A 57,671-nucleotide genomic window follows, 5' to 3' on the forward strand; every position below is an offset into this window, starting at 1 on the left:
CCAGGTCGCCTTCTCCACCAATAGCTTTAGGGTCGTTTCTGTTTCTGGGTACAGAAGACCCATCCCAGGTAAATTTTCTGGGAACTGTATCTACATTACGCTCTTCTCCAAAATTAAAATTTCCATTTACCCTTAAATCCAATCCTTTGACAAACAAATCCTTCTTCACATACTTTAAAGTAGGCTGTATAGTATTTCCAGATTTCCACCTTCCACCAAATACATCTTCCATCCTGTTGCCGACCTGTATGTCTGCTTTGTTTTGTCCCAAAGTAATACCTACCAATAACTGATCAGCATATTTTTTTCCGGACACACCAATATTTGCCACTACAGTTTCATTGTGATACCGATCATGAAATCTGCGCACTCTTGTCGGCGTATTTACTCCGGTGATGCTGTCTGTCACTCCTCCTGTTACCCAGTAATTATTATCAGAGTAGTTTTGAAAAGCACTTAACTGTGCAGTAAAACCAGATTTAGCCGTATAACCAGTATTAACTGAACTTTTATGCGTATTAAAAGAACCATAAGAATAAGAAGCATCCACATAGGTTCTGGGATCTGTATTCGTTACAATATTCACCGCTCCCCCCAAAGCATCACCACCAAGCCATACTGGAACTACTCCTTTATAAACTTCAATCCTGTCTGCAAAATTCACCGGGATATTATTTAACTGGAAAGAAGATCCAAAATTCTCCATCGGCATCCCATCCAGAAAGAACTTGACCTGGTTACCAGAAAACCCATTTAAGCTAAAAGTCATATTGGAGCCCACTCCACCAGACTCACGGACACGAGCACCAGAAACCCTGTTCATTACCTGTCCAAGATCCATAGTCGTATTGTGAAGCGCCTTTGCATCTATAGAGATTACATTATAAGCCTGCCTGTTCGTTTTCTGATTTTTACTGAAGCCAAGAATTGCGACTTCATCAATCTCCCTAACGTCCTGCTTAAGCCTGAAACTAATCACAGCCTCTCCTTGTGCGACAACTGTTAAGCTCTTCTCTTCTTTAGCATGTCCCAGTGAATGAATTTTCAGCTGATAAGTCCCCGCAGCTAATCCAGCAAAATGGAATTCTCCTTTTCCATCACTGACTGCAGTTTTATTTAAAGGTAATAACCGGATGATTGCACCTGGAATGACCTCAGATTGGTCATTATACACATTTCCTTTAATCGTGCTGTTCTTGCCACTCTGTGCCTGAACAAAAAAAATCAGGGCGCACAAAATACCCGTCAGAAAAATTTTCTTAATTTGCATTACTTTTAAATGATAAACGATTTAGAGGTAACCCCATTTGGGGATGAGTCATACAGGTACGAACTGTATGGCTCTTTTTATTTCTTTTTACATATTCTACCGCTGGTTTCCCTGCTTCTACTATACTATTATCATAAGCCGGGCTTTACCCCTACGACTATTTAGAATAATTTTAAATAAAATGAAATAAAGGCTTTAATCTGCTAATTTATCGATTCGGATGATCTCTCCATTTACAGTTATGCCACGTTTAAGTGTCCCCGAGCGGAGATTATAAATCCAGATTTGACTTTTATCATTCGCCTGATAAACTGATAGATAGGCGAAATTTTCATCCGCAGTAACGTTCATTATAAAATTAAGCATTAAAGGAGGCAGAGACAGTTTGATCCTTTTTTGCCTGCGAAGATCCAGTAACTCATAACGGGAAATCCTTTTCAGCATATAATCATCAAACTGAGTGATTTCAGAAGATTCCACAATCCTGGTCATAGCCAGCCCATGTCCCATATTATAAAGCGTATAAGCTTCCCGGGCGCCATGACTACCTAGTTTAAACAAGTAACCCGGATCAAACCCCTGAGCGCCTTTATTTAGCCTTAAAATGGCCGACGGAGCCGTAGGATGATTACCAGTTCTGCCACCAGGCTGCCCCAATACATAAGCAGTATCATTTAAGACCAGAGAATTGGAACTCCATAGATTATAACTTCCAGGCCAGGTAGTTCTCTTATCTTCAAAACTACTTTGTAATTTCAAGTCTGGGAAGCTAAAAACAGCAACATGGGTTGCATCATCAGGCGGATTAACATGCTCCCGCATAAAACCCTTTTGAAAAGTATAAAAGATAAAAAGTTTGTCTTTAACCAACTGAGCTGACATGCCCGTATAATTTACACCTTTTGGTGCTGGAGGAACTGCCAATAATCCATTCCGCAATATTTTCATCCCTTTCAGGTCTATTTCTATATAGCGGAACCGCTCATCAACAACGCTGCCCAATAAAATGGTATGGTCATTTACCCAGTTTACCCAGCCAGAATAAGGCTCCCAGGGAATTTTTTTCATGTCAATTGATTGCTCCAGAACTAAACCCTCTGCCGTTGCCCGGTATTTCAGCAAACTATGATCGGACATATCCATCAACAAATAGCAATGGTCATAAATAGCAATCGTCATTCCAGGCAGGTCAATGCCTTTAGGCTCAGGTTTCCCTTTCTGCATCTCATAAACAGGCATAAAACGCGTTACATCTTTCTCCTGATCATAAACAATCAGTCCAAAATTAAAGTCATCTTTTCCCTTGTGCCCATCACAAGCACAGATCAAAAGGAAAATAAATAAAAATAAAAGCCGAAAATTACCAGGTAAATACCGATTCACAACAATGGATTTAGAGGCCAAAATCTCTTTTCATATTCAATGCCAGTATTGGAGGCATATTCATGAGATTACGATTTTCTACGATCACCAGTTCATCATCCTTAAAAAGATAATGCGCCAGTAAATAAGACCTGCCCTTTCTTAAATTAAGTTTTTTAGACCAGGTCTGGCCCTCATTATTTTTAGATAGCACCAAAATCTCTTTGTCAGCAGAAGTTGTATTCCTGACCATCATATTTCCAGAAAAACTGATATCCAGCGTATCATTTCCCTGCTGCACTAACCTGACCATTCCATTTTGTCCTAAGCGGATCTTCAATCCATCAAACTCATTTTCATAAGATGGTCTGGATTGATCAAAATGAAACACCATCAACTGATCTCTTGAAGCACTTTTATGGAACCCAAAGAAATAAAACATGAGCAGTAAACTAGCAGCAACCAATAACTTAAACACCTTCTTTTTATAAAGCTTTGAATGCGCATGCTTTATGTTTTCTGCTTTGATTTTAGACCAGACTTCACCCTGTAAAGGAATATTATCCTCAGTTAGCTCCTCCGTATCAAAATCATCAGCTTCCCCTTCCATCCATTTTTCATAGATTCCGAGTTCTTCGTCAGAAGCATTGCCCGATAAACATTTTTTTAATAACTCCGGATTCATATAGTGCACTGCTGATTATAATTATCACAACTGACCTTTATCCCCCATTGCCAGCGCAGATAAAAGCAAATTATTTTAAGATAATGGATATTTTTCTAGTCCCTTTCGGATAAACTTCAGCGCTTTTGTCAATTGGTTTTCAACTGTTTTTTCAGAGATCAGCAGACTACCTGCAATTTCCTGGTTATTCAACCCTTTTTCTCTGCTCAATACATAGACCGCCTTACAGCGTTCGGGAAGACAATTGACTAATTTATCAATATCTTCTCTTAAAAACCGGTACAGAACTTCCTGCTCCGTCTGGTTATGATGACTAACCGTTTGTCTCAACAGCAATTCATCCATCTTTTTTGCCTTACGGACTTCATCACTGTAAACCCGGCTGATCCGGAAACGTACTGCACGAACCAGATAATTCTCTATCGTATCTTCACTAAGCAGCAAACTATCCTTACGCTGCCAGATAGAGGTAAATACCTCTTGCACCACCCCCTCAGCACGGTAAGCATCTCCAAGGTATTTATAACTCATTTGATATAATTTTTTCCAATAGCGTTCGTAAAGATGAAAAAAAGATGTTTCATCAATTCTAAGCTGATTCTTTAAATTATCCGGTGATTGTTCAGACACGATTTATGAGGAGTTTATTGGTCAAAGTTAAGATAATTTAGAATGATTCAAAACGGTGTAATAGGTAACGATTGTTCGCAGCCCACGCAGAACATTCCATGGATAGCTTTAAAGATCCATTAATGACGAACCTCTAATTAAATTATTTTTTCATTAAAAATTTATATATTAAGAATTCCCCAACTTAACCAAATAACCATTATGAAAAAGCTTTTAGCTTCGTTTGCGGCACTCTGCTTACTTGTCAGCAATCAAACCATATTTGCACAAACAGAACCTCTTATTTCTCCGCGTCCCTTAACGCTGGAAACAGCCCGGGGAACTTTTCAGCTTAATGCTGCGACAACAATTATTGCGGCTAAATCATTAACCACAGAAGCGGATTATCTAAAAGACAAACTCTCAGCTGCTGCCAGACTGAACCTTAAGATCAGCAGTACATCAAAAGCCGCAAATCATAAAATTATACTTGCACTGGAACAAAACCTATCAGCAACAGCCGGTAAAGAAGGTTACCAGCTTACTGTAAATGCTACAGGTGTCAAAATAACCGCAGCAGAAAAGGCTGGTTTATTTTACGGCATTCAAAGTTTGCTGCAATTAATTACACAGCAGGAAAATGGTAAAAATGTAACTATTCCTTTTGTAACTATTCAGGATAAACCACGCTTTAGCTGGCGTGCACTTATGCTCGATGAAGGCCGTCATTTTAAAGGAGAAAAGGTAGTTAAGCAGCTATTGGATGATATGGCCATGCTGAAAATGAATGTGTTTCACTGGCACCTGACAGACGATCAGGGGTGGAGAATTGAAATCAAAAAATACCCTGAACTCACAAAAATTGGCTCTAAACGTAAAGATTCACAATTAGCCTGGAGAAGCGAAAAACGTTCAGGAAAACCCCATGAAGGCTTTTATACACAAGAACAGATTAAAGAAGTAGTCCGTTATGCTACCGAAAGACATATTACAGTAGTTCCGGAAATCGAAATGCCAGGCCATGCTACCGCAGCCATCGCCGCCTATCCCTGGTTAGGTACCACAGGAGAAAAAGTTGAAGTTCCGGTTACTTTTGGCAAGTTTAAAGACACCTATAACGTAGCTGATCCAAAAGTTTATACCTTCTTGGAAGATGTACTGACCGAAGTAATGGCCTTATTCCCATCTAAAGTAATTCACATCGGTGGAGATAAAGTTTTATATGACCAGTGGAAAAGTTCCCCGCAAATACAAGCACTGATGGTCAGAGAAGGTTTAAAATCACCAGCTGACGTACAAATATGGTTTACCAATAAAATATCTGAATTCATTGCTTCCAAAGGCCGCAGGATGATGGGCTGGAATGAAATTATGGGTGGTAAAGTCCATGAGAATATAGATGAAAAAGAGACAACAGTCAAAGAGAAACTGAATCAGGGAACAATCGTTCATTTTTGGAGAGGCACTACGGATATGATTACCAACGCAGCATCAAAAGGATATGATCTGGTTAACTCTTATCATATTTACACTTATCTGGACTACGATTACAAAGAAATACCAGTTCAAAAGGCTTATGAGTTTAATCCTATCCCAGAAGGCCTGGATCCTAAATATAATAAACATGTACTCGGCTCAGGCTGCCAGATGTGGAGTGAATTTATTCCGGAAGTTGCCGATATGCAAAAGAAGATTTATCCACGTTTAGCCGCCTATGCAGAAGTAGGATGGACGGATTTATCCCGTAAGGACTATACCTATTTCAAAAATACAATGAAACTTATTGAAGCGCATTGGAAAGCAGAAGGAGTGGATGTCGCGATCGTTGATTACGACGCTAAAACAGAAGAAACTAAACAATAAAAACGAAGGGGGTAGCTTATCACTATCCCCTTCGTTTTTAGCTATATTTTTAATAAAAATACTGGATCGGATTTGTATTCACTTCAGTTAAACGGACCGGGAGTTCCGGGAATTTTCTTTGCACAATATCTACCAGTAAATCAGAAGTGAATTGTTCACTTTCAAAGTGTCCGATATCCGCAATAATCAGTTTTCCATCTGCATCAAAAAATTCATGATACTTAAAATCTGATGTAATAAAAGCATCAGCACCAGCTGCAATTGCGTTTCCCAGCAGAAAACTACCAGAACCTCCGCAAACAGCTACTTTTTTAATTTTCCGGCCTGTATCCTTTGTATGTCTGATCACGCTTACATTCATCCTTGATTTTACAAATCTCAGAAAATCAGCGGCATCCATCTCTTCATCCAGCCAGCCGACCATGCCTGATCCAACTGTGTTTAACTTATTTTCCAGTGGATAAATATCGTAGGCAACCTCTTCATAAGGATGATTTTCAAGCAATGCAAGCAATACTTTTCTTTCATCCTGTATTAAAAATACCGTTTCAATTCTCACTTCAGGTTCCTGATGCTGTACTCCTTGCTGACCAACAAAAGGCTGCGTACCTGCCGAAGCCTTAAATGTACCTACACCCACTGCGTTGAAACTACACTCGCTGTAATTCGCGATATTTCCGGCACCGGCAGCAAAAAGAGCTTCTCTTAATCTGTTCACCTGTGCCGTTGGGCAAAAAGTAACCAGCTTTTTCAGAATCCCGTCTTTAGGCGCAAGAATTTTCGGTTGTTTTAAGCCCAGACGTTTGCAAATCACTCCATTCACACCATGCTGGACACTATCAAGGTTCGTGTGAATCGCATATAAAGCAATATTATTCTGAATTGCTTTCACAATGACGCGCTCGACATAATTCTTACCCGTAAACTTCTTCAATCCTTTGAAAACAATCGGATGATGCGTAATGATCAGATTACAATTTCTGGCAATGGCCTCATCAACAACATCTTCAGTACAATCAAGAGCAACTAAAGCCCCTGTGATTTCCTGGTTCATATCACCTGTCAGCAAGCCCGAATTATCATAATCTTCCTGATAATTTAACGGTGCGTAAGCCTCCAGATGTTTAGTAATTACAGCTAATCTCGTCATACGTAAAGATACAATAACATTTAATTATTGGGTAATTGCACCCATTTTTGCCATTTGTAAACTTTCAAAAGCCACTTTCTGATTGTATTCAAAAGCCAGATTTTTATAATTTACCAAATCTATAATTGTTCCAATCATGCATAAACCATAGGTAAAAAAGTAAAGGATTCCCATGCCGATCTGATTAACCAGAAACCTGGATAATCCAGGTACAAAAAATCCCAAAACACAATAAAGTACCATATCATCCGGATTTCTTCTTTTGCTATTGTAAATCATCAGAAACCCATTCAGCTGTTGCTCATTAAAACCCGCAGTCATAGATTGCAAGTAAGAAAACTCCTGAGGCGTGATGCCCGGAAGCATCATAAATGGTGAATTGTACATAATATCTCTCCTTATCTTTAATTTATTCTATTCTTATTTTTTTCCACTCGTACTTTCCAAGTGTAACAATTCTCAAACCGATAATAATTACTGCAGGTACGCCCAACCAGTGCTGATGAATACTTTCATCTAAATTGCCATGGAACAATTGCGTAATCGATCTCCCCAACCCACAGCCCGGACACCAGTCCAAACCCAGATTTGCTAAAGGGCAAAGGGTAAAATGATGTACCTGCCCATGTCCCTGGGGTTCAGCAATTGCCAACAATAGTATACCTGTCAACCAGAAAACCAACTCCAGCGGTATGCGGCCTAAGCAGTTAAGCATCACGGTTTTGAATTTTAGAGTCATAAATGGCCGCATTGTTACATATTAGCAAATCATAAATATTATCTTTGTGAGGTGAACATCCGCGACCTGATCAATAGATATAAAACTGATGAGCGCATCGAAGCGCTTGCAAAGACCCTCAATTCGGGTAAAGGTAATAAACTTCAATTAAAAGGTTTAGTAGGCTCTGCCGATGCTACAATTGCCGTTACCACCTACTTCCTGCTGCATAAGCCACAATTATTTATTCTTCCTGACCGAGAAGAAGCCGCTTATTTTATGGCAGACCTGGAGAGTATACTTGAAAAAGAAGTCTTGATTTTCCCTTCCTCTTTCCGTAAAGCCTTTGATTTCACGCAGGTAGATACTGCTAATGTGCTGGCCAGAGCAGAAGTACTCAATGAACTGAATCACAACTCTTCTTTTGGAAAGATCGTGGTGACCTATCCTGAAGCGCTTGCCGAAAAAGTGATTAACAGAGCTGTCCTGGAAAAAAATACACTGGAAATAAGTTTAGGTGTAAAACTAGGCATTGACTTTATCAATGAATTTCTGGTTGATTATGACTTTAACCGCACCGATTTTGTTTATGAACCCGGTCAGTTCTCTATCCGTGGCGGTATCGTTGACATTTTCTCTTTTTCCCATGATCTTCCTTACCGGATAGAATTTTTTGGCGATGAAGTAGAGAGCATCCGGACTTTTGAAATAGAAAGTCAACTCTCCGTAGAAGACGTTAAAACCTTTACGATCATTCCTAACGTACAATCCAAATATCTGACAGAAAGCAATATTAACCTGCTGGATTATGTAGAAAATGATACACAGCTCTGGTTTAAAGATGTACAATTCACTTTGGATGTCATTAAAACCGGTTATAAAAAGGCCGTAGAATTATGGAAAGCACTCCCTGCAAAAGAGAAACAGGAAAATCTGGACTGGATTGACCCTAAATTTGCCTTTTCTGATGAAAGAATGATTGGAGATATTTTACATGATTTCTCTGTCATAGAGTTTGGAAAGCAATTCTTCTATAAAACTGACAACGTTTTCCTGTTTGACACCAAACCACAGCCCTCTTTCAACAAGGATTTCAATCTGCTGATCCATAATTTAAAAGAAAACGAGAAAAACGGAATTCATAACTTTATTTCCAGCTCTTCTCCTAAACAAACCGAGAGGTTGTACGCGATCTTAGACGATATTGATAAAACAGCAAAGTTCGTTCCCGTCAATATCCAGCTAAGAGAAGGTTTTATTGATCCGCAGCAATCTATAGCTTTTTATACCGATCACCAGATCTTTGACCGGTTCTATAAATATAAATTAAAAAGAGGTTATCAGCGTAGTCAGGCTATCACGATGAAAGACCTGAGGGACCTGAAACCAGGTGACTTCGTGACCCATATAGACCATGGTATTGGTAAATATGCCGGTTTAGAAAAGGTCGAAGTCAATGGCAAGACACAAGAAATGATCCGGTTGGTATACGCTGATAATGATCTGCTTTATGTCAATATCAACTCTTTAAACCGTATTGCAAAATACAGTGGAAAAGATGGTACACCACCTAAAATGAATAAACTGGGTACAGAAGCCTGGGATAAACTAAAAAAGACTACAAAAAAAAAAGTTAAAGACATTGCCCGGGACCTGATCAAACTCTACGCTTTGAGAAAATCTCAGGTAGGAACCGCATTTGATCCCGACGGCTATCTGGAAACTGAACTGGAAGCTTCCTTCATTTATGAAGACACACCCGATCAGATGAAAGCCACCAATGATGTCAAAAAGGACATGGAAGCCCCACATCCAATGGACAGGCTGGTTTGTGGTGACGTCGGATTTGGAAAAACAGAAATAGCCATCAGGGCTGCGTTTAAAGCTGTAGCAAACGGCAAACAGGCTGCGGTTCTGGTTCCAACAACTATTCTTGCTTTACAGCATTTCAAGACATTTTCAGGAAGACTAAAAGAGTTTCCCTGCAAAGTAGATTATATTAACCGTTTCAAGACCAATAAACAGATCAAAGAAACACTGGCACAAGTAGAAGAAGGTAAAGTAGACATCATTATCGGAACGCATCGTTTATTGAGTAAAGACGTGAAATTCAAGTCACTCGGTATTATGATTATCGATGAAGAACAGAAATTCGGTGTCTCTGCCAAAGAAAAATTACGTGCATTGCGTGTAAATGTAGATACCCTTACACTTACTGCTACACCAATACCAAGGACCTTGCATTTTTCACTCATGGGCGCAAGGGATTTATCCATTATGAGCACACCGCCACCAAACAGGCAGCCAGTTAATACTGAACTTCACGTTTTTAACGACAAACTTATCCAGGAAGCAGTGCAGTTTGAACTGGATCGTGGCGGACAAGTATTTTTTATCCATAACCGGGTAAATGACCTGCCACAACTCGGCGGATTGATACAAACACTTGTTCCAAAAGCCCGTATAGGTATCGCTCACGGACAATTAGACGGAGATGCGCTGGAAGATGTCATGTTAGATTTCATCAATGGAGAAAAAGACGTATTGGTAGCTACTACGATTATCGAAGCAGGTCTTGATATTCCAAATGCCAATACCATCATCATTAACCATGCCCACATGTTTGGTTTAAGTGATTTGCACCAGATGCGTGGAAGGGTAGGAAGATCTAATAAAAAAGCCTTCTGTTACCTTTTAAGCCCACCCTTATCCACATTGACCTCCGAAGCAAGGAAACGTTTGAGTGCTATTGAAGAGTTTTCTGATCTGGGCAGTGGTTTTAATATTGCTATGCGTGATCTGGATATCCGTGGTAGTGGAAACCTGCTGGGGGCAGAACAAAGCGGGTTCATTGCAGAAATAGGTTTTGAAATGTACCATAAGATATTAGATGAAGCAATACAAGAGCTCAAATCTGATGAATTCAAAGAATTATTCAAAGATGACAAGGAGCGCCCCTTCGTTACCTTTACACAAATAGATACAGATCTTGAATTATATATTCCGGATGATTATGTAACAAACATTACAGAGCGATATAACCTCTATACCGAACTTTCTAAGCTGGATAACGAATCACAGCTAACTGCGTTTGAAACTTCGTTAAAAGACCGCTTTGGTGCTGTTCCGAAGCCTGTGAAGACCATGTTGAATGTCCTGAGGCTACAGTGGACGGCCAAGAAGCTGGGATTTGAAAAATTAAGCTTTAAAAAAGGGGTATTAAGAGGCTATTTTATTGCCGATAAGCAATCCAATTTCTTCGATTCCCCAATGTTCCATAAAATATTGAACTTTGCGCAGCAGCATCCCCGGATGTGTAACCTGAAAGAAGTAAAAAACACCTTAAGAATTGCCTTTGAAGATCTGAAAACAGTAGACGAAGCTATTCAAATGCTGCAAATGGTTGCAGAATAAATAAACAGCATGAATCCACAACTATTGAACGAGCTGGTGACCTTTAAAATGCCATTTGGCAAATACAAAGACAAAATAATCTGCGACTTACCAGAGTCGTATCTGATCTGGTTTAATAACCAGGGCCTTCCTCCAGGTAAACTTGGAGAACTGATCGGAACCATGTATGAAATCAGGCTAAATGGATTAGAATATCTGTTGAAACCATTGAGAACAAGATAAATCAACCATAAAACAACTGCTGGATCAACTATCCGGCGGTTGTTTCTTTAATAAAACGCAAACGGCCTCCTTCTAATTTGAAAGTCCATTGCTGAGCAGATTCACCACAAACTTCTTCCTGGTCCGGATGTGCTTCCCTGTATTTAGGATCTGAATTTGTCCCATATTGCAGGCTCACGGTATCCCCGTCAACCTGGACTACATAAAAAGAATAACATCCCTCATCTTCCACGTGTGATTCATTTTCTAATCTGGTCTTATCCTTTAACTCAGCTATATTAACGGCCTTAAAAAGGTCATTAAAGCCACCCATTTGAAAGTAATCGTAGATATCATTAAAATTTTTGATAAAAAGTGCCCTGCTGATGATTCCACCATTCCCTTTTCTTACCTGATCAAACTCTTCATTGACATCAAACATCGACATTGTACTATCAGCCAGCGGAAAATCAAAATACTTTTCAATCTGATTCACATCTTTTGCAATGAAAGCCTGCTGCATCTTTTTCAATTCAGCAATCATCAAAATGCGTTTAGCAGCAAGTGAAGTATCATTTTGTGCCCGAGTTCCATTATTCTTTGCAGTCTCTGAACCATTTTTTCCGGCTCCCGATTCTTGATTACAGCCGGCAGAAACTGCTAATAAAAGCAAAATAAAATAAGCAAATTTATTCATCAGAAATTAATTTAAAACAAGGTACAAATAGGCAAAAACAACAGGTGCCGCAATCAATAATCCATCAAACCTATCAAGCAAACCACCATGCCCAGGTAAAAGTGTACCCGAATCCTTTGCATTCAAACTTCTTTTAAGCATGGATTCTACCAGATCCCCAAGCGTACCAAAACTCACAATTAAAACAGCCATTCCAGCCCAAACCAGAAATGGTATTTCAGTAAAAAATAAAGAAATCACAAAAGAAACTAAAACACTGGTCAGCATGCCGCCAAAGAATCCTTCCCATGTTTTTTTCGGAGAATGCCGCTCAAATAATTTATGGCTCCCTAGTTTTCTGCCGAATAAATAAGCACCGGTATCACTAGCCCATAACAAAAGTAAAAAAGCCAGGGGTAAATGATAATTATGTGTTTTGAAATCTTGTATAAAAGCTAAAGAATAGAAAAAACAGAAAGGGACCGTTACATAGACAAAGCCTACAAAAGTATAAGCAATATTGCCAAATGGGATCTTATCTTTTTTGTAAAGCTCACCCAGGAAAACTGCTGAAACCAGCGGAATCAACAACAATAAATATTTGGTGTCAAACTGATACAAATGGTAACCCGCGGTAATTAAAAAGATAAATGCACTCACCACCAAACCGATATTCCGGTGCGGTCTGATTCCAGATGTTTTAATCAGTTTATAAAATTCTGCCAGAGAAAAAACACTTAAAAACAAATAAAAGAAAGTAAAAGTCACAGCGCCCAGAAAAATAGAGCCTAACATCACAATCGTAAAAAAGAAGGCTGTTATTGCTCTGGTTTTCATTCTGTTTCCGTAGATTTTATATAAGTATCCGCAGCATCAAAATCCTTTTGATTCACCAATACTTCAATCACACCGAAAGTCTGATAAGAAGAATCTTTTTTATTCATAATTACAGCAGCAATATCATTTTCTATTAATCCTTGTTTGATAATCTCTGCCGTAACAGGATTTTCTGTGGTATAAACCTTAACCCAATTGTTTTCCATTGCCCGATGTGGTTTTGTTTTTTAAATACTTAAATAAAAATATGCTCAAAATTAAACTAATAACGTATGCATACCATGGAAAATTTGAAGAATTATCTGCTTCAGTTAAAGGAATGTTATGTTTTTGCAAATACCAGGCTACACTCACTGCATACGCATTGTTTAAAAAGTGTGCCAGCATAGCATACCATAAACTGCCCGTCCACCAATAAATATAACCAAATGCCGCCCCCAAAAATAACCTGGGGAAAAAACCAAAAAACTGGAGATGTATTGCACTGAAAATAAAAGCAGAAATCCAGATAGCCACATGCGGATTCTTGAACATTTTAGTAAATGACCGTTGGATTCCTCCTCTGAACATCAGTTCCTCTCCGATGGCCGGTAGTAACGCAATAACTAGAATATTGATCAAAAAGTCAGAAATATTCTTCGTGTTTAATAATAAAATTGTCATTTTCATCGCTTCATCTTCTTTACTCCGCATCCAGTTTTCAAGTGGTTTAAGAAATTCCGGGAGCACCATTTTTTGATTAGCCAAGCCAACCCACTCCATTAAAGGCATGGAACAAAGCATGATCAAAAAGACTAAAAAAAGAAGAGAAGCCGTTGGTTTTTTAAAACTATAAAAATTACTGATTTTAATTTTTTCTGTCCAGGCAAGCATTAAAGGCGGTAAAATGAACATACAGCCAGTAGTTAAAACCTGTGAAACTTTAAGGACAGCTGCAGAACTGGCATCTCCGCTCATTAAAACAGCTGCATTACTTAAACCATCGCTCCCGTAAACGGCCACTACTACCGCTAAACTTAGTACTGAGCCTATAACCAAACCTAATATCGTATAACACAGGATCATAAGTAGCTGTATATAAGCATCCTTTTCTTCCGCTTCGTTGTAAATGAAATTCATTATTGGGAATAGTTTGTACCTTTGTCTTTTAATTTTGGATTGAAGATAGAAAAATGTCTGTAAAGATAGGAAATATTGACTTGGGAGAGTTCCCATTATTGCTGGCACCGATGGAAGATGTAAGCGATCCGCCTTTCCGTTTTGTATGTAAACAAAGCGGTGTGGATATGATGTACACAGAATTCATTTCTTCTGAAGGATTGATACGTGATGCAGCTAAAAGCAGGCAGAAACTTGATATTTTTGAGTACGAAAGACCTATTGGTATTCAGATTTTCGGAAGTGAAATATCAACCATGCAAGAAGCTACAGAAATTGCTACCCTGGCCAAACCAGACCTGATTGATATCAATTATGGCTGTCCTGTTAAACAGGTAGCTTGTAAAGGGGCAGGATCAGCACTTTTGCAGGATATAGATAAAATGGTAAAGATGACTGAAGCTGTAGTAAAAGCCACCCATTTACCGGTTACTGTTAAAACCCGTTTAGGCTGGGATGATAACACTAAAAACGTAGATGAGGTTGCCGAAAGGCTACAGGATATCGGTATTCAGGCACTGACTATTCACGGAAGGACAAGATCGCAGATGTATAAAGGCGAAGCCGACTGGCGGATGATCAGGGATATTAAAAGAAATCCAAGGATCAAAATTCCGGTTTTCGGTAACGGTGACGTAGACAGCCCTCAAAAGGCACTCGACTGGCGCAGAGAATTTGAAGTAGACGGAATCATGATCGGCAGAGCTGCAATTGGTTACCCGTGGATTTTCAGAGAAATTGCCCATTTTTTCAAAACCGGGGAAAAACTTGCTGGCCCTACAGTTGCAGAAAGAGTTTCAGTCTGCAGAACCCACTTAGATAAGTCTATTGCATGGAAAGGACCAAAAGTAGGTATTTTCGAGATGAGACGCCATTACGCTAATTATTTCAAAGGACTACCTGACTTTAAGAACTATAGAATGTTATTGGTCAAAGAAGATAACATTGAAATAATTCATGCTATTTTAGACGAAGTGGCAGATAAATATCATCACCTGCTCCTGGAAGGAGAAATGGCTTGATTTTTGAAAAACACTTAATAATTAGATTAGAATTTAGATAACAATGGTCACAGCGATTACACAAGGCGTTAAGATTTCGGTAGATACGGTGTATCAGGAAGAATATTCCAATCCTGAGAAAGAACATTTTATGTTTGCTTACCAGATTTCTGTAGAAAATCTGTCAGATTATTCGATACAATTAATGCGCCGTCAATGGTTTATTTTTGATTCCAACGGTACACAAAGGGAAGTAGAAGGGGAAGGCGTTGTTGGCATTCAGCCTGTCATAGAACCAGGAGAAAGCTATTCTTACGTTTCAGGATGTAATTTAACAACAGATATGGGATCGATGTCAGGAAATTACCTGATGCACCGGACTGCAGATGAAAGTGACTTTACAGTTGACATTCCTGAATTTCAACTCATTGTACCTTACCGTTTGAATTAGTTTTTATTTCTTCCAAATAACATGGAAGCATAATATAATAAATTGGACAATGCACCAAGGGCAGCTACTACATAGGTCATTGCTGCCCACCATAAAGCATCTTTTGCCTGTGCATTTTCTTCATAACTATGCATCACTACCTGATTATTTTTAAGCCATATTAAAGCTCTTTTACTCGCATCAAATTCAACAGGCAAGGTGATGAAGCTAAATATCGTGATCAGCACAAGCCCGGCTACTCCCAATCCCAGGACAAAAGGATTACCTGTAAAGCCAATCAGCAAAATACCTATGATCAATACCCATTGCAAAAGATTAGAAGATATACTGACTACCGGGACCATATTAGTTCTGAATTGCAGCCAATAGTAGGACTTAGCATGCTGAACAGCATGTCCGCATTCATGCGCAGCTACGGCTGCGGCTGCAACACTTCTCCCATAATACACATCCGTACTTAAATTAACAGTTTTATCTGCTGGATTATAATGATCCGTTAACTGACCGTCTGCATTCATCACCCTCACATCATATATACCATTATCATGCAACATTTTTTCTGCAATCTCATGCCCTGAAAATCCAGAATTCAACTGCATTTCCGCGTACCTCGCAAATTTATGTCTGAACTTCCACTGCACAAAAATGCTTAGAATCAGTATCGGAATTATAAAAAACAAATAGGTCGCCATCTCTTGATATCACATTTTATCCATTGCGATAAATCAAAAATTGTTCCCATAATCTTGAATTTCAATTATATTTCAATAAAACAGCTATTCTGTGATTAAAACACCTTATTATAATTAAAAAATACGCCTGATAATTAATTTATTAATTGCTTATTAAAAAAATCCCTTTTTTATTCTTTCCAATAAGAAGCATATTTCTATTATAAAAACCTTTTTGTCTCTTAAAAACTTCATAAATACAATAGAGCATTGCTACATAAATACTAAAATACTTGTTAAAATCGTTTATAATACAGATTTTTGATAAAAATATTAGCAAATGAATATTCTTATTATAGTATTGCTTATCGTCGTTATCATCTTCCTTTTTTTCATTTTATTAAAAAAACCAGATGCAGTTAATAACCAGACAGACTTATTGGGTTTAAAGGAAGCCGAGCATGAAAAGATTCTAGGCTATTACAAAGAAGAAAAGCAACGCCTGGAAGACGAACTTATTGATTTGCGTACAGGATTTATGGATGAAAGAAGCCGTGCTGTAAAAGCAGAAGAAATGCTTAAAGCGCAGGTAGACAAACAAACTGAACAGGAAAAGTATATAGCAGAATTGCAGCAAAAATTCAAAATGGAATTTGAGCATATCGCTAATCAGATACTGGAGGAGAAAACTTCAAAATTCACGGCAAATAACAAAGCCAATATGGACCTCATTTTAAGCCCGCTGAAGGAAAATATTAAAGCATTCGAGGAAAAGGTCGACCGGGTATACAAAGCGGAGTCAGACGAACGCAATATACTCAAAGGCGTTATTTCACAACTGATGGATCAGAGCAAACAAATACAAGAAGATGCAAATAACCTGACCAAAGCACTAAAAGGAGATAATAAAAAACAAGGTAACTGGGGAGAAGTGATTCTGGAGCGTGTATTAGAACGTTCAGGACTTGTTAAAGACCAGGAATACCGGATACAATCGAGTTTTAGCACCGCAACAGGCAATAGGGTACAACCTGATGTAATCATTGATCTGCCAGAAGATAAACACATTGTTGTCGATTCTAAAGTTTCACTGATTGCTTATGAAAAATATGTCACGGCCGAAACCGAAGAAGAAAGAGAAATATTTGTCAAACAGCACTTACTTTCTTTGAAAAACCATATCCAGGACCTTTCAGGTAAAAATTATCAGGCACTTTACCAAATCAACTCCCCTGATTTCGTATTGCTGTTTATCCCTATAGAATCCTCATTCGGTATTGCAGTTCAAAAAGACGCTGAACTTTTCAATTATGCCTGGGAAAGAAAAGTAGTGATTGTAAGCCCATCTACCTTACTGGCTACGCTCCGGACTATTTCAAGCATTTGGAAACAAGAAAGACAGAACCGCAATGTACTGGAAATAGCACGTCTGAGCGGCAGCATGTACGATAAATTTGTTGGTTTTGTAACTGATATGGAGAGTATCGGCAGAAATATCAGGCAGAGCCAGGATGCATACGATAAAGCCATGGGCAAACTAACTACCGGATCAGGGAACCTGGCTAATACAGCTGATAAAATAAAAAAGCTGGGTGCAAAAACTACCAAACAAATTGATCGTAAATTTTTGGACCCAGCTTTAATAGCGGATGAAAATCCTATAATTTAAAGGCGTTCCAGCCCTGTGCTTTCAATTCGTGAACAACACTTGATTTAGAAATCATTTTACAGCCTGAAGCTTTATCAGTAATGTGACCAATTACAGTAATATCCACATCATGCTTTAATTTTGTATAGTCTTCCTGTTTGATTGTGAATAACAATTCATAATCTTCTCCGCCATTTAATGCACAAACAGTTGGATCAAGCCCCAGCTCCCTTGCAGTTTCATAAGTCATCGGGTCAATTGGAAATTTATCTTCATACAAAGTACATCCTTTTTCAGATTGCTTGCAGATATGCATAATATCAGAAGCCAAACCATCAGAAATATCGATCATTGCAGTAGGCACGATTTTCATCTGGGCCAGCAGGTCCACAATATCTCTTCTGCCTTCAGGTTTCAATTGTCTTTCAATAATATAATCTTTTCCTTCCAGATCAGGCTGAATATTAGGGTTTTCCAGGAAAATCTGTTTTTCTCTTTCTAGAATCTGAAGCCCTACATAAGCCCCGCCTAAATCACCGGAAACACAAATTAAATCACCTTCATTAGCACCATTTCTGTAGCAAATATCTTCTTTGGCAGCATAACCAATACTCGTTACACTCAGTACTAGTCCCTGCTTGCTCGAAGAGGTATCCCCACCAATTAAATCAATGTTGAACTTATTACAGGCCAGCTCTATCCCTTTATAAATTTCTTCTACAGCTTCTAATGGAAACTTACTCGAAACCCCGATAGAAACAGTAATCTGGGCTGCTACTCCATTCATTGCGTAAATATCGCTTAAATTCACCTGAACAGCCTTATATCCCAAGTGCATCAGCGGTACATAAGCCAGATCAAAATGGATTCCTTCCAACAATAAATCTGTAGAAATTAAAATTTCTTTATCGCCAGAATGCAATACTGCAGCATCATCACCAATCCCTTTGACACTAGTTTCATGTCTTATTTTAAAATTATTTGTCAGGTGTTCAATCAGGCCAAACTCGCCCAATTCACCTAATTCTGTACGTCCTTTATTCTCAAACATATTTTTTTTATAAATATTAACCGCTGGAATTTTCCGTTGGTTTTTACCTCTGTTTCTTAAGTTTTAAAACTTATTAACAGTTGTTAGGAAAGTTTTAAAGCTAACAATCCCTATAAGCCAAGACTTGCCGAAATCTCCAGCATTCTTTCAATTGGTTTTCTTGCTTCTCTGATAATATGCTCAGGTACAGTCACTTCTGGTGATCCATTTTTTAAACACAAATACAGTTTTTCTAAAGTATTTCTCTTCATATAGGGACAATCATTGCAAGCACAATTATTATTCGGCGGCGCCGGAATAAAAGTTTTTGTTGGATTAGCCTTTTCCATCTGGTGAATTATACCACTTTCTGTCGCTATAATAAATTCTTTCGCCTCACTTTTGATGGAATAATTTAACAAACCTGTTGTAGATCCGATATAATCTGCCATCTGTAATACAGCTTCCTCACATTCCGGATGTGCAATAAATTTTGCATGCGGATGACGCTCTTTTAGCTTCGTTATTTTCTCTCTTGAAAATATTTCGTGGACCATACACGCACCATTCCACAGCACCAGGTCCCTGCCAGTTTTTTTCGCTACCCAGGCTCCCAGATTTTTATCAGGTCCAAAAATAATCTTCTGCTCTTTTGGCAGACTTTCTACAATTTGGACCGCATTGGTTGAGGTACAAACAATATCACTCATCGCTTTTAGCTCTGCCGTACAATTCACGTAGGTAATGACCAGGTGATCCGGGTATTTTTCTTTAAACTTTTTAAACAAATGTGGTGGACAACTATCTGCTAATGAGCAACCTGCCTTTAAATCAGGTAATAAAACCTTTTTTTCAGGAGAGAGGATTTTAGCTGTTTCTGCCATAAAATGCACTCCTGCAAAAACAATCACATCCGCCTCTGTTCTGGCAGCTTCCTGAGAAAGCCCCAAACTGTCTCCAATATAGTCCGCAACATCCTGTATATCAGGTTCTTGATAGTAATGTGCCAGGATTATCGCATTTTTCTCTTTTTTTAATTTTTCAATTTCCGCAAAAAGATCAAGTGTTGGGTCGATACTTTCTTCTACAAATCCTCTTCTGTTCAATTCTTCTAAGGTATCCATTTTCAACGTTTCAATAATTAATAATTATTTAATATAAATAGATTTCTATTGTTTATTAGTGTGTTAGTAATGTTTGTAACTCTGAGATTTTTATTCGTTTTTATAACTTGTTCTATACTTACCAACAATTAAATCACTTTTTTTTTGAAAAAATACGCTGATTCACAATTAGATATTTTTACGATTAAAAACTTATCCATACTCAGATGTTTATTAGTTACTTGGTAGTAAAAAGTTAATAACTCATGCAAAGTTGCTGAAAAATAACTTAAAATATTGTGTCTAATTCTCATTTTACCTTAGCTTTAAACATTCTTAAATAGTTACTCTATTTATTTAGACAAGTAATCAACATATTTCTAACGTTGTTAACAACAAGGCGGATTTAGCACAATTCAATGAAGAATACAGACTTTTTAGTAATAGGATCGGGGATTGCGGGCTTGAGCTTCGCTTTAAAGGCCGCTAAGCATGGTAAAGTTTTAATTATTACAAAATCAAATGAAGATGAATCCAATACAAAATACGCCCAGGGTGGGGTAGCTGTAGTTGTGGATAAAGATGATTCTTTTGAAAAGCATATTCATGATACTTTAATTGCCGGCGATGGGCTTTGCGATCCGGCAATTGTGGAAATCGTGGTGAAAGAAGGGCCTCAGCGTATCCAGGAGATCATAGATTACGGAATTAAATTTGACAAGGACCCTGCAGGCGTTTATGATCTTGCGAAGGAAGGAGGGCACTCTGAGCACCGGGTTTTACACTATAAAGACGTTACGGGCTATGAAATTGAGAGTGTTTTATTGAAGCAAATTCACGAGAATCCAAACATAGAGATATTAACACATTACTTCTGTTTGGAGTTAATTACCCAACATCACCTCGGATTGTTTGTTGACAAGAGTACCAAAGTTATTAACTGTTTTGGTGTATATGCCTTTAACACAGAGCTTAACGATGTGGAAAAGATACTAGCAAAGGTAACTGTGCTAGCTTCCGGTGGCGCTGGTCATGTGTATTCCAGCACTACAAATCCAGTAATTGCAACAGGAGATGGGATGGCAATGGTTTACCGTGCAAAAGGAAAATTGAGGAATATGGAGTTCATTCAGTTTCATCCTACTGCTTTATATAACCCTGGTGAGTATCCATCCTTCTTAATATCGGAAGCCGTAAGGGGCTTTGGAGGCGTTCTGAGGCGTAAGAATGGGGATGAATTTATGTACGAATATGACGAAAGAGGGTCATTGGCACCACGTGATATTGTGGCCAGGGCAATAGATTCTGAGATGAAAAAATCGGGTGAAGATTTCGTTTATCTGGACATTAGAAACCGTTCAAAGACTGACATATTGACACACTTTCCAAACATTTATGCGAAGTGTTTATCTATAGGTATAGACATGACTAAAGATTTAATTCCGGTTACTCCAGCTGCTCATTACATGTGTGGTGGAATTTTAGTAGATGAATTTGGAAGATCTTCTATTCATAATTTATATGCTTGCGGAGAATGTTCTTCAACTGGTCTGCATGGTGCAAACCGGTTAGCTTCAAATTCTTTATTGGAAGCCCCCGTTTTTGCACACCGGATTTATCTGGATGCGATAGAAAAATTTAAAGACAGCGTTATTCCTGAAAATATTCCGGAATGGGACGATCATGGAGTTATTCAATCTGATGAAGATATCCTGGTTACACACAACTTGCGCGAAACTCAAAAATTAATGAGCGATTATGTAGGAATTGTACGTTCAGATTTTAGATTGGACAGAGCGATGAGACGTCTATTTTTATTACACGAAGAAACTGAGGAATTTTATAAAGCGAATAAAGTCTCTGTCAAATTATGTGAATTAAGAAACGTTATACAAGTTGCCTTTACCGTGATCAAATCTGCGATGGCAAGAAAAGAAAGCAGGGGTTTACATTATACAACAGATTACCCTGGACATGCAGAAGAATTAATTGATACTATTTTTTAATATATAGAATATGCCCGTTATTTTACCGGTTTTAGATAAACACCCGAAATGGGGAGAAAATTGTTTTATTGCACCAAACGCAACTATAGTAGGGGATGTAACTATGGGAACGAATTGTTCCGTATGGTTTAATGCAGTAATCAGAGGAGATGTAAACACAATTACTATCGGAAATGATAGTAATATTCAGGATGGTGCGGTTATTCATGCGACGTATCTTAAGGCTGCTACTACCATTGGTAACAGGGTCTCAGTAGGGCATAATGCGATTGTACATGGTTGTATCCTTAAAGACCATGTACTTGTTGGTATGGGGGCTATTGTCATGGACAATGCAGTGGTAGAAGAATATTGTATTATTGGTGCCGGATCAGTTGTCCTGGAAAATACAATTTGTGAATCTGGTTTTCTCTATGCAGGAACACCTGCAAAAAAAATAAAGCCCATTACTGAAGAGCAACGGGCTTTATTAAATAAATTACCAGATAACTATATTATGTATTCAGATTGGTTCAGATAAACTATTTTTCTTTAGGTAGTGTAATCGTCTCATTTCTATCCCAGTTAGCCCGTATAGAGAGCTCTTTAGGCTCGTTATAAATGGTTTCTGGCTGTAAGCCCAGTTTAACATTACCAGTGTCCCAGATGCCATTTTTATTGGTATCATAGATAATTCTGATAAAGTATCTTCCGGCCCTGTAATTTGCAAATTTTACGGTGGTATCCAGAGATACCACCAAATTATTTACTACTGCTTTAGCTTCATTGGTAATTTCCAGCAGATACTGTTTATTAGGTTCAGGAACAATTATTTTTACCTGTAAAGTTCCGTAATCGTCTTTCTTAGCTAACTGGAATTTCTTTAAAAACTCTTTGCTTTTAGTTGCAAACAGCCCGGTAAAAGCACCATCACCAAATTTGATTTCATAAATATTATTTGCTTGCCAGGGATAGCGTATATGGTAAGCCAGGAAGTTTGCACTATCCTTAACCACTGTGAAATTTGTTTTCACCACAGAATCTTCCATCAGGACTATTTTTGATGGATCTACAGCTTCAACAGGCATTCCAAATGTCAAAGTAAATGGTTTATTCGGATTGATTAAATTGGTTTCAATATTATCAGTCGCGACCAAACTTCTTTTATAAGTATCTTTTTTTCCCCTGTTGAAAGTAACTGTTTGCAGTAATTTTCCTGCATTAGTGACACTTATTTTGGTAGAATCAAAGCTTAAATCAGCTAACCAAATCTTTACTGAATCACCATTTTTGTTGAATTTAACCAATTTGGTAGCGTCCAGATTTTTAGGTTCTGTCACCACGATTTCTGGTTTTTTTAGTTTCTGATTGAAGTTCATTGAAATACTTCCATCCGCATTAAGTCTTCTGTCATTGATCCTGAAAAGTATGGCATCTTCTTTAAACACCATCATATTTACATTTTGGGTATCTTTTTTCAGGACCAAAGGCTCTTTAACAAAACCAATTTCATCAGAACTTTGCTGATAGATCTTATCGCTGCTTTGTTCTTTCAGTGCATAAACTTTATAAGTATCTGCTCTTAAATTATTAATTTTGTAATTTCCACTGCTGTCCGTTAAAGTATAAATAGAAGCTTTCTTTTTTCCAAAAATACTATCCCTGGATAGGGGCAGTACAAAAGCAACGCCCTCAATTAATGGCTTGCCTGTTTGTGATTCTTTAATGTTACCAGAAATACTTAAAGAGTCCAGGGATGCACCAGTTGAAAAAACATAAGTCAGGTTTTTAGTTACATTTCCTTCATTCACGTCGCCAACTGCTTTACCAAAATTAAGCGTATAAGTTGTATTCTTTTCCAGAGAATCTGTAAAAGTAATCTCCAGTGATTTGTCCTTGATTTTTAAAGTGGGCATCACCTCTACATCCGGAGAAATGGAGAATTGCTTATACTGATCAGTCAATTTGAAATATTCATCAAACTGGATAACAATTTTCTTAGCCTTAAAATTCCTGGTTAAATTTTTTGGGGTCATAGAAAGTACTTTTGGTGGTGTTTTATCTTTTGGGCCTCCCTGAGGGCCAGGTCCAATGCTCGCGCAGCCATAAATCAGGGATATTCCTGAAAATGTATAAAATAAACTCCTTGCAATCTTTAATAAGCTGTTTTTGGCCATTTATGTGCGATGTAATAGAATCTTTAACCTTTTTAATAACTATGATGTAAAAAGTCTGAAAGCTTCTTATATCGCTTTAAAATAAGCTGCTTTCAGACTGTATTGTTTTTGTTTGTAATTAATTGATAATCAATAAATTATATTTTATTTACTAATGTGTACCATCAAAACTGAAATGTCTGAAGGAGAAACCCCTGAAATTCTTGATGCTTGGCCTAAAGTACGTGGTTTTATCTTCAATAATTTCTCTCTTGCTTCTTTTGATAAGGATCCTAATGAAGAATAATCAAAATCCGGATTGATATCTTTGTCTTCCATCTTTTGCATTTTGTTGACGATCTCTTGTTCTTTCAGAAAGTAACTTTCATATTTCACTTTGATTTCAGCTTGTTCAATAGTTTCCTGATCAAATGGAGCCAAGTATTCATCCAGACTTTTACTCACCTTTCTAAGGTCATTAATTCCAACCTGAGGCCTGCCAAGGACGCTGACAATTTTAACATTCTGTGCTAAAGGTGTTGAACCTAAAGTTTCCAGCATGTCGTTCGCTTCAGTCATCTCGATTCCTTGTTTGCGGGTGAAGGCAACGATATTATCTGAGTTCGAAATTTTCTGATTGACAGTGGCCAGGCGCTCGTCACTAATTAATCCTAAGGCATGGCCAATAGGGGAGAGCCTGATATCTGCATTATCCTGACGCAATAACAATCTGTGCTCTGCTCTGGAAGTAAACATACGGTAGGGTTCCTCAGTTCCTTTAGTCACCAGGTCATCAATTAATACACCTATATAAGATTCGGAACGTTTCATAATTAATGGCGCTTTCTCATTAATTTTTAAGTGCGCATTAATTCCGGCAATGAAACCTTGACTCGCTGCTTCTTCATAGCCTGTAGTTCCATTGATTTGTCCTGCAAAATATAGATTCTCAATTAACTTAGTTTCTAAAGTTAAAGATAACTGGGTAGGTGGAAAGTAATCATATTCAATAGCGTAACCTGGTCTGAACATCTTTGCATTTTCAAATCCTGGGATCTGGATCAAAGCTCTGTATTGAACATCTTCAGGTAGTGAAGTTGAAAAACCATTTACATAAATTTCACAAGTATTCCATCCTTCAGGTTCTACAAAAATCTGATGTCTGTCCCTTTCGGCAAACCTGTTAATTTTATCTTCAATGGAAGGACAGTATCTTGGACCTAAACCTTTAATTCTGCCCGTAAACATCGGGGATTTTTCAAACCCTTCTTTTAATGTTTCATGAACATTACTATTGGTATAAGTAATCCAGCAACATCTTTTAGCTGTTGGTCTTTCTACATTCGTATAAGAGAATCTTCCTGGATTTTCATCACCCCATTGTTCTTCCATTAATGAATAATTCAGAGATCTTCCATCCACGCGTGGGGGAGTACCCGTTTTCATTCTTCCGGCTTCGAAGCCAATTGAAGTTAATTGTTCTGTAATTCCAGTAGCTGCTTTTTCACCAGTACGGCCGCCACCAAATTTCTTTTCCCCAATATGGATCAAACCATTCAGAAAAGTACCATTTGTTAATATAACACTTTTAGCTTTGATCTCTACACCAATAGAAGTTTTAACTCCGGTTACTTTGTTATTTTCAATGATCAGACTGCTGACCATATCTTGCCAGAAATCTACATTTGGTGTACGTTCTAAAGCAAGTCTCCACTCTTCGGCAAATCTTTTCCTGTCGTTCTGTGCACGCGGACTCCACATTGCAGGGCCCTTCGATAAATTGAGCATTCTAAATTGCAGCGTCGTCTTGTCACTGATGATACCCGAGTATCCACCCATGGCATCAATTTCTCTTACAATTTGTCCTTTCGCTACACCGCCCATGGCAGGGTTGCAGCTCATTTGCGCAATTGTCTCCATGTTCATGGTGACTAATAAAACGGAAGATCCCATGTTTGCTGCTGCCGCTGCTGCTTCACAACCTGCGTGTCCGGCACCTACAACAATCACATCATATTCTTTGAACATCTTATTTTATCTTTATGTTCCACGTGAAACAAGGTCTGTATTTCTTGTTCTGAAGCACTGGTGTTTCACGTGGAACGTTAATTTTTATGTTAGCTTAACGGGCTTGCTTAAACTTGTAAATGCTTTAAAAAGCCTTATAATGATTTGTTATTTCTTTAATTAAGTCGTTTTGTTTATCTTTTCTGATAACTCTACCCAACGTTCCATAGTCTGCTCTAAAGAAGTATTCAGCTTTTCGATAGCTTTCGTCACTTCTTGTATCTCCATATAATTAGCACTATCGATTGCGAGCATAGAATTAGTTAGTTTATCAATTTCATTTTCAATCTCTGCAATTTTAGCTTCTGAATCGTCTAGCTCTTTCTGCTCTTTATAAGTCAATTTATTGGCAGGGATAACAGTAGTTTTTTGTTCGTTCTTATTCGACTTTGTTTCTGCTTTTTCTTTAGGCGTATCCAGGCTAATTCTGTACTCAGAATAATTACCATTGTAAATACTAACGATTCCTTCACCTTCCATAATGAATAATTGCTCACTCATTTTGTCTAATAAATACCTATCGTGAGAAACCAAAATTAATACACCAGGGAAGTTTTCCAGGAACTCTTCCAATACATTTAACGTATCAATATCTAAATCATTGGTTGGCTCATCCAGGATCAGGAAATTTGGGTTTTGCATTAAAACCTTCATCAGGTGTAAACGCTTTTTCTCTCCTCCACTTAATTTTTCTACCATCCCATGTTGCTTTTTAGGAGGGAAGAGGAATAAGGTTAATAATTGAGAAGCTGAGATCATGGAACCATCAGCCATCTTAATATATTCAGCATCTGATTTTACAATATCAATAACTCGTTCTTTTTCATTGAAGGCTAAACCACCTTGTTTATAATACCCATAAACAGTAGTTTCTCCGGTGCTTACCTTACCTTTTTCAGGAATCTGGAAGCCAGTAATAATATTTAATAAAGTAGATTTTCCAGTTCCATTTTTTCCTGCCAAACCAATACGGTCTGCACGTTTGAAAGTATAACTGAAATCATTGATTATTTTTTTCTCATCAAAAGACTGACCGATATGATCCAGCTCCAGAATCTTGTTTCCCTGGCGTGACATCTTCATGCTTAAGGTTACGCTTCCAGTATCAGAACGTTGTTTGGTTTTACTTTCTAAATCATAAAAGGCATCAATTCTTGATTGAGATTTAGTTGTTCTTGCCGCAGGCATTCTGCGCATCCATTCCAATTCTTTCTTCAGGAGATTTTTATTCTTTTGGAAAGTACTGTCATCAGAAGCTTCACGTTCCGATTTCTTTTCCAGGAAATAGGCATAGTTCCCATTGTAATTGTAAATCTTACCTCTGTCCAGTTCCACAATTGTATTACATACATTGTCCAGGAAATACCTGTCATGCGTAACCAGTAATATTGTTTTATTTCCTGAAGTCAATAATTTCTCTAACCATTCAATCGTATCAATGTCAAGATGATTTGTTGGCTCATCCAATACATAAATCTCAGGGTCCTCAATCAAAAGTTTGGCTAAAGCCAGACGTTTTTTCTGACCACCAGAAAGCGTTGAAATTTTTTGCTGCAGGTGATTAATTCCCATACGGCTTAAAATCGTTTTAATTTCATGCTCATATTCCCAGGCATTATGTTCACTTAATTCCTCGTATAAACGATTAAGTTTTTTTTCATCTGGATTTGGGTCTTCAATCAGTTCTTCATATTCTTTGATTAACTGTTGCTGCTTATTGTCTGTAGAAAAAATAAAATCACTGATAGAATATCCATCAGGAAAGGAGGGCTCCTGATCGAGGAAACCAATCTTAACGAATTTATTTTTTACTATTTTCCCTTCCAGCGGAGTAAACCGCTCGGCCAATAATTTTAATAGGGTGCTTTTACCAGCTCCGTTGATACCAACCAGCGCTACGCGCTGACCAGTCTGGATGCCTAAGGTTAAATTTTTGAATAACCATTCATCATTATAGGCATGGCCTAAATTTTCTGCTGCAATTAATGTGCTCAAAGTATATTTTTAACGAATTATCAGATAAGAAATTATCCGCAAAAGTAAGCAATATTTGTGGGTATCATATTCATGTGTTTAAACAACTAAATATTATATTACAATTTAGTAACCTACGGAGTTATAAGTATATGCAAAAACACTCTTGGGCATGATTTGAAAAATCTGAAAGGTAAAGTTATTTAGGAAATGAGTTAGAAGGTCACCTCAAACAGGAAGAATAAAATGTAGCTGCAGAAACGTATTTATGGCTAACCCGAATCTTAAAAAGCCAAGATTTGCGAAAACGATAGAATTTAAATGACTAAGGGACTTAACGTGCCGTTTTCGGTGCTTTATAAGCAGATTAATGCAATTATTGCTGTTTTGAACTTATGAGTTTAAGAAGTTTTAAAAAGGGCTTATAACGCTTTAAATGAGGTCATTTTTTTAAGACATCAAATTTGCTATTAAGTTGTTGATTTACAGCAGATAAGTGATTTGGTAATATGTTTAATAGCGATTATACTGCTGTTTTAGTCAATGCGGCATTGAATAGCGTCAAATATTGATCTTCTTTCTGGGTCATCAACGCTTTTGCCGCCTTTCCTTTGTCCTTATAGCCTAATAGATGTAAAGTACCATGAATAATCACTCTGCACAATTCATGCTGAACTGTACTCTTAAATTGCTTAGCATTTTCCTGGATACGTTCTATACTGATAAAGATATCTCCTTGAATCATTTCGGGTGCCTCAGAGTTATCAAAAGTAATTACATCAGTATAAGTATCATGATTTAAGTATTGCTGGTTTATAGCCAGCAAATATTCGTCAGAACAAAGAATAAAAGTTAACTCCTCCAACTGAAAACCTTCTGCAATAATAGTCTCATTGATCCAGTTTCTGATAATTGTTTTATTTTTAAGGGTATACTTAACATTTTCTAAAAAAAAATGTACTGCTGGTTTGCTCATGACATACTATTTACGGTTGCAAATTTAGCAATTTAAAGTAGTCTGCTATTTTATTTTTGTAATAGTAATTGAGCGATGGAGGTAATTTTTGTAATAATTCTTGCTCGGCAGCTTGTTTCTTTTTGAACTGTTCTAACAATTTAGGATAGGACGGGGGGAAATCTTTTCCAACTTTGCTTTCTCTTTTCTCATCTTCACTTTGTTCTCTGCTGGCTTTTTCAGCATCCAGTAATTTAGTCAATACGCCTTGTTGACGTTTAATGGTTGCATCTTCCAGCCTTTTATTGATCAGATCGGACTCCGTCGTTTTCATGTCTTTGATCACCTGGTTTAAATTACCCAGGCCACCACTTCCATCTTTATTTTGTTCCGTATTGAGTTTCTGTAAAGCTTCGCGGATCAGCTGCTGTTGTTGCGCCATTTTTGCAAAACTTTCGCTCATTTCTCCTTTAGGTACGCTTCCTTGTTTACCTTCTTTTTGAAGCTTTTGTCTGGCCTGCTCCATATTCTTGTTCAGCTGCTGCTGCATTTGCTGAAGCTGCTGCATAGACTGTTTCCCTTTCCCTTTTCCGCCAGATTTAGAATTGCGCTTGTTTTTTTCCAATTGTTCCAGTGCCTCATTCAACATTAAAGCCAGGTTATTAATTGAAGTCATGGTGTATTGTTGATTTTTAACTGCCTCATAAGTCCTGCGTTCAGCCAGGTTTTCCAGACTTTTATCCAGATTAAAATTGATTTGCTGCATTTCTTCACCCACCGCACTCTGGATCTGAGGAACCCTTTTGCTCAAGGCAGACAAACTATCTGAAATCGTTTTTAAATTATCCTTTATGCCACGTTGTAACTGGACATTGCCGATATACGCAGGGTCATTGAAAGCCATTTTCTTTAAACTAAGCATCACCTTTTCCTGATCAAAAGAAGTTTTTAGCAAATGCTGAAGTAATAACCTTAATTCCTCTACCTGCAAATTATTTTCAGCCTCAGTTGCAGACTGCTGTTCCTCTTTAAGCTGGTCTGCCATTTCCTGCAATTGATCACCTGCTTTTTCCTGCTGTTCCGAAGCTTTTTGCCTTTGATTTTTAGTTAACTTTTCCAGGCTTTGCTGCTGTTGCTGCTGAATTTGCTGTGCTGTTTTTTCCTGTGGTGAAAAAGGGTTAGGTCTTTCCAAAGCCTGGTTTTTAGCATCCAGTTCTTTCATCTCTTTTTTCAGCTCATTAAATTCCTGTTGTTGCTTTTGCTGCTTCTTTTGCAACTCATCCAATGAATTTTTCTGGTCTTTGGTAGCTTTGCTCAATTCTTTTTGTGTCTTGGCAAGGCCGGCTAAACGGTCGATCTTATTTTGCAGATTTTGCTCAAATTCCAATTGCTTATATAATTCCAGGATCCGGTCAAGTTCATTCTTTAAGGATTTATTATCCATGGTCATTTTGCTCAACTCCTGTTGCGTCTGATCTTTATTATTTTGGGTAACCAGGCTTTGCAGTTTTTCCAGCAGCTCTTTGGTTTTAGGATCGAGGACATTGTTAAACAAATCATCAATTTGTTTCTGTTTCTCTGCCAATTCCTTCTTTAAATCTTCATTTTCTGTAGAATTAAAAGTGTTTTTTTGTTTGGCTTCCTGGATTTCCCTGACAACAGCCTCTAATTTCTTCTGCTTTTCCAGCAGCAGTCCAATATCTTTTTTATCCTCAAAAGTGAGTTCTTTTTTGTCCAGTAAAGTTTCTCCAAGCTTTTTACTTTCTTTTTCTACCTGGCCAGCGAGTTTAATTGCCGACTCCATTTTTTGTTTCAACAGGGTGCTTGCGGTATTTGTCTGCTTATCCAGCTGACTGGCAGTAGGCTGCTCATAAGTCCTGACCGCGGTGCGGCTTTTTTTAGGCCCATTCACGGCATCATTATCCGCTACTTCCAGGTAGTATTCCAGTACTTGGCCAGGCTTAATTTCTATATTTTTGAGATTCCAGAAATAGAAGAAAGAGTTCTCCAGTTGATTTGCTTTGACGGGAATACCTGTATATACTGTTTTTTTAGTGATGCCATTTTCTTTAAGCGTATAAACGAATTTTAAAGCGCTGAAACCATGATCATCATGAATATTCCCTGTGAAATATAAAGCTTTGCGGCTCAGTGAGTCCGCCGTTTCTTTGACTTCTATAGCAGGAGAAAGATCTGCAATTACCTCAATTTTATGGCTGATTGAATCCTGATGTACAGAAAATTCATTTTTAGGAATAACCCGGTAGTTCTGGCTCTTTTTGAGTACAGCTTTAAACTCCGCTGAATTATTTTCCACAGAGAGTTCCTGAAGCTGGTTACCCAATGCAAATACTAATTGTTTCGTATTTTCAGTGGAAACAACCCAGGTGACAACAGTTCCTTCCGGCAGGGTTAAATCTCCTGCATTGGAAATCGTTTCCTTCTTTTTCTTCAAATAAGAAGGGTAATTCAAATGCGCTTCCATCGTTAAAACAGCTGGTCTGGGTTTAACAATCAGCTTATAAGACCTGGAATCAAAACCGCCTGCACTAAAGCGGACCAGCTGTGTTTTCTGTAAGTTTTTTAAAGTATACTGAAAACTACTATTTGATTTTTTATCCAGCTTAAAAGTATTAAGTCCCTCTTTTAAATATATTTCTTGCGGGAGTTGATCTCCGTCTATTTTGATATTTAGCTGTAAATCGTCACCCTGTGTCACTACAAGAGTTTTATTGAGCAGTACAAAATCAAAAGGAGCTACAGGTAAAACCTCCTGATCATACTTAACAAAGCTTTTAGTTCCTTCTTTTAAAACAGCAGGAGCTATGATCCCGATGGCTATAATCAACACCAGCGGAACTATAAAATACTTAATTAGTTTTTTATTATCCCCAAGATTAATCGCTTTACTGAATGGAACTGGTGTTAATTCATTGATCTTCTGGTCTATTCCTGCTAAAATTAATTGATTATGCTCAGGAGATAAATCTGCCAGTGCTTTAAGCTGTAAAGTATTCAGCAATTTATCACGTACATGCTCGAAATGGTTTCCAATAATCTCTGCCGACTCTTCTAAACTAATGGTCTTACTCAACCTGAAATAGGCGAGAGCAGGCTTAACAATACCAACAGTTATAGAAACGAGTAAAATCAGCAGATAGGAAAAGAAGAGGATCGTTTTGACAAGGGGGGCAGGGTGCGAATAATACACCAGCACAAATAAGAAAAGGTAAAGGGCAAATAAAAGCGCAAGCGTATAAATAAGGCCATGAAACAGTTTATTAAGATAAAACTGCTGCTTAAATTCATTGATCTTTGAAATTAAAAGGCTGTAATTGCTATCCATTTCTGCTATATAAAAGCCCGTTTAAGCTGTTTCTGAATTTAAAGATAGAAAAGCCTTGAACAGAGAACGAATGTAATTGTTGTTTTTTATTCAAAATTGGGGAAACAGCCTTGTTTTATCCCGGATGGATTTCAAAGGGCATAAAAAAAGCTTCCCGATATCTCATCAGGAAGCTTGTACGAATTATGGTTATAATAATCTAGATTACTTTAACATTGATCGCATTCAAACCTTTTTTACCGCTTTCAACATCGTATTCTACTTTGTCGTTTTCACGGATTTCATCGATAAGGCCTGTTGAATGTACAAAAATTTCGCTATCGCCATTCGCTGGTACGATAAATCCAAAACCTTTAGTTACATTGAAAAATTTTACTGTTCCTTCTTGCATTGTATTATGTATTAATAATTAAGTCTGCAATGTAGTAATTATTTTTTTATAATCCGCAAATGCTTCATTTTTTGATAAATATAATTTTTGACGATTTATTTTGAAGGTTTTCTCCCGACTACATCTACCGTAATTTCGCTTGTATGAGGCACGCCAAGAGTACTCCCAGGTTTAATTATTAGTAAATTTTGCAAATAAACGCTGATAATTCCTTCCAGAACTTTTTTTCTCGTTTCCCTGAATTCGGGAAGGTTAGTGAAAAAATAACTTAATCTCATTTTTCCCTTTTCATCGACCAGGACATTAAACTCATAAGCGAATTCTTTATAAGCATCCGGAATAACCAGTTTATACTGCGGATAGAGGTAATCGTAAGCCTCTGTTCTGCCATTCAATTTATCGACGCTGCTTAAACGCTCTACAGTAATACGGTTATCGCGCGCACGCAAAGAAACCACTTGCCGGCCCGCAAATACACTGTCCCTTTGATCCGGATATTGAGTTGCTTTAGCTACCATTTCTGCAATAAAAAGGGTATCCGCTTTACTTGGTCGCTGCAACTTTTCAGCAGTAGTTTTTAATTTATTTTTGATATAGTCATCGGCATAAAAAGTCATGTTTACATCCGAACGGATATCATCTGCTATCTCTTTTTTATTCACCTGAAGCCGTTGAAAAACGAGGCTATCTTTGCTGATCAGCTTAAACCTGAACCATTCTTTCGCAAAATTAAAGACATCAGCATGGTCATGGTGCAAATGAAAGGGTTGCATGATTTTCTGGGCAGGATCATAAGCCAGCACTGTATCGGCAGATTTAAATTGAATAATCCAGCTTGGTTCCTGCTGAAAACCAGTCGTATCGAAAGATAACCCATTGCTGAAACGACGTTTTACTTCCGTATACCTGATTCCTTTGACCGGAGTCACATCTAACTTTACATGTTCTGGTAATTTTTCTTTCTTTGCTTTCGTATTGCACGCAGTCAGTAACAGGCTCAAACTTATAAAAATAGACAAGGAGGTGATTGGTCTCATAGTACAAACAACGTTTTTTTCTTGCAAATATATCAGGCTTTCTTTGCGAATCATAACTGGGTTTAATCAAAGAAAAGCCCTTAAGCTATAAAAATAGAGCTTAAGGGCTGATTAAAGGATATTACATCCGCTTATTTTTTAGGAAAAAGAACAGCATTGATCCTGATCACCAAGTCATCATAATGCGCTTTTGTCAGGTTATCGCCTGCTAAAGCCCTTGTTTTAGTTAATGTTAACAGTGATTTCAATTCAGCTCTTACCAATGGCCTGATATCCGACAAAGAAACATTAATAGGGGTAATGCCATAACTAGCAAGACCTTCGGAGTTTGCTCCTGGTGGAACATCCATTTCTTTGGTCATCAATTGCGTTAACGTCTCTACATAAGAACGTTGTAAATTACGTTTAAAAGCATCTGGTCTGCTGGCAGAGAATACGCTTGTTTTCAGGTCGGTAAACAGTTCAGGAAGCGTATACGAATTTGCCGTACCGTTTTTTGCTTCATTATCCAGTAAGCGTGCAATACGGGAAGGAGCCATTAACTGACCTAGTGTACTGGTTTGCACTGCTTTTATTTTATTCAATATTTGTCCGTTATCGAATTTATTCAGCTGCTCATTATTAATCAGCCATACCGGTGTAGTAAACAACTGTGTATTGAAAAATGTGATCGCTTCTTTTTGTTTAGCTTTAGACAAATAAGAATAAACAGTTCCTTTCTGATCAGTCGTTTTAAAGTTCTCACTCATGCCGCCAACATTTGCCCTTACATGGCTCATATACCTGCTATATTGCGTAATAACTTCGTTATAGAGTTCTTTCAAGTCACTAAAATCTTCCCCTTTCTGGTAAGTCCATATTTCTATATTCGGAAGGATACGCTTTAAATTAGCAATACCATAAGTACTGGCTTTCATTGCATTGTCTCCTAAATCTTCACTTTGTAAACGCGGATCTAGACTTGTGCCCTGGCGACCATAGTAATACAATGGATTTCCTGCTTTGGCAATTGTCCATACATCCAGTTTTGCTCTTTCCTGCTTAGCAGTTAAGTTGCCCGGAAACCAGGTATACCCCCATTTAATAGACCATTTATCATATTCACCAATTTCAGGATGCAGTTTAGTTACCCCATCACCAGGTTGAGCGATATAATTGAAACGTGCATAGTCCATAATGGATGGTGCTGTTCCGTGTGTATTGGTAAAGGTTTTCGAACGAAGAGAATCTACAGGATAGGCATAACTTGAACCAAAATTATGAGGCAGACCAAGCGTATGCCCAATTTCGTGTGAAGAAACAAAACGGATCAGTTCACCCATTTGTTTATCATCAAATTTAGCTTTTCTGGCTGCCGGATTAACAGCAGCAGTTTGCACAAAATACCAGTTTCTCAGTAAATTCATGACATTATGATACCAACCGATATGAGTCTCCAGAATTTGTCCGGTACGTGGATCAGAAACATGCGGACCATAGGCATTTGAGATGTTTGAAGCAAAATAGCGCACCACAGAATACCTGGAATCCTCTACACTAAAATCAGGGTCCTGTGCAGGAGTAGGAGCTTCTTTTCCAATAATCGCATTTTTGAACCCTGCTTCCTGAAAGGCAACCTGCCAGTCATTAATCCCCTGAATTAAATAAGGAACCCATTTTTTTGGAGTAGCCGGGTCAATATAAATTACAATTGGTTTAACAGGTTCTACCAATTCGCCACGCATATAAGCAGCAGTATCTTTAGGCACTAAATTCCAGCGGTGGATATAGGCCGTGCGTTCTGCCTTTTGGGCATCTGTCCCATAATCTGTTTGGGATTGGCCGAAATAGCCTACTCTTGGATCTGTTAATCTCGCTTTAACCGGTGTTTTTGGTAAAAGGAGCATCGAAGTATTGAATTCAAAAGTTACCGCACCAATGCTATTGTCGATTGGTGATTCTGCCGACCTATAAGTTTTGCTGGTCACTACTTCAATATTTATTGGGAAAGTTTTGATCGTGTCTACATAAGACCGTCCGGCATCTAAAGCACTTGCTTTATAAGCTTTCCTTAGGGCATCAGTAGCGCCGATAGCTACGACATCACCATTGTAAAAATCAGTGATATCAATCACAACACCTGTAGTGTCTTTATTGTAAGCTTTAATCTCAAAACTGGCAAGAATTGTAGACAAGTTTGAATTTTTAACAGATTGGTACATATCTGAAGTGCTGTCAGCTCTTACAGAATAACTGGGTACACGAATAAAAACCTGCTTCCCGCGACGTTCCCATTGCCAAACCTGGTCATTTAATTCTTCTCCGCCATATTGCTGATTCCCAACAGATACGCCAGATGGGACTTTATTTAAACGGGTAACGACAAGCATTTCGCGGTTTAATAAACTGTCTGGAATCTCGAAATACCATTTGTCATCTACCCTATAGGTTTTGAATAATCCATTTTTCGTCCTTGCTTTTGCAGTGATCACTTCAGAAAATGGCTTCAGTCCTTCTTTTTTCGGGGCTGGAATAGTGGGAGCGGGCGCTGCAGTCGCAGCTGTTTTTTTAGATTTTTTCTGTGCAGAAGCAGTTTCACTGCATACCGCACTTAAAAAACACATACCGGCAAGGGCCAGTAATTTAGTTTTTGAATTCATTGGTAGTCAAAAAATTTGGGGTTTGGGTTGAAGTCGTAAAAATATTCATTGTCAGCTTAAAATAATGCAACGTAATTGCAACGTTACAAAATAGGCCCGAGTTTAAATCAAAGCGTATCCGTATTTTCGGAAAAAGCAATATATTCGACCTATATCAATGGTAAAGCGTATAATGGAATTTAAAAAAGCATACCGCATCCAATCATTTTTCATTTCAGCATTGCTGATTTTGCTATTTCTTGAAAGCTGCTCCGTACAGCATCGGTTAGCCAAAGATGTTTCTCGTTTTTTAAAGGATTCACCTGTTCTCAATGACCATCTTGTCGGGTTTGCCATCTCCGGTTTAACTCAGAATGAGCTGATTTATGCGCAAAATGCGGACAAATATTTTATTCCCGCCTCTAATACAAAGTTATATACTTTTTATGCAGGGCTGAAAATGATACCAGATTCTATTCCCGCTATACGTTACATAGAACGCGGTGATTCTCTTATTTTCTGGGGAACAGGAGATCCATCCTTTTTAAAGCGGAGAATGAAAACAGATAAAACCTTTAAATTTTTAAGCACAAGTACCAGGCAGCTATTTTTTGCTGCAGGCAGATATACGGGCAATGTTTATGGACAGGGCTGGGCATGGGATGATTATAATGACGATACACAGGCAGAAATAACAGAGTTGCCTATGCAGGATAATCTGGTAGAATTCAAAAATGAAGACGGAAAGATTGCTGTTAATCCGCAGCATTTTAATCTTTGCCTGGTGAAAGACAGTTTAAATAAGGAGAAGGAGTTCAGGGTGGTCAGAGCGCTGGAAAAGAATGAATTTAACTATCCTTCGGGGGTTATACCTATTGATTTTACACAATTGGTCCCTTATAAGACAAGTATTTCGACTACATTAAACCTGCTGAGGGATACTTTGGGGCGTGATGTTCAGCTCATCCGGTTAGCAATGCCTGCTACAGCAAAGACAATTTATAACAGCAGGTCTGAAGATCTTTTCCGGGAAATGCTTTTGTCAAGCGATAATTTTATTGCCGAACAGCTTTTATTGGTTTATTCAAATCAATTTCAGCAGGAACTAAGCAGTACTGACGCGATCCGGTATATACTGGACAAATATCTGAAAGATTTGCCTCACCGTCCGCGCTGGGTAGATGGATCGGGGGTGTCAAGAATGAACCTATTCAGCCCCAGAGATATGATTTTACTGCTTCAAATGATAGATAAAGAGGTAAATAACAGAGAAAAACTCTTTAGTATGCTTCCTGCCGGTGGATTGAGCGGAACACTTAAAAATGCTTATCCTAAAACAGACCACCCTTTTGTATTTGCGAAAACCGGAACTTTTTCCAATAATTATAATCAAAGCGGTTATATCGTTACCAAAAAGGGAAAAATACTTGTTTTTTCTTTCATGAATAACAGTTTTATGGGCCCTGTTAAAGAATTAAAGGCTGAAATGGCCAAACTTATGGGGTATATCCACGATCAGTATTAAGTTGAAATAAACAGCAGTACAACTTTACTACAGCCGTCCCAAAACTGTTGTAAAAAACAATCCTGTACTTTACAATTTTATCATCTCAATTTAAACTGCTTCTCTAAATTTTATCTTTATTTTTGTGCGGATATGCAAAAGTCCGATCAATCGATTTATACCCTGCAATTTGGCCTGGTATGTTTAAGTTCCTTCCTTTTTTCTGCTAGTTTTAACATGCTGATCCCCGAATTGCCTGCCTACCTGAGTGCGATGGGTGGTGCTTCTTATAAAGGATTGATCGTTGCACTGTTTACGCTTACAGCTGGGATTTCCAGACCTTTTAGTGGTAAACTGACTGATACTATCGGCCGTGTGCCAATAATGGCTGTAGGGTCAATAGTTTGCTTTGTTTGCGGATTCCTGTATCCTGTACTGACCACAGTTGCCGGATTTCTGTTTCTTAGGTTAATTCATGGATTTTCTACCGGGTTTAAGCCAACAGCAACAGCCGCTTATGTAGCAGATCTGGTTCCGGAAAACAGGTGGGGAGAAGCGATGGGGATTCATGGAATTTGTTTTAGTACAGGTATGGCCATCGGCCCCGCCATTGGGAGTACCATAACCGATCATTTTTCCATTAACGTCTTGTTTTATTGCTCTTCAATTTTTGCTTTGTCATCCATTGTAATCCTTGGAAATATGAAAGAGACGCTGAAAGAAAAAAAGCCTTTCAGCTTCTCCCTGTTAAAGATTAAAAGACAGGATATTATTGAATGGAGAGTGATTCCTGCAGCTATAATCACACTGCTGAGTTATGTGAGTTATGGCGTAATCCTGACTGTAGTCGGAGATTGGAGCAAATATCTTGGCACCAGTAATAAAGGCTTGTTTTTTATGGTATTTACCCTGTCTTCTTTGCTCATCCGGTTTATTGCAGGGAAGGCCTCTGACAAACATGGAAGGGTCTTAATCCTTAAAATATCTCTTGCATTACTGGCCGTTTCGTTGTTATGCACGGGCTTTGCGAATTCATCTTTTACCTTAATGGCCGCTTCTGCATTATACGGTGTAGCAACAGGAATGCTTTCACCAACAGTAAATGCCTGGACAATAGATCTGAGCGATCCAAAACATCGCGGCAAAGCAATGGCAACCATGTACATTGCACTGGAAGTTGGAATTGGTTTGGGTGCTTTGCTGGCCGGATGGTTATTTATTGACAATATCAAAACTATACCCCATACATTTTTCATCTGTACAGGCATTACCATTGCAGCATTAGTTTACTTGCAATTTGTCTGGAAGCCGAAACTTGCAGCAACAGTTTAGCTATTGATTCGCAGCCACTAATAATTCAATGTCTTTGTAAGGCAGGCTAAACCTGGCAGCCAGATCTTTGCTGGTCAGGTGGCCTTTATAAATATAAAGCGCTTCCCTGATGCCTGGTTTATTCCAGATCAGGCTCATTAAGCCGCCCATTTCGCCTATGTCTACCAGGATTGGGGTAAAGATATTGGTTAAAGCATAAGAAGCTGTTCTGGGTACTCTGGATGCGATATTAGGCACGCAATAATGGATCACATCATGTTTTCTAAAAACAGGATCTTTATGGTTAGTGACCTCGGAAGTTTCAAAACACCCGCCCTGATCTATACTCACGTCAATAACAACAGAGTCTGGTTTCATTCTGCTTACTGTTTCTTCGGTTACAATACAAGGGCTTCTGCCGTGTGTAGCCCGGATAGCACCAATCACCACATCACAAGTTGTTACAGCCTTTCCTAATACGATAGGCTGCATGACAGAGGTAAATACGCGGCTTCCAAGATTATTCTGAAGACGGCGTAACCGATAAATAGAACTGTCAAATACTTTTACCTCGGCACCTAATGAAAGTGCTGTTCTTGCTGCATATTCTCCAACGGTTCCAGCGCCAAGGATGACAATTTCTGTAGGAGGCACACCTGTAAAACCGCCAAGCATTAAGCCTTTACCACCGGTTACACTGCTTAAATATTCTGCAGCAATGAAGATTGATGTTGCACCTACGATTTCGCTCATTGCGCGCACAACCGTTAAAACATTTCCCTCATCCCTTAAATTCTCAAAGCATAAAGCATTGATCTTTTTATTGAGCAATGCTTTCAGGTAACCTTCTTTAAGTGCGCCCATCTGCAAAGCAGAGATGAGTGTCTGTCCTTTATGCATCAGATTGATTTCTTCTACCGTTGGCGGGGCTATTTTCACGATAATATCAGCATCATATACATCCTTTTTATTGAATGTAATCTGTGCACCCTGTTCACTGTAATCATTGTCAGAAAAGTTTGCACCAGCACCAGCACCACTTTCCAGCAATACTTTATGGCCATGATTGACCAATAGTGCAACGGATAAAGGTGTAAGTGCAATCCGGGTTTCCTGAAAAGAGATCTCTTTAGGAATACCAATATAAAGACTGTTGCTTTTTTGTTTGATTTCTGACAATGTCTCTTTAGGCTGTAGCAGTCCTTTCTGAGCAATAGAGGCCATTTCTTCCCGTAATCCTGTAGCCATTCTGTCTATCTGATTTTTTGATTGAAATTAAGAAAAATAAGCTGAATTTAAGCAATTTTTGTGAAGGTGAAAGATCGTTTGTTTTCTGACAATGCGGTAATTCCCACTTCGATATAAGTTTCAGGCAGCAATTCCCCAATTCGCTGGGGCCATTCTATCAGGCAGATATTGCCAGAATAAAAATACTCTTCATAACCAATATCAAATACTTCCTGCAGGTTTTTAATTCTATAGAAGTCAAAATGATAAATGACCTGATGAGCTGGTGCAGCATATTCGTTTACAATAGAAAATGTAGGACTGTTAACTACAGCTGTTACGCCTAATTTCTGGCACAGGACTTTAATAAAAGTTGTTTTTCCTGCTCCCATTTCGCCCTCGAAGGCGAATATTTTTTCGTTTCCTGCAAAACTGAGCAGTGCTTCAGCGGCACTGTCCAGTTCGTCCAGGTGATTAATTTCAATGTTCATTTCAATAGGCTATCTTGAGCTGTAAGTCGCTACGGGAATCATCATTTCCTCCAGAGAGATCCCACCGTGCTGGAACGTTTCGTTATAGTAGTTCACAAACTGGTTGTAGTTATTCTGATAGACAAAATAACGGTCTTCTTTGGCGAAAATATAATTAGAGCTGATATTTATTTTAGGCAATTGTGCCTCATGAGGATTTTTAATCAAAAATACCTCTTTTGCATTAAAATTCAGATTTCTGCCTTGTTTATAGCGCAGATTTGTATTGGTATTTCTATCTCCGATTACTTTACTCGGATGTTTTACCCTGATTGTACCGTGATCTGTAGTAATAATTACTTTAACTTGTTTCTGTGCAAGTTTCTTTAACAGCTCTAATAAAGGAGAGTGCTCAAACCACGAAAGCGTTAGTGAGCGGTAAGCAGCATCGTCATTTGCCAGCTCTCTGATCATAGCCATATCAGTACGGGCATGAGACAGCATATCAACAAAGTTGTAAACGATTGCATTGAACTCATTCTGCATCAGGTTATTCATTTGCTCGTTAAGTGCTTTTCCATCATCATAAGTCAGAATTTTATGATAACTGAATTTACAGTCTTTACGAACGCTGCGTTTAATCTGATCTGCAAGGAAAGCTTCTTCATGCATGTTTTTACCACCTTCTTCATCATCATTTTGCCAAAGGGAAGGAAAACGTTTCTCCATTTCGAGCGGCATCAGGCCTGAAAAGATAGAATTTCTTGCGTATTGCGTTGCTGTTGGAAGAATACTTGTATAAATGTCTTCTTCGTCTAACCTGAAATGTTCTGTAATTAAAGGATTGATAATCTTCCACTGATCGTATCTCAGGTTATCTATCAGAATAAAGAATACGGGTGTAGTAGAGTTGATATGTGGAAATGCTTTCTTTTTAAGCAGCTCATTAGACAATAAAGGTGTTTTGCCTCTTTTATTAACCCAGTCAATGTAATTGTCTTCGATGAATTTAGAGAACTGTGTATTTGCTTCAGACTTTTGCATGGTCAGGATTTCATGCATCTGAGGGTCATCAAGCTTTTCAAGTTCCAGTTCCCAGAAAATTAGTTTTTTATAAACTTCTGTCCATTCTTCATAGCTTAATTTGTCATTCAGTGTCATGCCTAAACGTCTGAAGTCTTGTTGATAAGCCATCGACGTTTTGGCACTGATCAGTCTTTTATTGTCTATGATTTTTTTAATCGTCAGCAATACTTGCTTAGGATTAACCGGTTTTATCAGATAGTCGTCAATTTTTGAACCGATCGCATCCTCCATCAGGTTTTCCTCTTCACTTTTGGTAATCAGGACAACCGGAATGTCACTTTTTATATTTTTAATGGCCGAAAGGGTTTCCAATCCACTCATGCCGGGCATATTTTCATCCAGAAATACCAGGTCGAAATGCTCCTTGCCAAAAGCCTCCAATGCATCGTTTCCATTCGTAAATGTAGTTACGTGGTACCCTTTTTCGTTCAATAGTAATATATGCGGTTTTAATAAGTTTATCTCATCATCGGCCCATAGAATCTTGGTTTCCTGCATTATTGTATGTATAAGGTGTAAATAAATCCTTAAAAAGAGATATCTCTTTCTTAAGTACGGATAAAAATAGCAATTTTTGTACCGTATAATTTATTTTGCCAAGATTGAATAAAAAGAAAATAATAAATGACCCGGTATATGGATTTATCAATATACCCTCAGAATTGATCTTTGACCTGATCTCGCATCCCTTTTTTCAGCGTTTACGCTATATTAAACAATTAGGGATGACACACCTGGTTTATCCGGGAGCTTTGCATACGCGTTTTCACCACGCACTTGGTGCAATGCACCTGATGTGCCTGGCTATTGATATCTTACGCAGTAAGGGTCACGACATTACTAAAGAAGAAGAAGAGGGGGCAACGATAGCTATATTGCTCCATGATATCGGTCACGGGCCATTTTCTCATGCACTGGAATATTCGCTGGTGAAGGGAATTCAGCATGAAGATATTTCCATTCTGATGATGGAGCGCCTGAATATGGAGTTCGAGGGAAAATTAAATACTGCCATCGCTATATTTAAAGGAGTGTATCCAAAGAAATTTCTGCATCAGCTGATTTCAAGTCAGCTGGATCTGGACAGAATGGATTATTTAAACAGGGATAGTTTCTTTACAGGTGTGAGTGAAGGTGTAATCAGCTTTGACCGGATTATCAAGATGTTTAACATTGCTGATGATCAGTTGGTTATTGAGGAGAAGGGTATTTATTCTATTGAGAAATTCTTGATTGCAAGACGATTAATGTACTGGCAGGTCTATTTGCATAAAACAGTTATCGCAGGAGAAATGCTGCTGGTAAAGATTTTAAAACGGGCAAAAGAGCTTGCTGTAAAGGGAGCGGACTTATTTGCTACACCAGCATTGCAACATTTCCTGAAGAATGAGATTTCTCAAAAGGAGTTTTTTGAAACGGATGTACACTTACTACAATTTGCAAAACTGGATGATCAGGATATTTTTGCTTCAGTTAAAGTCTGGTGCGGAAATCAGGACAGGATTCTTTCGTTATTATGTAATATGCTGGTGAACCGCAATTTGTATAAGATTGAGATAACCAATGACTTACCTGATCCAGGCAGGGTTTCTCTGATTAGCGAAAATAGTGCCTTTAGTCTCGGAATTGATCAGAATGAGGTATCTTACTTTGTTTTTACGGATGTAATCAGCAACAGGGCCTATAATACAGGGGGCGGAAACAGCACAATTAACATATTAATGAAAAATAATACAACAACAGATATTGCAAAAGCATCCGATTTATCTAACCTGGAATCGCTCGACAGGACAGTTAGAAAGCATATACTTTGCTATCCAAGAATTATTTAGCATTATTTAACAAAATAATCCAATTATTATCCCGTTTTTTATCCGATTATACAGGAGCATTGAAATGGTCAAGTGGCTGATAAAATAGGGAGTTGGGATAATTTGTTCATATCAATTTAACATTTAACTTTGTAGAATGCAATTTACTGCCAAGCAGATAAGCGACTTTTTAAGTGGAACAGTTGAAGGCGATGAAACTATCACAGTATCAGAGCTTTCTAAAATAGAAGAAGGAAAAAAAGGGGCCTTATGTTTTCTATCTAACCGGAAATACGAGAACTTCATCTATTCAACGAACGCATCTGTCGTTATCGTTGGGTTAGATTTTGTCCCTTCACAACCTATCAGCTGTACGCTGGTGAAGGTGAAGGATCCATATAGTGCTTTTTCTGTTTTACTGGAAAAGTATAATGAGGCCTTAAATGATACTGCTCAAAAAACGGGCATAGAACAGCCTTCTTTTGTTCATCCTTCAGCAAAAATCGGCAAAAATGTGTTTATAGGAGCTTTCTCTTATATTGATGCCAATGTGGAGATTGGAGACCATACAAAGATTTTACAACAGATACATATAGGAACAGATTCAAAAATTGGCTCGGGGTGTACTTTTCATCCAGGAGTTAAAATCTATAACCGTTCTGTGATTGGAAATGGGGTCATTATCCATTCTAATACAGTAATTGGCAGTGATGGATTTGGATTTGCCCCTCAGCCGGATGGCACTTATACAAAAATTGCCCAGATAGGAAATGTTGTGATTGAAAACGATGTTGAAATCGGTGCAAATACTGCAATTGACAGAGCAACAATGGGTTCTACTTTCATTAGAAAAGGCTCAAAACTGGATAACCTGATTCAGATTGCACACAATGTTGAGATTGGAGAGCATACGGTTGTTGCTGCCCAGGCAGGAGTTTCCGGAAGCAGTAAGGTAGGTGAAAGGTCAGTTGTTGGCGGCCAGGTTGGAATTGCGGGGCATTTATCATTGGCCAGGGGCACACAAATTGGTGCGCAGGCAGGGATTAATTCCAACATTACAGAAGAGAATAAACAATGGCATGGCACACCTGCGCAGCCGCTCAGAGATTGGATGCGCGCCTCTGTGTTGTTTAAACATTTGCCAGGAATAGAAAAACGGATTACAAAATTAGAGGCTGAAATTACAGCAAAACTCCAGTCATAGTATAATTAGTACCACACAAAACAATAATGAACGTTAAACAAAAAACCATAAAAAGCGAAGTTTCTGTACATGGAGTAGGCTTGCATACAGGTGCCAGTGTCACTTTAACTTTTTGTCCGGCTCCGGAAAACCACGGGTTTAAATTTCAAAGGACTGATTTACCAGGTCAACCAATCATCGATGCAGACTGTGACAATGTAACAGATACTGCAAGAGGCACAACAATTACGCAAAACGGAGCGAGTATCAGCACGGTGGAGCATGTAATGGCTTCTTTGGTTGGGATGGACCTTGATAATATATTAATGAAGCTGGATGGCCCTGAAACTCCGATTATGGATGGAAGCGCGATCCTTTTCGTTGAGGCGCTGGAAAGTGTAGGTTTGGTACAGCAAAGTATCGACCGTGAATATTTCCAGATTCCGCATAACATTACGTATACTGATGCTGAACGTAAGGTTGAGATCGTGGCTATGCCACTTGAAGATTACAGGTTTACTTGTATGATTGATTATAACTCTCCTGTTTTAGGCAGTCAGCACGCTGTAATTTCTACGATTGCAGAGTTTAAAAGTGCGATTGCCTCGTGCCGTACTTTCTGTTTCCTGCATGAACTGGAGTATCAATTACAGAACAACCTGATTAAAGGTGGTGATTTAAATAATGCAATCGTTATTGTTGACAAAGAGGTTACGCGTGATGAATTAGATCACCTGGCTAAAATATTCAACAGAGAGAAGATAGAAGTGGCTCCACAGGGTATTCTGAACAATATGGAGCTGCGTTACCAGAATGAGCCTGCAAGACACAAATTGTTAGATATGATTGGTGACCTTGCGCTTGTCGGAATGCATATTAAAGGGCATATCATGGCTGCAAGACCAGGACATGCAGCAAATATTGCATTTGCGAAAAAAATCAAAGCAGCAATCAAAAAAGAAAAAAACAAGAAAGTTCAGCATGTTTATGATCCATCAGTAAAGCCACTTTATGATGTGATGCAGATCATGGATATTTTACCGCACAGACAACCGTTTTTGTTTATCGATAAAATCCTTGAATTGTCAAAAACACACGTAGTTGGGGTGAAAAATGTCACGATGAATGAAGAGTTTTTCAAAGGACATTTTCCGGGTGCACCAGTTTTACCGGGTGTAATCCAGATTGAGGCAATGGCACAAACAGGTGGTGTTTTAGTATTAAGTACTGTTCCTGATCCAAGAAACTATCTTACTTATTTCCTTAAAATTGATAAAGTAAGATTCAGGGCGCAAGTATTGCCCGGTGATACGATCGTTTTCAGATGTGATTTGATGGAGCCAATCCGCAGAGGTATTGCACAGATGAAAGGCGTGGGCATGGTAGGAGAGAAAATAGTAGTAGAGGCAGAGATGATGGCCCAAATTTCAAAAGTTAAAGATAGCGAACGCGTATCATGATACAACCATTAGCATATATACATCCTGATGCGATCATAGCAGACAATGTGGTTATAGAACCTTTTTCTGTTATACATAAAGACGTTGTCATTGGGGAAGGAACATGGATTGCCTCTAATGTGGTAATCATGGACGGCGCAAGGATAGGAAAGAACTGCAGGATTTTCCCTGGTTCTGTAATCTCAGGAGTCCCTCAGGATTTAAAATTCGCAGGTGAAGTCACTACTGCCGAAATCGGGGATAATACCACGATCAGGGAGTGTGTAACAATTAACCGCGGAACAAAAGATAAATGGAAGACTGTAATTGGAAGCAATTGCCTGATTCAGGCTTATTCACACATTGCGCATGATTGTGAGGTGGGTAATAATTGTATTTTCTCTAACAGTACCACGCTGGCAGGCCATATCACTATTGGTGATTATGTGGTTCTGGCTGGTTTAGTTGCCATACATCAGTTCGTTAATGTAGGAGCGCATGCGTTCATTACCGGTGGTTCACTGGTAAGGAAAGATGTTCCGCCTTATGTTAAAGCTGCAAGAGAGCCTTTATCGTACGCAGGGATTAATTCTGTTGGCTTAAGAAGACGTGGGTTTTCTTCAGAGAAGATCAATGAGATACAGGAAATCTACAGGGTATTGTTTGTAAAGCATAATAATGTGACCAAAGCTCTGGATAAGATAGAGGCTGAATTCGCACCGACTGAAATTCGTGATGAAATTGTTGATTTTATCAGAAATTCAAACAGAGGCGTGATGAAGGGTTTTGGATCAGGTAGCTAAGTCATTTGAATGAAGATCGATTTAAAAGATGCCGGCAGAAGGTTTAACCAGGAGTGGATATTCAGAAATTTCACTTATGGATTTGCTGCTGCCGGCAAATATGCTATTCTGGGGCCAAATGGTTCCGGTAAGTCGACTTTATTAAGTGTAATTCTGGGTAGTCTGGAGCCTTCTGAAGGCACGATTACTTATGCAGATGATACTAACATCATCCCAATAGAAAAAGTGTACAAGCAAGTAAGTTTTGCTGCACCTTACCTGGATTTAGTAGAAGAGTTTACTTTGCAGGAGACCATTGATTTCCATTTTAAATTCAAGCGTTTTTATCCCGGTGTCACTGCGGCACAGGTGATGGATCTGTTAGGGTTGAGGAAAGCTCAGGATAAAGCTTTAAAGTATTTTTCTTCAGGTATGAAACAGCGGACCAAGCTGGCTTTAGCTTGCTGCACTGATACACCCCTGCTGCTATTGGATGAGCCAACTTCAAACCTGGATCAACAGGGAATCAAGTGGTATCACGAGCTGATCCGGGATTTTACTGCTGATAAGCTTGTGGTGATCGGCTCCAATCAGGAAATCGAGTATTCTTTTTGCGATAATTTTATAAAGATAACTGACTATAAATAAAGCAAAACGTAGTGAATTGCAAGGCTATTGTCAAGAAATAGACTAAAAATTGGCCTTATTTGTATTATTTAAAATTACTATTGTAGAACCAGAAATTGTTTTTACCTTTGCGGCACGAAATAGCGCTGCTGGTAGGGCAATGAATTTCAGAAAAAAATGGCAAAAGCATCAGAAGTGAAAAGCGGTAATATTCTTCGTTTCAATGGAGAATTAATTGTAGTAGAAGAGTTTCTACACCGGACTCCTGGAAATTTAAGAGCTTTTTACCAGGCAAGAATGAGGAACATTAAAAGCGGCAAATTAGTCGAGTATAGGTTCCGCACAGATGAAGAGGTAACGATATGCCGGGTAGAGACAAATGATTATCAATATTTATACGAAGATGGAGAATTCCTCGTTGTTATGGATAACAGTTCTTTTGAACAATTTAACATCCCAAAATCATTATTTGGGGACCAGATTAAATTCTTAAAAGAAGGCATGAATGTTGTAATAGCATTCGAGAGTGAAGAGCCGATTTCGGCACAAACTCCCCAGCATGTTGAGCTGGAGGTTACTTACACAGAGCCCGCTGTTAAAGGGGACACTTCAACAAGTGCATTGAAATATGCGACCGTTGGAGCAGACGTTGAAATAAAAGTGCCAATGTTTATCAATCAAGGCGATAAAGTTAAGGTTGATACACGTACAGGTGAATATATAGAAAGAGTAAAATAAGAATTTTCATAGTTTAGTTTTAGGTTTAGGTTGATTTTGGCTTCGGAGTGGTTCCCGAAGCCATATTTTTTTAGAGACTTTTTTATTTTGGAGGGGCTGGTCAGATCTGGTTATTGTTGTCAGAATAAAGGGATCAAGTCATCAACTTTTGGAGCAGGCTCTTTTTAAGCATAAATTTTGACACGCTAAACAGAATGTCTTTGCTGTCACGGATGCGCTTATGCCTGTGGAAGTTGCGCTGAAAGCTTTCAATTTATAGGGGAATGACCCAGACGAAACAAGGCCGGGCTGTTCGTAAATAAATTCAAAATAGCTAAATAATAAAGCTATATCGGCCGGGTACTGTCCGAGTACTGGTCGGGTACTCGTTAGGGTAAGAGCAGTGCTAAAGTAACGCGAGAGCATGGCAAGTCCAAGTCAAAACAACTAGTTGAAATGACTTGGACTTGCCATAGTTAAAGCCCGTTCTCAACCTGGTGTTATCCCGACCACCACTCAGGCACAACCAAACCATAACTAGTTGAATATTAATGAAATTATAATTTTCCATTGGACTAACCCACGGACAACTGCGGACAACTGCGGACAATTGCAGACAGCTGCGGACAATTACGGACATTTTTTACGCATCAGGATAATCTTCAACGCGAATAGCTTACATTGGTGGAAAAGCATTTATTTATTATGGGAAGTTTAACGGGTAAATTTTCAAAGGGAATCCTGGACGATTTCATTTTTAAAGCAGCAGTTTGGCGTACAGGTTGTTTCAAAAGTTCTCTACTGGGCATAATGAAACAATCAAGGGAAACCGAAAAGACATCAGAGAACTTTCGTCAAAGTGGCAAGCCTGGAAAAATCAGGATCTTTCCTCCCCCTAAGAATTCCGCTGAAGCGTTGACCGATCTCTTATCAAAGTAATCAGGAGCGTTAATACTGATAAATTGAACTATAAAATCAGGAAGTAATTAGCTTATTAAAGAATCGTAACCAGCTGCTTTGAACTCAAAAAATATCAAACCCAAAACTTGAAATTTAATCCCTAATCCACAAGTTTATGAATTGATCCCTTTTTTATTGGAGCTGACAGACAGATTTCCGAAGGATTTCTAACTTGCAGGACATAGTGTTATTAAAAGATGAATAAATCAGAAATCAGGAAACAGGAGACTAAAAAAAGGAAAGAACTTAGCCCGGAACAGGCTTATGAGCTGAGTGAGAAATTACTTGAACAGTTCACTACGCTTGACCTGAGTGCAGTAAAAACACTTCATATTTTCCTTCCGATTGTCGAAAAGAATGAACCAGATACCTTTTTATTTATTGAGTGGCTCAAAAAACATCATCCGCAGTTAAATATAATTGTGCCCCGCGCAGATTTTAAAACGTCTTTAATGACACATCATCATTATAAAGGCGAACAAGAGCTTTTAAAGAGTTCTTTTAATATTTTGGAGCCAGTTAACGAAGAAGAGTACACAGGTGATATAGACCTGGTTATTGTGCCTCTACTGGCATTTGATGACAGAGGTTATCGTGTTGGATATGGCAAAGGATTCTACGACCGGTTTTTAGAAGGAAGAGGCACCCTTAAAGTGGGCTTATCTTTTTTCAAAAGCGTGGGTATCATCGATGATACCCACGAGAACGATATTCGTCTGGATCTTTGTATTACACCAGATCAGGTGATTTATTTTAAAGATTAAATCCTGTCAGGAATTTGATCAGGCAATCAGTAATTATGACGTAAGTTCCAATAAGATTGGACAATGGTCAGAGTGTATGGCATCAGATAAGATTTTAACGTCTTTAATCCGCTCTAGCATAGGTTGCGTAGCCAAATGATAATCGATACGCCAACCCAGGTTCTTACCTCTTGAACCTGCTCTGTAGCTCCACCATGTGTAATGATGAGGATCTTTGTTCAGGTGTCTGAAAGTATCAATAAAACCTGCTTCCAGGAATAAACCCATCCACTCTCTTTCCTGAGGCAGGAAGCCGGATGAATTCGCGTTGGATTTAGGATTATGGATATCAATTGCGGTATGACAGATGTTATAATCACCCGAAATGATCAGATTTGGATAAGTTTCGCGGAGTTTGGTGATATACTTCTCAAAATAGGCCATGAATTCATACTTTTTAACCTGTCTCTCGTCTCCGGATGATCCGGATGGAAGATATACGCTCATTAAAGAGAAAGTATCAAAATCGGCCCTTAAAATGCGTCCTTCTTTATCTATCCATTCTTCCCCACATCCATATTCAACGTGATTAGGTTTGATTTTTGAAAATATGGCGACTCCGCTGTAGCCCTTTTTTTCTGCAGCAAACCAGTAATGGTGATAGCCAAGGTTCTCAATTAAACCAATGATCTCCGGAATTTGAGAAGGAAGGGCTTTCACTTCCTGAAGACAGATCATATCTGCATCCGTTGATTGCAGCCAGCCTACAAAGTTTTTTGTAGAGGCAGCACGGATTCCGTTCACGTTGTAAGAAAGTATCTTCATTGTAGTTTCTGTTTTTTTTTAAATATTTTATTGGTTCAGCAGAAAGATGACTTCATCACCTCCTGATTTTTTCATCTCTTTTTCCAGCTTACGCGCTTTTCTTTTTTTCAAAAGTGTGACCGTCATTTTTACATCTGCTAAAGGGCGGTCATTGGAATCTGTTTTCACGGCCGAGATTGTATCAATCAGCGGTAATCCGCTTACAACTTCGCCATAAACAGTATAGCGCTTATCCAGATGAGGTACACCGCCTTTACTCTTATAAATTTCGCGTTCCCATTGCGGGATTTTAAATTTTAAACGCTTAACCTCCATACTATCCAGTTGTGCATCGGTGAATTTCTTTCCCTGTACCAGGTAAAACTGGCAGCCGCTGGATGCCATCAGTGGGTTATCATCTCTTGCCGCAGCCAATACTCCTTTTTTATGAAACAGGCTATCGCGGAATTCGGCAGGTACAGTATAACCCACATCTCCATCCCCTAATTGCTTACCTGCCGGAGCATTTTTAGAGTCCGGATCACCTCCCTGAATCATAAATGAATGAATGACCCGATGGAAGAGTGTACCATCATAGAAACCCTTTTTGACCAGTTTAACAATATTATCCCGGTGCTGCGGGGTTTTATTGTATAGCATAATAATACATTCGCCCTGTGCTGTTGTTATCTTTAGATACTGATGTTTTGGCCCGGAAGCGAAAACAGAATTTAAGCAAAGCAGGAGCAAAAAGGTAAAGAATGGCTTCATCTGGTAGGTATTTTTGGCTAAGTTAAGACAGAATTCTACTTTTAAAAACTGGTATGGCATAATCTTGTAATCTTTCTGTTGCTAACTGGCTGTGTTTTTCGTTTTTAAAAATTTATACTTAAGTTTGATAATTGATACTATTTATACATAAATGAAACTAAAACAAAGGATAGCTTTAGGATTATGTGCCTTTTACCTGATTACCGTAATTGGTGTTGCCCTGAGCCTGCATTTTTGCGGGGGTGAGCTGTCTGGGATTCATTTGACGGAAGTTGCCCATTGTGGTGGCTGTAATGAGGCAGAAAAATCGGTTAAAAAAGAAGATTCCTGCTGTAAAAACACAAAGGTTGATGCGAAAATCAAAGACAGTCATCAGACAGGTCTCAAAATTGATCTTCCTAAGAACCATAGTCTTCCGGTATTAATCTCTTCTTATATTTCAGAACTGCTGTCCTTTGTTTTACCTCAGCTATTCACTAAAATTAAAGAGGAAGCCCCTCCTTTATCCGCGCGGGTCGCCCTGCATGCCTACAACTGCGTTTTCAGAAATTAGACCAGGAATAAATTAAATGTAATTGCGGATTTTCATTCGCCATTGCCTCTTTGTATTCATTTATTTCAAATCATTAGTCCCTTGTTTTTTAATATTCAGGCGGGCTTACAACAATTTCATTATGAAAACGATTAAATATTTCACCCTTATATTCTGCTTATTTATAAGCGGAAATACCTTCGCACAACAAATTTCTAAAGCTGAACTACAGGTTAACGGTTTAACTTGCTCTATGTGTTCAAGAGCTACAGAAACGTCTTTAAAAAGCCTTGGGTTTATTGAGACTGTGTCACCAGATCTGAATAGAAATGTTTTCGTCCTTACTTTTAAAGCTGATCAGAAAGTAAACCTGGATGAGATCAGAGATAAAGTTCAGGATGCAGGGTTCTCAATAGGAGATCTTTCCGCTACAATTAATTTCAAAAATACACAAGTTGATGCTGCAGGACTTGCTGAACTTGATGGTGCTGTTTTCCAATTCATCAATGCGAAAAGTAAAACCCTTGACGGCCCGGTTATCGCGCGTATCATGGATAAGGATTTTATCACTTCGTCTGCATTTAAGAAACAAGCTGCTGAATTAAAATCTGAAACCTATCTTAAAGGAAAAGGTGTTGTTCAGGGTAAAGAAACCCGTATTTTTCATTTAAGTATTTAAGCACAAGAATGAAGTTTATTCAATTAGCAGCAGTAATTTTTCTGCTGGGCGGGAGCTTGGGTGCGGGTGCGCAAGAATTATATGTCTTTACAGAGCCGGCAAGTAACATGGCTGCCAAATCTATTGGGGTCAGGATCACCAATGAGGGAATCTTTAATGGTGGTGGAAACAGAACCATGCCCGAAGTGATGTTTAGCTTTAATAAAAACCTGATGACACACTTCCAGGGATTCTTTTCTGATATGGATGGTAAATACAGGCTGGAAGGAGGGAGTATTTATGCAAAATATCGTTTCCTTTCTATCGATGATACGCAGCGGCATTTACGCGCTGCGGTATTCGGCAGGGTAAGTACCAGTAAGCGGCCAACTTATACAGAAGACATCAATCTGGAAGGCGATAACAGCGGGGTTCAGGGTGGTTTAGTTGTGACTCAGCTACTTCATAAACTAGCTTTATCGGGTACAGTAAGCTATACCAAAGCTTTTGATGTGGAAAGTCAGCGGGTAGCGGGAACCTTACAGCCTGATCAGATGATTGGCTATAGTTTATCTTCAGGATACCTGGTCCTTCCATTCGTCTATAAAAACTACAATCAGCCGAATTTCAATGTTTACTTTGAAATGCTGGGTAAAACAAATCCGGCAAATGGGAGGTCTTACCTCGATCTTGCACCCGCTTTACAGGTTATCCTGAATAGCAGGACACGTATAGATCTGGGATACAGATTCCAGGTAGCAGGAGATATGGCTGGCAGATATAATAAAAACATGTACCTGGTCCGTGCAGAGTTTAATTTCTTTAACGTTTTAAAATAAAAATATGAAAACAGTAATTTTAGGTTTAGCTCTATTTTTAGGGACATTGGTACAACCTGCCCTTGCGCAGAAAGCTGACGTATCTGGTAAATTTAACCAGAGTTTAAAAAGCTATTATGCTTTAAAGAATGCATTGGCGACGGATAAATCGGAGGAAGCTCCAAAATTAGCACTGGCCTTACAAACTGCGGTCAAAGAAGTCCCGCATAAAGGATTTAAGGAGACTAAACAACACTTATTATGGATGTCTGAATCGGCTGTAATTCAGCAAAAAGCATTGGAGTTAAGCAAAAGTAATGACCTGAAAAATCAACGCAAAAGCTTTGAAGGAATCAGTATTGCGTTTATTAAATTAGCCAAAGAATTGAAGTTGAATACTCAGGAAGCTTTCGTTCAATATTGTCCAATGGGTAAATTCAGCTGGCTGAATGAAGTCAAAGAAATCCAGAATCCTTATTATGGGAGCCAAATGTATGACTGTGGTACTGTGAAAGATACGCTTGAAAAGAACTAATATTTCTTATCATACATCAAGGGTTTTTGCCATAATTCCCTATATGTTTGCAGAGTTATTTAAAACACAAATTTATGAAAAAGATATTTTTATTTTTGCTTGTCGCTTCCATCAGCACAGCATCATTTGCACAAACAAAGTGGTCTGTAGACCCGATGCATACCTTTATTAATTTTGAAGTTAAACATTTGGGGATCTCCTTTGTAAATGGGTCATTCAAGAAATTTGAAGGCACAATCGATGCAGCTAAACCAGATTTAACAGATGCTAAAATCAACTTTACTGTAGCTGTAAACAGCGTTACTACTGGTGTTGAAATGAGAGATAATCATTTGAAAACAGACGATTTCTTCAATGCGGAAAAATATCCAACCATGACTTTTGTGGGTTCGTCTTTTAAGAAATTGAAAGATAATAATTATGAACTTGCTGGTAAACTGACTATCCGCGACGTAACGAAAGACGTGAAATTTAACGTTGTTTATGGCGGAGTAGCTAAAGATCAGCAGGCAAATACAAGAGCAGGCTTTCACGCTACTACCACGGTTAACCGTTTAGATTATAATATCAAGTATGATCCAAGTGGAATGGCAGTAGCGAAAGACATCAAAATTGAATTAAACCTGGAATTCGTTCAGGCTAAATAATATTCTTGTTTAAACTGAAGAGGGGTTGTTTAAGCAGGTGAATGCTTAGATGACCCCTTTTTTTAGCTAAAAGATTATGGCAAACTTATCGGCGCTTAAAAATTTAACAGGGAATCTTCCCGTTCAGGATGAACTGATGCCTGTTTTGTTTATTGGTCATGGTTCTCCAATGAATGGGATAGAAGACAATGAATTTAGTCAAAAATGGGCTGATATGGGACGTACGATGGCCATTCCCAAAGCTGTTATTGTCGTTTCTGCTCACTGGTTCACCAGGGGAACAGCTGTTACTGCAATGAATTTTCCCAAAACGATTCATGACTTTGGTGGATTTCCGCAGGCCTTATTTGATGTAGAATATCCTGCGCCGGGCAGTCCTTTGCTGGCCGCAGAGACAGCAAAGCTGATTACCAGTACAGACGTTGTTTTAGATCATGATTGGGGGCTGGATCATGGGGCATGGACAGTATTACAGCACCTATTTCCAAAGGCTGATATCCCTGTTCTGCAATTGAGTATCGATTATACAAAAGATCCAAAAGCACATTATGAAATGGCTGCTGAACTATATCAGCTCCGCAGAAAAGGAGTATTGATTATGGGTAGTGGTAATATGGTCCATAATTTAAGAATGATGAATTGGGAAATGATCAACGGAGGGGGATATGACTGGGCGCTGGAAATCAATGAGCAGTTCAAGTCATTGATTATGAATAAAGAACATCAACCTTTGATGGCTTATCAAAACCTTGGTAAAGCCGCTATGCTGGCTATTCCGACACCAGAACATTATTTGCCATTGTTATATACATTGGGCTTGCAAAATGAGAAGGAAGAAGCCGTACTTTTCAATGATAAGGCCGTTGGTGGTTCTTTAACGATGACTTCTGTCCGGATTGGTTGATCCTGTTGAATTGAAGCAGGCTCCCTGTAACATTTGTAAAACCTTCTTTTGTGGCAGTGGCCGTGGCTTATATTTTTTCATAAATTGCGGGCTAAGTTTAAATTAATGAAGAAATTCTGCCTCTTATTTTTATTGGGTTCCAGCAGCGTAAAGGCTCAGGAAAAACCTGTTTTAACTGTAGAAAGTATTATGCGTGACCAAAAATGGCTGGGGGTTTCCCCATCTGATTACCATTGGTCTGGAGATAGTAAAACAATTTATTTCAAATGGAACCCAGAAAGTAAAGACAATAACGAGTCTTATAAAGTGGACATTTCTACTGGAAAACCAGTTAAAACGACAGATAAACTCGCTGAACAGCAAAGTATAGGTAATTATACTTATAACAAAGACCATAGTCTGGGGCTTATGGAAAAGTCAGGAGATTTATTCTTGTACGCTTTCAAAACAAAGCAGCAGCGCAGACTAACTAATACTTTAGAAGCGGAACGTAACGCTGTTTTTTTAAACGATGGGACGATTGCTTTTCAAAAAGGAAATAATCTATATGCACTCAACCTGAATACTTCGGAATTGAAACAGCTCACCAATTTTGTTTTCGGGAAAAACAAAACTCCTGTGGTTAAAAGTACGCAAGACAACTGGTTAAAAGCAGAACAGGATGGACTCTTTGAGGTGCTTAAAAGCAAGAAAAAGCAGGAAGCTTTCAATCTTGCTAAAAAGAAAAGCCTGAGCGGGGATGACAAACCATTAAGGGCAATTGAGCTTGGGAACCAGCAACTGAGTAATCTGGTGATCAGCCCGGATGGACGTTATGTCAATTACAGGTTGAAACTTCAGGCGGAGGAAGGCAGGGAAACGATTGTTCCGAATTTTGTGACTAACTCTGGGTATACTGAAGATATTCCAGGCAGAACTAAAGTAGGAGAGCCTTTACCCGCTTATGATAATTTTATCTATGATCAGCAGCGGGATACTATTTATAGAATTCAGACTGCAAAGATCCCTGGGATTAAAGATCTGCCAGATTACTTGAAAGACTATCCAAAGAAAATGGAGGTTGCGGTAAAGAAAAATGAAGACAGAAAAGTAAATTTATCTGCACCAATATGGAATGCAGCAGGGACAGTGGCTGTTTTAACAGCAGAATCGCAAGATAATAAAGATCGCTGGATCTTGAAGTTAGACGCAGCTACAGGTGGTTTAACCCTGCTGGACAGACAACGTGATGAAGCTTGGGTTGGCGGGCCTGGTATCAATTCAGCTAATTTGGGATGGACAGATAATCAGCATATATATTTTCAGAGTGAGGCTAGCGGTTATGCACATATTTACCTTGCTGATGTCTCTACCGGAGTTAAGCGCCAGCTAACCAGTGGAAAATGGGAAGTGAAAAATCTTTCTTTAGCTAAAGACAAACAGACCTTTTATTTTATCGGAAACATAGAACATCCTGGAATTACGCACTTTTATAAAGTAAGCGTGAATGGTGGAACTCCTGTTAAAATTACCAGCATGAAAGGGGGGAATGAAGTTACTTTATCTCCTGATGAACAGTGGCTGGCTATTAATTATTCTTACATGAACAAGCCCTGGGAGCTTTATATCCAGGCAAATAAGCCGGGCGCTAAAGCAATCAGGATAACGGAATCTTCTTCTGCAGCGTTTAAGGCTTATCCATGGAGAGAACCGGATTTAGTTTCTTTTAAAAACAGGTATGGTGATGATATATATGCGCGGGTTTATCCGGCATTAAAGCCAGCATC

At 38.5% G+C, this 57,671-nt stretch carries 52 protein-coding genes (2 of these 52 cut by a window edge); 25 read left to right on the forward strand and 27 right to left on the reverse strand.

All coding sequences use genetic code 11. The features are described from left to right. The 4 genes from AY601_RS20690 to AY601_RS20705 all read right to left on the reverse strand — a co-directional run. On the reverse strand, positions 1–1,270 hold the 5' portion of the coding sequence (locus AY601_RS20690) for a TonB-dependent receptor (RefSeq protein WP_068404679.1). It extends 1,175 nt beyond the left edge of the window; 1,270 of the gene's 2,445 nt are visible here — the first part of the coding sequence; it begins with the start codon at positions 1,268–1,270; its stop codon lies off the left edge, out of view. Positions 1,271–1,465: 195 nt separating this feature from the next. Beyond that, complete coding sequence (locus AY601_RS20695; RefSeq protein WP_157288049.1) at positions 1,466–2,653, reverse strand: hypothetical protein; 1,188 nt, start codon at positions 2,651–2,653, stop codon at positions 1,466–1,468. Positions 2,654–2,663: 10 nt separating this feature from the next. Then, a complete protein-coding gene (locus AY601_RS20700) occupies positions 2,664–3,317 on the reverse strand; it encodes a hypothetical protein (protein ID WP_068404683.1) in 654 nt (217 codons plus the stop codon). Positions 3,318–3,392: 75 nt separating this feature from the next. Then, a complete protein-coding gene (locus AY601_RS20705; RefSeq protein WP_068404685.1) occupies positions 3,393–3,947 on the reverse strand; it encodes an RNA polymerase sigma-70 factor in 555 nt (184 codons plus the stop codon). 201 nt (positions 3,948–4,148) lie between these two features. On the opposite strand from AY601_RS20705, the gene AY601_RS20710 reads away from it, so the two are divergent. Next, the gene (locus tag AY601_RS20710; RefSeq protein WP_068404687.1) at positions 4,149–5,789 is read left to right on the forward strand and encodes a beta-N-acetylhexosaminidase; all 1,641 of its coding nucleotides are present in this window, start codon (positions 4,149–4,151) and stop codon (positions 5,787–5,789) included. A gap of 49 nt (positions 5,790–5,838) precedes the next feature. Here AY601_RS20710 and AY601_RS20715 read toward each other — a convergent pair whose 3' ends face one another. The 3 genes from AY601_RS20715 to AY601_RS20725 are packed head-to-tail and all read right to left on the reverse strand — an operon-like array spanning position 5,839 to position 7,654. Beyond that, positions 5,839–6,939, reverse strand: coding sequence for a Nif3-like dinuclear metal center hexameric protein (locus tag AY601_RS20715; protein WP_068404689.1), 1,101 nt, complete (start codon positions 6,937–6,939; stop codon positions 5,839–5,841). 24 nt (positions 6,940–6,963) lie between these two features. Further along, entirely contained in the window at positions 6,964–7,326 is a 363-nt protein-coding gene (locus AY601_RS20720) for a TM2 domain-containing protein (RefSeq protein ID WP_068404691.1), read from the reverse strand. Between the two features lie 22 nt (positions 7,327–7,348). Continuing rightward, on the reverse strand, positions 7,349–7,654 hold the full coding sequence (locus AY601_RS20725; RefSeq protein ID WP_068407777.1) for a DUF2752 domain-containing protein: 306 nt from the start codon (positions 7,652–7,654) through the stop codon (positions 7,349–7,351). A 75-nt stretch (positions 7,655–7,729) separates the two neighbouring features. On the opposite strand from AY601_RS20725, the gene mfd reads away from it, so the two are divergent. Both mfd and AY601_RS20735 read left to right on the forward strand, forming a co-directional pair. Continuing rightward, entirely contained in the window at positions 7,730–11,071 is a 3,342-nt protein-coding gene (gene mfd / locus AY601_RS20730) for a transcription-repair coupling factor (protein WP_068404693.1), read from the forward strand. Between the two features lie 9 nt (positions 11,072–11,080). Beyond that, a complete protein-coding gene (locus AY601_RS20735; RefSeq protein ID WP_068404695.1) occupies positions 11,081–11,293 on the forward strand; it encodes a DUF3820 family protein in 213 nt (70 codons plus the stop codon). A gap of 28 nt (positions 11,294–11,321) precedes the next feature. On the opposite strand, the gene AY601_RS20740 is transcribed toward AY601_RS20735, so the two are convergent. The 4 genes from AY601_RS20740 to AY601_RS20755 are packed head-to-tail and all read right to left on the reverse strand — an operon-like array spanning position 11,322 to position 13,904. Next, positions 11,322–11,969 (reverse strand): hypothetical protein, encoded by a 648-nt coding sequence (locus AY601_RS20740; RefSeq protein WP_068404696.1) that lies wholly within the window; start codon positions 11,967–11,969, stop codon positions 11,322–11,324. 6 nt (positions 11,970–11,975) lie between these two features. Continuing rightward, positions 11,976–12,785 carry a phosphatidate cytidylyltransferase gene (locus AY601_RS20745; protein WP_068404699.1) on the reverse strand — a complete coding sequence of 270 codons (810 nt, stop codon included), beginning with the start codon at positions 12,783–12,785 and terminating at the stop codon, positions 11,976–11,978. Beyond that, entirely contained in the window at positions 12,782–12,991 is a 210-nt protein-coding gene (locus tag AY601_RS20750) for a DUF2007 domain-containing protein (RefSeq protein WP_068404701.1), read from the reverse strand. The genes AY601_RS20745 and AY601_RS20750 overlap by 4 nt, the downstream gene beginning before the upstream one ends. Next, the gene (locus AY601_RS20755) at positions 12,972–13,904 is read right to left on the reverse strand and encodes a CPBP family intramembrane glutamic endopeptidase (RefSeq protein ID WP_068404703.1); all 933 of its coding nucleotides are present in this window, start codon (positions 13,902–13,904) and stop codon (positions 12,972–12,974) included. Before AY601_RS20755 ends, AY601_RS20750 begins: the two co-directional genes overlap by 20 nt. Positions 13,905–13,957: 53 nt before the next feature. On the opposite strand from AY601_RS20755, the gene dusB reads away from it, so the two are divergent. Both dusB and apaG read left to right on the forward strand, forming a co-directional pair. Further along, a complete protein-coding gene (gene dusB, locus AY601_RS20760; RefSeq protein WP_068404705.1) occupies positions 13,958–14,965 on the forward strand; it encodes a tRNA dihydrouridine synthase DusB in 1,008 nt (335 codons plus the stop codon). Between the two features lie 43 nt (positions 14,966–15,008). Next, positions 15,009–15,395, forward strand: coding sequence for a Co2+/Mg2+ efflux protein ApaG (gene apaG, locus AY601_RS20765; RefSeq protein ID WP_068404707.1), 387 nt, complete (start codon positions 15,009–15,011; stop codon positions 15,393–15,395). On the opposite strand, the gene AY601_RS20770 is transcribed toward apaG, so the two are convergent. Then, on the reverse strand, positions 15,392–16,087 hold the full coding sequence (locus AY601_RS20770; protein ID WP_068404708.1) for a zinc metallopeptidase: 696 nt from the start codon (positions 16,085–16,087) through the stop codon (positions 15,392–15,394). The two genes, apaG and AY601_RS20770, sit on opposite strands and share 4 nt — an antisense overlap. Positions 16,088–16,406: 319 nt before the next feature. Here AY601_RS20770 and AY601_RS20775 point away from each other — a divergent pair, with 319 nt between their 5' ends. After that, entirely contained in the window at positions 16,407–17,735 is a 1,329-nt protein-coding gene (locus tag AY601_RS20775; RefSeq protein WP_068404710.1) for a DNA recombination protein RmuC, read from the forward strand. Here AY601_RS20775 and thiL read toward each other — a convergent pair. Both thiL and nadA read right to left on the reverse strand, forming a co-directional pair. Then, the gene (gene thiL, locus AY601_RS20780; RefSeq protein ID WP_068404712.1) at positions 17,725–18,765 is read right to left on the reverse strand and encodes a thiamine-phosphate kinase; all 1,041 of its coding nucleotides are present in this window, start codon (positions 18,763–18,765) and stop codon (positions 17,725–17,727) included. The genes AY601_RS20775 and thiL overlap by 11 nt on opposite strands. A 110-nt stretch (positions 18,766–18,875) precedes the next feature. Next, a complete protein-coding gene (gene nadA / locus AY601_RS20785; RefSeq protein WP_068404714.1) occupies positions 18,876–19,868 on the reverse strand; it encodes a quinolinate synthase NadA in 993 nt (330 codons plus the stop codon). Positions 19,869–20,266: 398 nt separating this feature from the next. On the opposite strand from nadA, the gene nadB reads away from it, so the two are divergent. Beyond that, positions 20,267–21,853, forward strand: coding sequence for an L-aspartate oxidase (gene nadB / locus AY601_RS20790; protein WP_068404715.1), 1,587 nt, complete (start codon positions 20,267–20,269; stop codon positions 21,851–21,853). A 10-nt stretch (positions 21,854–21,863) separates the two neighbouring features. Further along, on the forward strand, positions 21,864–22,373 hold the full coding sequence (locus tag AY601_RS20795; RefSeq protein ID WP_068404717.1) for a gamma carbonic anhydrase family protein: 510 nt from the start codon (positions 21,864–21,866) through the stop codon (positions 22,371–22,373). A gap of 1 nt (position 22,374) precedes the next feature. Here the strand turns inward: AY601_RS20795 and AY601_RS20800 are convergent, their stop codons facing one another. The 8 genes from AY601_RS20800 to AY601_RS20835 all read right to left on the reverse strand — a co-directional run bounded on the left by AY601_RS20800 (position 22,375) and on the right by AY601_RS20835 (position 36,397). Next, entirely contained in the window at positions 22,375–24,009 is a 1,635-nt protein-coding gene (locus tag AY601_RS20800; RefSeq protein ID WP_068404720.1) for an Ig-like domain-containing protein, read from the reverse strand. 144 nt (positions 24,010–24,153) lie between these two features. Further along, positions 24,154–26,016 (reverse strand): tRNA uridine-5-carboxymethylaminomethyl(34) synthesis enzyme MnmG, encoded by a 1,863-nt coding sequence (gene mnmG / locus AY601_RS20805; RefSeq protein WP_068404722.1) that lies wholly within the window; start codon positions 26,014–26,016, stop codon positions 24,154–24,156. A 159-nt stretch (positions 26,017–26,175) separates the two neighbouring features. Further along, positions 26,176–28,050, reverse strand: coding sequence for an ABC-F family ATP-binding cassette domain-containing protein (locus tag AY601_RS20810; protein ID WP_068404724.1), 1,875 nt, complete (start codon positions 28,048–28,050; stop codon positions 26,176–26,178). Positions 28,051–28,552: 502 nt separating this feature from the next. Next, a complete protein-coding gene (ybeY, locus tag AY601_RS20815; protein ID WP_068404726.1) occupies positions 28,553–29,005 on the reverse strand; it encodes an rRNA maturation RNase YbeY in 453 nt (150 codons plus the stop codon). Between the two features lie 10 nt (positions 29,006–29,015). After that, positions 29,016–32,330 carry a DUF4175 family protein gene (locus AY601_RS20820; protein WP_068404728.1) on the reverse strand — a complete coding sequence of 1,105 codons (3,315 nt, stop codon included), beginning with the start codon at positions 32,328–32,330 and terminating at the stop codon, positions 29,016–29,018. A gap of 199 nt (positions 32,331–32,529) precedes the next feature. Continuing rightward, positions 32,530–32,721 carry a cold-shock protein gene (locus tag AY601_RS20825; protein ID WP_037441187.1) on the reverse strand — a complete coding sequence of 64 codons (192 nt, stop codon included), beginning with the start codon at positions 32,719–32,721 and terminating at the stop codon, positions 32,530–32,532. A gap of 95 nt (positions 32,722–32,816) precedes the next feature. Beyond that, a complete protein-coding gene (locus tag AY601_RS20830; RefSeq protein ID WP_068407780.1) occupies positions 32,817–33,758 on the reverse strand; it encodes a hypothetical protein in 942 nt (313 codons plus the stop codon). A 131-nt stretch (positions 33,759–33,889) separates the two neighbouring features. Beyond that, complete coding sequence (locus AY601_RS20835) at positions 33,890–36,397, reverse strand: zinc-dependent metalloprotease (protein WP_068404730.1); 2,508 nt, start codon at positions 36,395–36,397, stop codon at positions 33,890–33,892. Positions 36,398–36,569: 172 nt separating this feature from the next. On the opposite strand from AY601_RS20835, the gene AY601_RS20840 reads away from it, so the two are divergent. Continuing rightward, positions 36,570–37,901 carry a D-alanyl-D-alanine carboxypeptidase/D-alanyl-D-alanine-endopeptidase gene (locus AY601_RS20840; protein WP_232324641.1) on the forward strand — a complete coding sequence of 444 codons (1,332 nt, stop codon included), beginning with the start codon at positions 36,570–36,572 and terminating at the stop codon, positions 37,899–37,901. Between the two features lie 132 nt (positions 37,902–38,033). Further along, entirely contained in the window at positions 38,034–39,212 is a 1,179-nt protein-coding gene (locus tag AY601_RS20845) for an MFS transporter (protein WP_068404735.1), read from the forward strand. On the opposite strand, the gene AY601_RS20850 is transcribed toward AY601_RS20845, so the two are convergent. From AY601_RS20850 to AY601_RS20860, 3 genes are read right to left on the reverse strand one after another with little or no spacing between them, the layout of a single operon-like run. Beyond that, the gene (locus AY601_RS20850) at positions 39,213–40,439 is read right to left on the reverse strand and encodes an alanine dehydrogenase (protein WP_068404737.1); all 1,227 of its coding nucleotides are present in this window, start codon (positions 40,437–40,439) and stop codon (positions 39,213–39,215) included. Between the two features lie 47 nt (positions 40,440–40,486). Further along, positions 40,487–40,909, reverse strand: coding sequence for a tRNA (adenosine(37)-N6)-threonylcarbamoyltransferase complex ATPase subunit type 1 TsaE (gene tsaE, locus AY601_RS20855; RefSeq protein ID WP_068404739.1), 423 nt, complete (start codon positions 40,907–40,909; stop codon positions 40,487–40,489). A 9-nt stretch (positions 40,910–40,918) separates the two neighbouring features. Beyond that, positions 40,919–42,472: a bifunctional response regulator/alkaline phosphatase family protein gene (locus AY601_RS20860; RefSeq protein WP_041883582.1), complete on the reverse strand. Its 1,554-nt coding sequence runs from the start codon at positions 42,470–42,472 to the stop codon at positions 40,919–40,921. A 104-nt stretch (positions 42,473–42,576) separates the two neighbouring features. On the opposite strand from AY601_RS20860, the gene AY601_RS20865 reads away from it, so the two are divergent. The 8 genes from AY601_RS20865 to AY601_RS20900 all read left to right on the forward strand — a co-directional run bounded on the left by AY601_RS20865 (position 42,577) and on the right by AY601_RS20900 (position 50,257). Next, positions 42,577–43,806: an HD domain-containing protein gene (locus AY601_RS20865; protein ID WP_068404741.1), complete on the forward strand. Its 1,230-nt coding sequence runs from the start codon at positions 42,577–42,579 to the stop codon at positions 43,804–43,806. 136 nt (positions 43,807–43,942) lie between these two features. Next, entirely contained in the window at positions 43,943–44,989 is a 1,047-nt protein-coding gene (gene lpxD, locus AY601_RS20870; protein ID WP_068404743.1) for a UDP-3-O-(3-hydroxymyristoyl)glucosamine N-acyltransferase, read from the forward strand. Between the two features lie 26 nt (positions 44,990–45,015). Continuing rightward, on the forward strand, positions 45,016–46,428 hold the full coding sequence (locus AY601_RS20875; protein ID WP_068404745.1) for a bifunctional UDP-3-O-[3-hydroxymyristoyl] N-acetylglucosamine deacetylase/3-hydroxyacyl-ACP dehydratase: 1,413 nt from the start codon (positions 45,016–45,018) through the stop codon (positions 46,426–46,428). Then, positions 46,425–47,210, forward strand: a complete 786-nt coding sequence (lpxA, locus tag AY601_RS20880) for an acyl-ACP--UDP-N-acetylglucosamine O-acyltransferase (RefSeq protein ID WP_068404747.1) — start codon at positions 46,425–46,427, stop codon at positions 47,208–47,210. Before AY601_RS20875 ends, lpxA begins: the two co-directional genes overlap by 4 nt. 9 nt (positions 47,211–47,219) lie before the next feature. After that, complete coding sequence (locus AY601_RS20885) at positions 47,220–47,837, forward strand: ABC transporter ATP-binding protein (protein ID WP_068404749.1); 618 nt, start codon at positions 47,220–47,222, stop codon at positions 47,835–47,837. 156 nt (positions 47,838–47,993) lie between these two features. Beyond that, positions 47,994–48,554 (forward strand): elongation factor P, encoded by a 561-nt coding sequence (gene efp, locus AY601_RS20890; RefSeq protein WP_068404751.1) that lies wholly within the window; start codon positions 47,994–47,996, stop codon positions 48,552–48,554. Positions 48,555–49,238: 684 nt separating this feature from the next. Then, a complete protein-coding gene (locus tag AY601_RS20895) occupies positions 49,239–49,472 on the forward strand; it encodes a hypothetical protein (protein ID WP_068404753.1) in 234 nt (77 codons plus the stop codon). A 218-nt stretch (positions 49,473–49,690) separates the two neighbouring features. Then, positions 49,691–50,257: a 5-formyltetrahydrofolate cyclo-ligase gene (locus AY601_RS20900; protein WP_068404755.1), complete on the forward strand. Its 567-nt coding sequence runs from the start codon at positions 49,691–49,693 to the stop codon at positions 50,255–50,257. Positions 50,258–50,290: 33 nt separating this feature from the next. Here the strand turns inward: AY601_RS20900 and AY601_RS20905 are convergent, their stop codons facing one another. Continuing rightward, positions 50,291–51,061: an exodeoxyribonuclease III gene (locus AY601_RS20905; RefSeq protein WP_068404756.1), complete on the reverse strand. Its 771-nt coding sequence runs from the start codon at positions 51,059–51,061 to the stop codon at positions 50,291–50,293. Positions 51,062–51,088: 27 nt separating this feature from the next. Continuing rightward, on the reverse strand, positions 51,089–51,811 hold the full coding sequence (locus AY601_RS20910) for a peptidylprolyl isomerase (RefSeq protein WP_068407783.1): 723 nt from the start codon (positions 51,809–51,811) through the stop codon (positions 51,089–51,091). A gap of 151 nt (positions 51,812–51,962) precedes the next feature. Between AY601_RS20910 and AY601_RS20915 the strand changes: the two genes are divergently transcribed. From AY601_RS20915 to AY601_RS20945, 7 genes are all read left to right on the forward strand, one after another. Further along, positions 51,963–52,364: an HYC_CC_PP family protein gene (locus tag AY601_RS20915; RefSeq protein WP_068404758.1), complete on the forward strand. Its 402-nt coding sequence runs from the start codon at positions 51,963–51,965 to the stop codon at positions 52,362–52,364. Positions 52,365–52,485: 121 nt separating this feature from the next. After that, positions 52,486–53,022: a heavy-metal-associated domain-containing protein gene (locus tag AY601_RS20920; protein ID WP_068404760.1), complete on the forward strand. Its 537-nt coding sequence runs from the start codon at positions 52,486–52,488 to the stop codon at positions 53,020–53,022. 8 nt (positions 53,023–53,030) lie between these two features. Further along, on the forward strand, positions 53,031–53,840 hold the full coding sequence (locus tag AY601_RS20925) for a hypothetical protein (protein ID WP_068404762.1): 810 nt from the start codon (positions 53,031–53,033) through the stop codon (positions 53,838–53,840). Positions 53,841–53,844: 4 nt separating this feature from the next. Then, positions 53,845–54,354, forward strand: a complete 510-nt coding sequence (locus tag AY601_RS20930; protein ID WP_068404764.1) for a DUF3347 domain-containing protein — start codon at positions 53,845–53,847, stop codon at positions 54,352–54,354. A 74-nt stretch (positions 54,355–54,428) separates the two neighbouring features. Continuing rightward, entirely contained in the window at positions 54,429–55,001 is a 573-nt protein-coding gene (locus tag AY601_RS20935) for a YceI family protein (protein ID WP_068404766.1), read from the forward strand. 76 nt (positions 55,002–55,077) lie between these two features. Next, a complete protein-coding gene (gene ygiD, locus AY601_RS20940; protein ID WP_068404768.1) occupies positions 55,078–55,905 on the forward strand; it encodes a 4,5-DOPA dioxygenase extradiol in 828 nt (275 codons plus the stop codon). A gap of 105 nt (positions 55,906–56,010) precedes the next feature. Beyond that, on the forward strand, positions 56,011–57,671 hold the 5' portion of the coding sequence (locus AY601_RS20945; protein ID WP_068404769.1) for a S9 family peptidase. It continues 691 nt past the right edge of the window; only the first 1,661 of its 2,352 coding nucleotides appear in the window; its start codon is at positions 56,011–56,013; its stop codon lies off the right edge, out of view.

It is taken from the genome of Pedobacter cryoconitis, assembly GCF_001590605.1.
GTDB lineage: Bacteria > Bacteroidota > Bacteroidia > Sphingobacteriales > Sphingobacteriaceae > Pedobacter > Pedobacter cryoconitis_A.

Excerpts from the sequence above, each read along its gene's own strand:
- lpxD (WP_068404743.1), top strand. The coding sequence starts at position 43,943 with ATGCAATTTACTGCCAAGCAGATAAGCGACTTTTTAAGTGGAACAGTT.
- AY601_RS20920 (WP_068404760.1), top strand. The coding sequence starts at position 52,486 with ATGAAAACGATTAAATATTTCACCCTTATATTCTGCTTATTTATAAGC.
- AY601_RS20715 (WP_068404689.1), bottom strand. The coding sequence starts at position 6,939 with ATGACGAGATTAGCTGTAATTACTAAACATCTGGAGGCTTACGCACCG.
- AY601_RS20725 (WP_068407777.1), bottom strand. The coding sequence starts at position 7,654 with ATGCTTAACTGCTTAGGCCGCATACCGCTGGAGTTGGTTTTCTGGTTG.
- AY601_RS20770 (WP_068404708.1), bottom strand. The coding sequence starts at position 16,087 with ATGGCGACCTATTTGTTTTTTATAATTCCGATACTGATTCTAAGCATT.
- AY601_RS20740 (WP_068404696.1), bottom strand. The coding sequence starts at position 11,969 with ATGAATAAATTTGCTTATTTTATTTTGCTTTTATTAGCAGTTTCTGCC.
- AY601_RS20795 (WP_068404717.1), top strand. The coding sequence starts at position 21,864 with ATGCCCGTTATTTTACCGGTTTTAGATAAACACCCGAAATGGGGAGAA.
- lpxA (WP_068404747.1), top strand. The coding sequence starts at position 46,425 with ATGATACAACCATTAGCATATATACATCCTGATGCGATCATAGCAGAC.
- AY601_RS20895 (WP_068404753.1), top strand. The coding sequence starts at position 49,239 with ATGGGAAGTTTAACGGGTAAATTTTCAAAGGGAATCCTGGACGATTTC.
- ygiD (WP_068404768.1), top strand. The coding sequence starts at position 55,078 with ATGGCAAACTTATCGGCGCTTAAAAATTTAACAGGGAATCTTCCCGTT.
- AY601_RS20845 (WP_068404735.1), top strand. The coding sequence starts at position 38,034 with ATGCAAAAGTCCGATCAATCGATTTATACCCTGCAATTTGGCCTGGTA.
- AY601_RS20875 (WP_068404745.1), top strand. The coding sequence starts at position 45,016 with ATGAACGTTAAACAAAAAACCATAAAAAGCGAAGTTTCTGTACATGGA.
- AY601_RS20905 (WP_068404756.1), bottom strand. The coding sequence starts at position 51,061 with ATGAAGATACTTTCTTACAACGTGAACGGAATCCGTGCTGCCTCTACA.
- AY601_RS20885 (WP_068404749.1), top strand. The coding sequence starts at position 47,220 with ATGAAGATCGATTTAAAAGATGCCGGCAGAAGGTTTAACCAGGAGTGG.
- AY601_RS20900 (WP_068404755.1), top strand. The coding sequence starts at position 49,691 with ATGAATAAATCAGAAATCAGGAAACAGGAGACTAAAAAAAGGAAAGAA.
- nadB (WP_068404715.1), top strand. The coding sequence starts at position 20,267 with ATGAAGAATACAGACTTTTTAGTAATAGGATCGGGGATTGCGGGCTTG.
- AY601_RS20850 (WP_068404737.1), bottom strand. The coding sequence starts at position 40,439 with ATGGCTACAGGATTACGGGAAGAAATGGCCTCTATTGCTCAGAAAGGA.
- AY601_RS20700 (WP_068404683.1), bottom strand. The coding sequence starts at position 3,317 with ATGAATCCGGAGTTATTAAAAAAATGTTTATCGGGCAATGCTTCTGAC.
- AY601_RS20910 (WP_068407783.1), bottom strand. The coding sequence starts at position 51,811 with ATGAAGCCATTCTTTACCTTTTTGCTCCTGCTTTGCTTAAATTCTGTT.
- nadA (WP_068404714.1), bottom strand. The coding sequence starts at position 19,868 with ATGGATACCTTAGAAGAATTGAACAGAAGAGGATTTGTAGAAGAAAGT.
- AY601_RS20930 (WP_068404764.1), top strand. The coding sequence starts at position 53,845 with ATGAAAACAGTAATTTTAGGTTTAGCTCTATTTTTAGGGACATTGGTA.
- dusB (WP_068404705.1), top strand. The coding sequence starts at position 13,958 with ATGTCTGTAAAGATAGGAAATATTGACTTGGGAGAGTTCCCATTATTG.
- AY601_RS20915 (WP_068404758.1), top strand. The coding sequence starts at position 51,963 with ATGAAACTAAAACAAAGGATAGCTTTAGGATTATGTGCCTTTTACCTG.
- AY601_RS20830 (WP_068407780.1), bottom strand. The coding sequence starts at position 33,758 with ATGAGACCAATCACCTCCTTGTCTATTTTTATAAGTTTGAGCCTGTTA.
- AY601_RS20820 (WP_068404728.1), bottom strand. The coding sequence starts at position 32,330 with ATGGATAGCAATTACAGCCTTTTAATTTCAAAGATCAATGAATTTAAG.
- AY601_RS20840 (WP_232324641.1), top strand. The coding sequence starts at position 36,570 with ATGGAATTTAAAAAAGCATACCGCATCCAATCATTTTTCATTTCAGCA.
- apaG (WP_068404707.1), top strand. The coding sequence starts at position 15,009 with ATGGTCACAGCGATTACACAAGGCGTTAAGATTTCGGTAGATACGGTG.
- AY601_RS20750 (WP_068404701.1), bottom strand. The coding sequence starts at position 12,991 with ATGGAAAACAATTGGGTTAAGGTTTATACCACAGAAAATCCTGTTACG.
- tsaE (WP_068404739.1), bottom strand. The coding sequence starts at position 40,909 with ATGAACATTGAAATTAATCACCTGGACGAACTGGACAGTGCCGCTGAA.
- AY601_RS20925 (WP_068404762.1), top strand. The coding sequence starts at position 53,031 with ATGAAGTTTATTCAATTAGCAGCAGTAATTTTTCTGCTGGGCGGGAGC.
- AY601_RS20735 (WP_068404695.1), top strand. The coding sequence starts at position 11,081 with ATGAATCCACAACTATTGAACGAGCTGGTGACCTTTAAAATGCCATTT.
- AY601_RS20935 (WP_068404766.1), top strand. The coding sequence starts at position 54,429 with ATGAAAAAGATATTTTTATTTTTGCTTGTCGCTTCCATCAGCACAGCA.
- AY601_RS20860 (WP_041883582.1), bottom strand. The coding sequence starts at position 42,472 with ATGCAGGAAACCAAGATTCTATGGGCCGATGATGAGATAAACTTATTA.
- AY601_RS20775 (WP_068404710.1), top strand. The coding sequence starts at position 16,407 with ATGAATATTCTTATTATAGTATTGCTTATCGTCGTTATCATCTTCCTT.
- thiL (WP_068404712.1), bottom strand. The coding sequence starts at position 18,765 with ATGTTTGAGAATAAAGGACGTACAGAATTAGGTGAATTGGGCGAGTTT.
- efp (WP_068404751.1), top strand. The coding sequence starts at position 47,994 with ATGGCAAAAGCATCAGAAGTGAAAAGCGGTAATATTCTTCGTTTCAAT.
- AY601_RS20710 (WP_068404687.1), top strand. The coding sequence starts at position 4,149 with ATGAAAAAGCTTTTAGCTTCGTTTGCGGCACTCTGCTTACTTGTCAGC.
- AY601_RS20720 (WP_068404691.1), bottom strand. The coding sequence starts at position 7,326 with ATGTACAATTCACCATTTATGATGCTTCCGGGCATCACGCCTCAGGAG.
- mnmG (WP_068404722.1), bottom strand. The coding sequence starts at position 26,016 with ATGTTCAAAGAATATGATGTGATTGTTGTAGGTGCCGGACACGCAGGT.
- AY601_RS20825 (WP_037441187.1), bottom strand. The coding sequence starts at position 32,721 with ATGCAAGAAGGAACAGTAAAATTTTTCAATGTAACTAAAGGTTTTGGA.
- AY601_RS20745 (WP_068404699.1), bottom strand. The coding sequence starts at position 12,785 with ATGAAAACCAGAGCAATAACAGCCTTCTTTTTTACGATTGTGATGTTA.
- AY601_RS20800 (WP_068404720.1), bottom strand. The coding sequence starts at position 24,009 with ATGGCCAAAAACAGCTTATTAAAGATTGCAAGGAGTTTATTTTATACA.
- AY601_RS20755 (WP_068404703.1), bottom strand. The coding sequence starts at position 13,904 with ATGAATTTCATTTACAACGAAGCGGAAGAAAAGGATGCTTATATACAG.
- AY601_RS20835 (WP_068404730.1), bottom strand. The coding sequence starts at position 36,397 with ATGAATTCAAAAACTAAATTACTGGCCCTTGCCGGTATGTGTTTTTTA.
- ybeY (WP_068404726.1), bottom strand. The coding sequence starts at position 29,005 with ATGAGCAAACCAGCAGTACATTTTTTTTTAGAAAATGTTAAGTATACC.